Below are 54071 nucleotides of genomic sequence, written 5' to 3'. Positions count from 1 at the left end.
CGCCGATCCCTTGACAGCGTTTCACGCTGTCTGCTATGAGCCCGCTTCGCGGGCTCAAGTGATCCGCGTCGCGGATCACGTCTGCGTCTGCATCTTGAGTGTGGGGAACTAGTTGGAACCCGCCATACGGTGCACCCCTGTGGACAACCGCGTTTTCCCAGCTCAACCCCTATTTTCGCAGGTGCCGGCCTCGAAATCCGATCGTATCCGGTCTCAGAAACCGCCATTTCGTGCATGGTTTTTCCACATCCCGGAAATCGAACAGAGGTGGGGGTGTGCACGGGTTGGCGGGTTCGGGACCGACCAGGGAGAATACCCGTTCCCCCCTCCCCCTTGTTGAGAACCGTTCCCAACAAGCTGTTCGAGTAATAGTCACCACCTTTGTTTTACCCCTTACCTGTCATGGTGCACCTGTGGCGGTTTCGGGCCCCACTGACCACGTTTCCCCTGGTCGGCCCTGATACCGCCTACCCGTGCACCCTTTTTCCACAACCCGCCCGACCTGCGAAAACGCCTGTACGCCCGCCTGTGAGCCTCGACCCCCTGCGGGCACTCCGGGGCGCGGCGTCGAGGATAGCCCCGGAGGCGGGCGCCTAGACCCCTTCCCGGGGCCGTTTCGGATGATCTCCCCCGAGTGGCCGACCCCTCCCCCGGGCGTCCGGGGCGCACCCCTGTGGTGGGTTCGGCCGAAACCGCGAAATCCAGGAAGCGAACTCACAGTTCAACTTGTAGTTGAGGTGCGAGTTAGCTAGTGTGGGGACCGCACCAACCGCCGGGGGGACGCCCCGGCGGGAACCACCCGGAGGGACGCCACATGCGGACGTACGTGCAGGACGGTTTCGAGACGATCGAGTCGGAGGACGGTAAGGCGCGGTTCCGGCTGTTCACGATTCCGACCGAGGACGTCGCCCCGCAGATCGTTGCCGGTCACGCTCGCCGTCGGGCCGAGCTCGTGACGGCGATTGAGAAGCGGGACGCGCGCGCCCCGAAGTGGCGCCCCGCTAAGACGTCCGCCCCGAAGGTTCGTCTTCCCAAGTCGGCGGACGCCCCGGGTTTCGTCGCCGACCCGTTCGCCGTCGGTGACTGGGTCGAGTGGTTCGAGGGAGACACGCGCATCGTTGGTCAGGTGTGGTCGCACGCCCCGGCCGCGGGTTCGTTCTGGATCACGACGGACCGTTCCGGCGTGACCGGTCGCGCGTTCCACATGACCCGCAGCAAGGTTCCGGGGAGCGGCACCGGTAAGGACGCGCGTTACACGTACCGCGTCGGTGGGTCGACCGTGAGCAGCATCGGCGCCGCGGGTGCGGACGTCGACATGACTCAACTGCCCGACTCCCTCGGCACGTTGCCGGAGGCGCCCGAGTCGTACGCCGACTACGTCCCGCCGAAGGGGTACAAGGCTTACGCCCCGGTGTCCGCGTACGTGGGCAAGGTGGAGGTGCGGGGCGACCGGGTTTGGTTCCCCATGGTCATTGACGGTGTCCGCATGGACGCGGACGCGAAGGGCAACGGCGAATGGCTCGTGTCCGTGCCCGGTGCCGGCCGTGAGCCGCTCGCGGTTGCTTCCGCCCCGGTGGTCAAGGGCATGGCGGCGGAGCGGGCCGCGGCCATGCTCCGGGAGCTGCGCGAGCGCGCGGACGCTACTCGGCACGTCGGTTTCGGTGCCGCGTACAGCCGTAAGTACGTGATCCGGGAGGTTGAAGCGTTCGCGCGCGAGTGCCACAAGTGCCAGGAACGGGGCGAGCGGTTCACCAACAACCGCCGCATGTTCACGTACGAGAAGGGGCGCAACGCCACGATGTGCGCGACGCACCTTGCGCGTGCCCTGTCGTACCGCACGCACGACGGCCGGTTCATCGAGGTGACCACCGCCGCCGTTGAAGCCATCGGCGACGCACAGAAGGTCATGGGGATGCGCGACAGTCTCGCCGCGCGCGCCATGGTCGCCATGATCACGGGAGCGGTCGACTCCCCGGAGGTTGCGGAGGCGGAGGCGCACGAAGCGCGACAGGAATCGTCTGCGGAGACGTGCGCGGAGGCGGCGGAGTACGCGGCGGACCGTGCGGACCGTGCGGCGGAGGCGGCGGAGTCTAAGGGCGCGACGGACGCCGACGGCGCATGGTCGGACGCGGAGTCGGCCGAACGCGCCGCGCGGGATGCGGATGTGTGCGCACGTCAGATTCCGGCGGAGCGCGAGCAGCACGCCGAGCGCGCGCGGGCCGCGGTCGACCGGGCGCGCGATGCGGAGGCACGCGCGCGGGACGCGGCCAACGACCGGCAGGCGGCGGCGGACGATGAGCGATCCGGCATCGCGGCGGCCGAGGAGGCGGAAGAGGCGGCGCGGGCCGCGCGGGACGCTGCCGCGGCGGCGGACCGGTGGGCGACGGGTTGCCCCCGGATCGGCGACTTCCCCGCCACGCTGGCGGGTTGGGTGCGGGATGCGCGCGCGGAGGCGGCGGAGGCTACGCAGGCGGCGGAGCGCGCGCGGGCCGCGGTGACGTCCCGTCAGGCGGACCGGCGCCCGTGGGGCGTGGTCGAGTGGCACACGACCGCGGGCGCGTGTGCGGATGACGCGCGGGACGCGGCCAAGCGTGCGCAGCAGTTGGCGAAGCTGGCCGCGAAGGACCGCGGGCGCGCGGATCGCGCGGCGCAGGATGCGGCGCCCGAGGCGCCGGTCGAGGGGCCGGTCGAGGCGGCGGAAGCGGTCTCCGGTTCGAGGTCGGCGCTTCCCCAGGGACTTGACGCGGACGCGTCAGGTGGAGAGGTGTCGGCGGCGCCCGAGGCGCAGGTCGAGGCGCCCCGGTACCGGTTCGGCCGACGGGACGCCGAGGGGCGCTATCCGGTGTCGGTCGACGGTGCGCCGGTCGGGCACGTCTACCGCACGCGCCGCACATGGTGGGCCCTCGGTCTCGACGAGCAGCACCGTACCGACCACACCACCCGCGCCGAGGCTGCGACTCGGCTCGTCGGGTTGGTCGACGTGCGGGCCGCGGTCGAGGCGGACGTCGCGCGCCGGATGCGGGCCCGCACCATGGCGCCCCGGGGGTGGCGCTTCACGACGTGGGACGCGGTCGAGTCGGGCGACGTCGTCCGGACTCCGCGGCGGTGCGTGCCGGTCCGTGGCGGGGTCGGAGACGGCGGTCCCCTGTCCCCCGAAGCGTGGGGCGCCCCGGTGACCTTGACCGGTGTCGAGCGGCTCGACAACGGGTGCGTTGTGGCGCGCGGCCGGGAAGGTGACGCGCCCGGGTGGGGTGGGATGGGCGTCCTCCTGTCGACCCCGGCATACGCCGAGATTGGCGTCCTGGTCCCGGACGCCGAGGTCCCGGCGGCGGTCGAGGTGCCCGTCGAGGCGGTCCCGGCGGGGGCCCGATCGGGGGCGGGGGCCCCTGTCGGCGTCCGCCTGTCGCGTCTCGCGCGAGGGGGGAGGGAAAGGGGCGTTCGCGCAGGTCACACCGCACGACAGGGCGCGGCACGACAGGGCACGCGACAGGGCATGCGACAGGTGTCCGGCCGTGCGGGGCGGCCCTTGCCAGAGGGCAGGAAGAGGGGGCCGCCGCCCCGGGTGTCCGGCCGGTGGGCCGGGTGCCGGCGCCAATCCCAGAACTTGACAGGGACGCGCCAAGGATGACAAGGGGTCTCGCACCCCCGAGCGAAGCATCCCCCGAGCGGCGGCGGACTGTCGGCCCCGTGTGCCACGGTGCCGACATGACTCACACCGACTCGGCGCCCCCGGCGGAGACCTCCCTCGAAATCCCGATCCGCGTCCCGCTGATCCCGGGCGAGACCACCCTCTCTCTCCTCGCCCGCACCGCCGCCGCCAACGGCCCCGATCTCCCCCGCCTCCTGCGGTCCCTCGACGAGGACCTCGATCTCCCCGACAGGGATCTCGACCCCCGCCGGGAGGAGCTCCTCCTCTCCCCTGAGACCCTTGCCCGACTCGCCGCCCTCGTCGACCGCGACGCCGACCAACTGTCCCGCGCCCTCCCCAGCGCACACCCGGACCGCGTCGCCGACATCGAGGCCGCACGCATCGAGCCGTGGCCCGACGAGCTCGGCGCCGCTCCCCTGCCGGCCTGCCCGCTGTGCATGGAACCCGGGGCGTGGATCGCCGCCACCGGCCACCGTTGGCGGCCGTGCCCCTGCGGCCGTCGGTGGCTCGCCGGAGATGACGGCGGGTACCTCGTCGACACCGCTCCCGTCCCCGATCTCGGGCGGGCGCTGCACCGACACCGACAGCTCGTCCACCGCCTGGGCCCCGTCGGTGACGCCCTCCTCGCAGACGCTCATCAGGCCATGCTGTGGTGGTGGGTGTCCCTCCCCCGCCGCCGCGACACCGGCCAAGGCCGCGGCCGAAGTGTCGCCGACATCTGGCACGCCCGCGAGGAGGCCCTCGGCATGACCCGACACCGCCGCCGGGCCGCCCCCGTCGTCGTCTACCCCGAAGCCGTCACCCTCGCCGAGCTCATGTGGACATGGGAGGAGCGGCGACGGAAGCGCGGGGCGTCGCCCGCGGCCTGGGTCGAGGACGTCGTCGCCGAGCTCGTCCCCGCCGGCACCCTCACCCGACAGGAACGCGCGCCCCTCGACTACTGGCTAGAGCAGCACCAGGCCGAGGCGCCCGGGAAGCCTTCCGGACGTACGGCCGCGGACCGCCGATGGAGCCGCCTCCCCGAGCTGCACCGACGGCCGACCGAGCCGGGCCCCTTCCGTGCGCCCTCCTGCCTGATGTGGGTCTACGGCCTGCCCCTCACGTCCACCACGGCCGTGTGCCCTCGGTGCGACGGCCGCGCTCCGAGCTGCCGATGGGTGCCGTACTCCGAGTGCACCGGCCTGCCCCGAAAGTAGGGGCCGCCCTCCATTCCGCGCCTGACTGTCGGTGGTCTGCGCTACGGTTCTCCCGAGGGCGGGGCCGCCGCCCATACCGCCGCCCGCGCGCCCACGCCGCGCCAGGGCACCGACGGTAGAAGGTCCCCCGGGAAGCCGTGTCGACGCAGCGAGTTGACGATCCGTTCCGTACCGGGCGGGTGGCGTGGGGGCCGAGACCCGGACCGGGAGGGCATCGCTATGCCGAAGCGCAACGCCGTACAGAAGCGAGCGCGCGAGATCCAACAGGCCGAGGGCGTCGGGTATCACGACGCGCTGAGCCGGGCGCGGGCCGAGGCCGCCGAACCCGCCACCCCCGAACCCGCCACCACGGGAACGCCGGCACCCGCCCCGGCCGCCGTGGTGTACGTGCTCGAACCCACCGTCGCCGAGGCCGAGCTCGGCATCACCGCCGAGGAGCTCGGCGTCCGTGCGTTGCCCGCCGATGCCGACCCCGCCCGGCGAGCGCGCGCCGAGGCAGTGTGGCGGCCCGTGGACGACCCCGCCCGGCCGTGCCGGTGCTCGGGTACCGGCTGTGAGCACGGGGACAGGTGCACGGCAGGAGACGGCGACGGCGACGAGGCGTGCGAGGGTCGCCTCGTCCACGTCGACCGCCACCCCGGTTCGCTGTGGGGCATCACGACGTGGTGGGACGTCTACCAGTGCGCGGCGTGCGGCGAGACGTTCGAGGGAAGCGTCGAGCTCCCCGAACTCCCCTGGGGCGAGCGGCGCCCGCACGAGGGCGCCGGATTCACGACCGTGGTGTACGACGGCGTCCGACACCCCAACTTCCCCGGCCTCGACACCGACGAGGACGAGCTCGACCCCGACGCCTACCCGTCGCCCGAAGATGACTACTACGACCCGGACGACGGCGAGCACCAGGACGACGAGGAGCCGCTCGCCGAGCAGGACCAGGAGGACGAGCCCGACTACCTCGACGACGACCCCGAGGGCGACGTCGACCCGCCCGAGGACCACTACGACGAGCGGGCCGACGAGGACGAGCTCGGCCCCCCGTCGAGCGTCCCGCCGCTCGACCGCGCTCCGGTGTCGACGGCCTTCGACTGGTCCCCCCTCGACAACGCTCCCCCGTCGGCGTGGTGAGGGCCGAGATGGATATCGACCCCGAGATGCACATGTACGACTGCCCGGGAACCCTCCCCGGCGGGCGCGGCTGCGAGATGTGCAAGGACTGGGAGGGACGCACCTTCGAGGACATTCGGCGTGAGCTTGCCGGAACACCCCCCGTTGCGCCCGTTCGCCTGCCGACCCCTCGCGCGCCGGAACCGCCCCGCACTCCCCACCATGCCGACCACTGCGAGCGCCTCGTCTACGAGGGCGGCATCTGTACGTGCACCCTCCCGGACGACTACGACCGGGAGCCCCCGAACATGGCGGATCTGGAAGACGGCGTGGACAGTCGATGGTGAACCCGCTCGCGGGTGACGGCCGCCTCGCCGGTCCCGCGATGGACTGATGAACACCGAGGGCCCCGCCGCGATGTGCGGCGGGGCCCTCGGCATGTCAGGCGGTGGGGGGTCTATGCGGGGAGGCGGACCAGGACGGGGGCGGCGGCCGGGACCGGGTCGCACGCCTCCCACATCGTTTCGGTGGCGAGGGTGATCACGGGGCCGGACCAGCCGCGGGCCTCGGTGCACCCGATGCAGTCGCACGTCGGGTCGTACGGGACCGGCGCGGCCGTGTACGGGTCCGAGTGCGTGATCGCCCCGGCCGGGGTCGCATCCTCGACGCTCACGCCGTCGGGGTAGCACCCGAGGATGACGGCCCCGGCCGGGACGGCGTCGGCGCGGACGGCGGCGAGGACGTCGCCGAGCTGCGGGCGGTCCTTGGCGACGACGTCCTCGAACAGGGCGCGGGTCTCGGTGTCGACCACGAACGTGCGGGCCGGGGTGGGGTGCGGGGTGTTCATCGGTGGCGCCTCCTTGCTCGGTGGGGTTCCACGATGACATAAGTTGCAAGTCAACTACAAGTTGAACTGCAAGTTAGGTCCCTGAGTGTCGACCGGCGAACGGGGCGAACTCGATATGCCCCCAGCTCACAGAATATGAGAGGCGGTCATAACCCCTGGTCGGGTGAGGGGTGCACGGAATGGCGGTTTCAGAACCGCTAGGGGCTCCTCTCTTCCGCAGGTCACGGGCGCCGGACCAGGGGCGACGTCCCGCAGGGATGCACGCCGTGGCGGTGTCGGCATCAGGGGGGTGCACGAGGTGGCGGGTTCGGCGCCACCTGCGGATTCGCCTTGTGGGGCGCGGCGGGAAGTGCCGGCCCCCGCGCGCCTGTGGCGGGTTCGGTCGAGGGGCTCCCGGCTGAACCCGCCACGGGGCAGACTCGTTCCGTTCCCGCTCGACCACCAGGAGGACCCCAACCCATGTCCCGCACTGAACCCGCCACGGTCGACCCGGCCGCAACGCCGGTCCCCCTGCCCGCTCCCCTGCGCATCCTCGACGCCGACGAGTACGACCGAGCCGTTGCGGCCGGCAGGGAAGCCGGACGCCGGGACGGTGTCGGGCGGACGACGGCCGAGGAGGTCGTCAGTGCCGCACTCGTTGCTGTGGGCCTCTTCCCGCCGCCGCCGGACGAGGACGAGCTCGACGCCGAGTTCTGCACGTCGCTGAGTGTGGCGTGGGAGGCCGAAGCGGTCGATCCTCGCTCGCTCGGCGAATGGCGCCAGTGCGGGGACGAGCCCGGTCACGATGGCGACGAGCACGACGACTCCGAGTTCTCATGGTCTGACGGAATGCCCGGCACCGTCTCGGCCCGGCCGGTGTGACCCGGAGAGACCTCACGCAGACACGGCGCGGCCCCGGGGTGGTGAACTCCCCGGGGCCGCGCCGTGTGGCGGTTTCTGCCGCGACCTACGCGGCGGCCTGGTCCCCCGCCGCGTAGTGCTTGCGCAGCACGTCGAACGCTTCGATGGCGATCTCCTCGGGCGGGCGGCCCGTCGCTTCGGCCTGGGCGACGAACAGGCGGGAGAACTCGGTCACCGCACTGTCGGCCAGGACCCACGCCGACGCCTCACCGCTCGCGCCGCTCTGCTCGGCATCCTCCGCGGCGGCCGGTGCCGGCGCCTTCTTGACGGCGGCCTTCTTTGCCTTGGCCGCCGCCTCCTCCTTCACGACCCGGGCGACGGTCTTGCGTGCGAGCGTTTCGAGCTTGTCCGGGGCCGGGATCTTCTTCTCGTCGCCGATCCGCTCCTTCGCGCTCTGGACGGCGGCCCTCAACACCTTGGCCGTGGGCTTGCCCGCGGACCCTTCCTTGGTGCCGTCCCAGAGGGCCCGCGCGGAGTCCGCACCCCAATCCCGGTACGCGGGGACGAGCTCGCGCGCGGTGCCCTCGTTGGGGATGGACAGTTCCCGCATGACCGGCGCAGCCGCAATGAGGCGGTCGACCTGCGACACCGACACCCCCCACCGGTTCATCGTGTACTCGGCCCACGGAATCCCGTAGTGCCGGTGGAGCTCCTTCTCCTTGATCGTGTCGAACGCCTCGCCCGCGTCGGCCGCCGCTTTGCCGAACGCCTGAATCCGGCCCTCGCACTGACTCAGGAGGAGTCGGTCCGCCTCGGAGAGCGGACTCACGGTCTCGGCCGCGCCGTCCGTCTCGGTGGCGGCCGGTGTGCCCCCATCCCCGTTGTTCGATTTGCCATCGAACACTTTCCCGCCAATTGGCGGGACGCCCCCGTCAGCCGGGGCGGGAGCCGCCCCGGCCTCAGTCTCCGGAGCGGCCTCAACTTCCGGTGTCACCGCAGGCGCCGGCACTCCGGGCGCGGTGAACGTGGCGGGCGCTACGGGCTTCTCGGGCTTGCCCGTCCCTGCGCCCCGCCCCCGGGTGTTCAGAGCGTCGCCGAACACTGCATCCATGCTCATCTACTGAATCGCCACCTTCGTCAGGATCTCGACGGCCACCTTATGCATGGGATCGTCGTCGGCGAGAACGAGTTCCTTCCCGAAGGTGCGCGAGTAGCCGCCCTCCCCCTGCTGGTTCGGAACGGTGCTCTGCAACACCTCGATCCCGCGGTTCTCCATGGCGCGACGGGCCTCGTCGTTCGCCTTGGCGGTGTGATGGGTGCGGGTGAGCAGGACGACGAGCTCGGGACGTCGCCCGGTCGTGTCGTTCAGGTACTTGAGCGCGGCCCACACGGACGCGGACCGGTGGAGCTCGCCCTCGGCGGGCTGGAGGCACAGGACGGCGAGATCCGACATGGCGAGCGCCGAGTGATGGGTACCGCCGGGGGTGTTGGACCACGCCCCGGTGTCGATGCCCAAAACGCCGTCGGCCGGGGTCTCCTCGACGATGGTCCCCGGGAGGTGAAGGGCGTTGTACTGGGCCTTGACGGGGCGGCCCTTGACCAGACCCTTAGCCATCAGGTCCCAGGTGTAGAGCGAGCCGTCTTCGTCCTCGCCGGGACGGTCGGAGTCGACGGCGCCCGTCGGATACCCCATGCGGGCCCAGTGGCCGCGGACGTGCGCAAGGGTGTGCGTCTTGGTTGAGCCGCCCTTGCCGATGAAGGTCACGCGGCGGCCCTGCGAGGGGAGTTTCAGAGATGACATGGCGGAAGGCTATCCGCCGCGTACTTGATCCCGACGCCACTTTCCGCGCTCGACCGCGCGGAGCGGACGACTATCCCCCGTACGTGCTACGGCACAGCGAGGCGAGCCTCGGATCGGTGACGCCCTGGGCGGCCCGGCATACGTCGCGCATGGAGTAGCCCGGGGCGGTCGACGACGGCCGGTGCGGGTGATGGCGCGGCGGCCGGACCGCTCGGCGCGGCGCTGCCGGCGGCCGGACGCGGGGCCCCCGCGGCGGAACGGCGGGCCGGGCCGCCGGGGCAGGGTGCACGGCAGACGGCGCCGCTCGGCGACGAGGCGCGGCCGAGGGGGAGCGCGACGGGCCGGGCCCGGTACGGACGAGTCCCTCGCGGGCCGGGCCCTGGGTGAAGCTCGCCGCGCTGGGGGCGGTGGAAGCGGAGACGGAAGCCGCGGGCCGGGAGCGCGGGCCGGGGGCCTTGTCGTCGGTCGAGGAGACAGACACGCACCCGGTGGCCAGTACGGCGAGGGCGGCGACGGCGAGGGCGGCGACGGGACGGTGCACCCGCTCACCGTGCCCGACGCCAGGGCCCCGCACATCGTGCCGCGCGGCACGCCACCAGTTCGAGGGACGGACCCCGCCGCCCCTGTGCCCCTCCCCCTGTCGCGCCGCCCGCAGGGCCGGGGGAACGGGGGCGTCGGTGCAGGTCACACCGGACGACAGGCGGGCCGACGACAGGCGGCGCGACAGGGGGCACGACTGCCCCCACGCCAGGGTGGGGACGAGCTCGACCGGCCGCGGCGCGGCGGCGAGCGGGTCGAGGAGCTCCTCGACCTGGCCCTCGACGGCGTCCTCGGCCGCGGTCTCGACGGCGGCGCGGGCCGGGTCGTAGATGGCGGCGAGGCGGGCGAGCTGCTCGCCGATCCCCCGCGTACCCGCGAGCGGCGCGGCGAACTCGTCCCAGACCTCCCCAGCGAGGGCGGTGTACGCCCGGCCGCCGAGGACCGTTACGGCCGCCCCGGAGATCCCGAGCTCGTGCGCCTGCCGGCGCAGCGTCTCGCCGTCGACAGTGCCCGGGTCGCCCGCCCGGAGGTCGTAGTTCAAGAGGTGCTGCGACAGCTCGACAAGCCCGTACTTGGCCGACAGGATCAGCACCCGCCCCGACCGGCCGCCCTGGGTGAGGACGTCGGCCGCCCGGCGCATCGCCCGGTGGTAGCTCCCCACGTAAAGCGCCCCGGCACGCTCGCCGATCACCGGCTCACCCTTGCGGATGCCGTCGGCGTACACAGCCTTGCGACCCCCGCACGCCACGATTACGACGCGCTCGCGCTCCTCGGCCGCCGCCCGGCGACGGCCCGCCGCGGTGATCCGGGCCTCTCCCGCGTCGAGCTTCCACACCGCCTCGGCCAGAGGCACCGTGCGGCCCTGGGGGCGCGTCCACGCGATGAGCCCGGCCGCCCCCAGGGCGCGCGCCGTCCGCAGGTTCACGGCCGCGGGGAGGTGGCCCTCGGGGTGCGCGGCGGCGGTGTGCAGCCAACGGCGCTGTACCGGGGTGAGGTCGACGGTCGGGAGCTCCTCGTCCTCCTGGTCCTCGACGACGTCCTCGGCCGCGGCCTCCTCGACCGGCGCCTCGTCGGCCGGGAGCTCCTCGCCGTCGAGGGCGGCGAACAGGCGGGCGCTGCGACGGGACTCGGCGGCGCGCAGCTCGGCGAGCTCACGCTCGAACGCCTCGGCGGCCGGGTCCGGCCTGCGGTCCGCGGCGGCGAGGAGCTCCTCGGCCTCGGCCTCGTCGTGCATCGCGTACAGGGAGACCGGCCCCTCCGCCTTGACGAGGTCCCACGCGATGCGTGCGGCCTGGTCCCACATCGGGGCGGCCGGGTCGACGTACCGGGGAAGGGAGGAGATCCCGAAGCAGTCCGCGACGGCGGCGAACGCATCGGCGCGGAACCGGCGAGCGTACGCGCGGGCCCCGCCGGCATCGACGTATTCGAGGGCCCCCTCCCCCGCCGCACTGCGGGCCCACTGGCCGTAGGCGCGGGCGGCCTTGGTGGCGAGGGCCTCGACCTGGGCGAGGTAGCGCGGGACGGCGGACAGGTAGCGGGCGACGCGCTCGGGGTCGCCGGACACGTCGAGGCGCAGCTCGTCGGGCGTCGGTTCGGGGGCGTCGGAACCGGCCGGGTTGTAGTGCAGCGTCCTGTACGGGTGGCGAGCCGTTACCCGGTAGATCGCTGCGAGGCGGCGGGCGGCGGCGGCGCGGGCCTTGCCCTTCCCCGCGGCCGGGGGGAACTCGACGGCGGCCTCGGCGTGACCGCGGTCGACGGCGATCCGGGTCCGGGTGGCGTACTCGGCGGGCATTCGGCGGGCTCCTGTGCTCGGGTGCTGATCTCCGGACACCTTCCCACACTCGCAACACAACTACAAGTAGAACTGTGAGCTGTGCTGAATCTTGCGAGAGGTGGGCAACAGGAAGGGGCCCCGGCCAGATGACCGGGGCCCCTTCGGCAGGTGCCTACTCGCCCTCGCGGAAGGCGTCGCGCCCCTCCTTGATGAACCGGCCGGGATTCGCGGCCTTGGCGACAACGTCCCTGTACCACGTCATCGGCCGGACCCCCTCTTCCTTGCAGTAGCCCGGATTCGGGCCGAGGCGGAACCCGCCGGGCAGCGGCGTCCCGTCCGGCTTACGCGGAACCACCGCGCGGGCCGTCGCGTACGCCGAGGGGTAGAGGACGCAGTCCGACAGGATCGCAAGCGGGACGAGACCCGTCGCGTTCCACGTCTTGACCATCTTCCGGTGGGCGCCGACCCGGGCCGCGCTGATCACAGCGGCGCGGATGTCCGGCCGCCATGTCGGCCTCTTGAGTGCCGGCCACGGCGCGTGTCGCCCCTCGCGCTTCCCCTGCGGCTTCTCGCGCAACTTCCCGATACCGCCCTTCGCCGTCTGCTTGATCGCGGACAGGAGGGCGACGGCCTCGGGATCACGCTCCTTGATCGTGGCCATGCCCGAGAGGAACGCCTCCTCGTCCATGTCAGCCGTGATGCCGAGATCGGCGAGGGTGTCCATGTAGGCATCCCGCAGCCGGTTGTGCCACAGGTCGAGGTACCCGCCCGCATCGGGACGCAGCCACGCCGCGAGGGGACGGACCTCGATCCCCAGCTCGACCGCGTACGCCAGGGTCGGCGTCGCGTACCAGGCCGGGCCCGTCGGGGTCTTCCCGTCCGGGGTGAACGGGCTCGGGAACTCGGCCGGGAGCGTCTTCCACTCCTTCGTGGCGAGATCCTTCGTGCGCAGCTCGGCGCCGGACAGGTCGACGAGCCAGCACCCCGGAACCTTCTTGTCGAACCGCGGCCCGTCGGTGTAGACAGCCTCACCGATCCCCACCGTGAGCCGGTTCGCCGCCGCCAGGAAGGCGGTGTTCACATCGATTCCGACGACGTACGGCGCGGCGGCCTCGGCCTCGGTCGGCTCCCGATACCAGTCGTACGCCTCCTCATTGATGACGTGCTCGGGGCTCCGGGCCTCCTCCCGCGTGCGGTCCTTGGCGAGCGGGTGCTCGTCCGGCGCCTCGGGCGGTGCCGGGTCGACCGCCGCGGAGAGGGAGCCCTCGACCGGCACCCGCTGAGGCCGACCGGTGCCCCGGTCCCGAACGAGGCGCGTCGGCGGCCGAACGGCAGTCATCAGGGCGAGGCTGCACGCGGCCGTCGAGCCGGTCGGCGTGATCACGCGCTCGGCGTACTGGCCGAGGACGTACGCCAGGGCGCACGGGTCGGCGGCGACGTCCTCGACCCCGCCCCACCGGAGGTGATCGGCGAACGCCCCCCACGGGATCGTGGCGACGGAGACCTCGACGCGGCCCCGGTACAGGAAGGACCAGGGGGAGAGGCCCGCCCGGCTCAGCTTCCACCCGCCCTCTTCCACCGCCTTGACCGCGGGGTGATCGTCCGGCACCCGCAGCCGCTTACGGTCGTCCAGTCGGGCGGGCAGGCCGAGGGCCTCGACGGCACCCTCGGTGAGGACCAGGAGCGCGCCGGCATCCTCGCCGTACTGCGACAGGGGACCGGCGCCCAGGCCGTACGCGATGGCCCACTCGGCGGCCGTCGCCAGGTTGACAACGTCCGCCGGCACGTCCACACGGCGCACGTCGGGACCGTGGCCGACAAGGACGCCGCCCTCGGTGTCGAGGACCAGGAGGGGGGCGGTGTAGGTCTTGTCAGTCATCACCGAAGATCCAATTCAACGTAGTCAATGTCCGAGAACTCGACGTCGAGATCCGCCGCACCGCCGGGGGCGCGGAAATACTCCTCGGCGAGCCCCTGCCCGAGGAGCCGGTTCAACTCGTCCTCGTCGCCCGCCCGCAGCGCGTCGAACACCTGCGGAATCAGGTGGTCGGGCACCTCCTCGGTCATGCGCCGAATCCGCGGATCGTCCGTACTGCCCGCCTCCGAGGTGAACCCGAACGAGGCCCGCGTCTCAATCGTCATGCCGCGCTGCTGGGCCTCCTTCTGCGCCCGCGCCGTAACGCGCGGCTGGTGGTCCTTGGCGGCCTCCTGCTGCAAGCGGTCGAGGATCTCGGGCTTCGACTTGGCGATGTTCCGGTCACCCTTGACGTACCGCTGCACCGTCCGGCGAGAGACGCCGAGGCGCTCGGCCACCTTCCCGGTGTCCCCCTTCTCCTTCCGCATCAGGGCGTTGAACTGGCCCCGCGCGGTCTTCGGCGTGCCGCGCGTCTGGAACCGCGCCCGCATCGCGTCGATGAGCTTTCCCACGGTCACGGTCCCTTTCAGGCGAGCTTGTAGACGGTGCTGTTCGGGGGAATGACGGCGAGGTCCGGCCGCAGGCAGACGGCGCCGCCGCACAGCACATGACCGGGCATGGTCGTCTTGAACGGGGTGTCGCAGATCGCGCAATCGAGCCTGCGCGGCGCGGTCCGCTGGGTGACCACCTGCCGGGCCGGGACGACGTACTCGGCCGGGAGCTTGCGCAGGAGCTTGGACAGGTAGCCGTTCGGCCGGTACGCCTGCCGGTTCTCCGTCGCATCGAGCGCGCGGAGGAGGGCCTCCTCGGGCCACCCGTTCCGCAGGCACCAGCCAACGGACTTGGCGGCGAGGGTGCGCTCCTCGTCGGTGACGCCGACGAACCAGCGGACGCGGTCGATGATGGACTCGGCGAGTGCCGGCACCGCTTCCAGTGCCGCCCCTTCCAGTTGCGGCGCGGTGAACCCGCTCAACAGGGTGAAGCGGTCCGGGCGGCGGCCGAGGTTCTTCCCGTTCTCCCGGATCGGCACCGGGCGGAAGGCGACGAGGTCCGCGCGTACGAGGTGCGGCCGGTGGCGCTCGATGGTCCGCAGGCTCACACCCGCGATCTTGGCGAGCTCCTCCATGTGGACCTGCCCCTCCCACCCGATCCCGGCGAGGGCAACGAGGCACTTCGCGCAAGTGGGGTCCGGTGCAACGATGTTCGCGGCCCACGCCTGGGCCCCCGGCAACAACGGCTGACCGATCCCGCCGCCCAGCGGCGTGCGCCGGTCCGCGTCGATACGGGAGTGTGCGAACAGGTGCGCCAAGTGGTCCTGAGTGGCGCGCTTCTTGAGGCCGATCATCCGGCCGAGGGCCTCGGTCGTGAGCCAATTCTCAGAGTCGGCCGTCTGGTGTTCTTCAAGGGCCCCGTACACCTTGTGGCAGTTGGGGCAGTCGTCGGGACTGATATCGCGGTGGGGTGCCACTAATCGGCCTTTCCGTCCGCTGCGGTGTCTCACCCGGGGGGTGCGCGGGTAGAATCCGCCGCAGACCTAGAGCAGGGTCCACGCGGAAGCCTCGGACGGGTAGGAGTGCCACCTCCCATGACCCCGACGGGGCTTTTCGCATGTGTGGAGCGGGTCGAACGGCAGGCGCGGGGCCTGCGCCTGGTCAGACCGTGATGACCTCCTGCGATCCGCCGATGACGGCAGCGATGCGCCGGGGGGAGAGTTTCCCGACAGCGTGCGTCGGGCCGCACAGGAGGTCGGGGACCGGTACGCCGTAGTGCACGGACAGGCGGTCGATGTCGCCCAGGGACCAGGCGGCGCGGCCGGTCTGCTTCCGCGAGACCTGCCCCTGAGTGAGCCGCAGACCCACGGCGAGGACCGTCTGATTCTCGCCGCAGGCGCGCATCAGGGCCGCGACCGTGATCCGGAGCGTGCGCTCGCTGGTGCTCAAGTCGGCGGAGAACTTGCCCATGTGCTGACCTCACTTTTTGTGAGCTGGACTCATAACGGCAGATGGCAAGGGCCCTGCGTTCCGGCCCAACCGGGGGATACTCTTCCATGCTTTCACCTCAACTACAAGTCTTGCTTGTAGTGAATCTCCGGACGTGTCATCCTGGGGCCATGACTAGTACCCCCGAGAAGACGATCAAGGAACTACGAGAGACGTCCGAGGTGTCCGAGGCCCAGGCCAAGAAGGACAAGACGGCCTTGCTGGAAGCGGCCGTCAAAGCGGCCATGACGTCGACCGCGTACGGCCACCTGTCGGCCGTCGCCCGCGAGGCCGGCATCGCCGCTCAGTACCTCCGAACCCTGATCGAGGAGAGGCACCCCGGGTGGCTCGACCAGGCCGCCGAGGAGCGCGAGGCGGCCAAGGCTGCGAAGGCGAACAAGCCCAAGGCCACCCGATCCCGGACCGCCAGGGGGGGTGAGGGCGGAACCGCGCGGCGCACGCGCAAGAGCGGCACCGCCGCCGCCTGATGAGCGAGTGGGCAATCCGCATCGCCACGATGGCCGTCTCGCTCGGGACCATGCTCGGCGTCGTGTCGGGGGTCATGCGAAAGGAGTTCGGGCAGGCCATCGCGCGGTTCATCGCGGGCATGATCGCACTCGCCGTACTCTCGAACTTCGGGTCGCTGAGGGACTGGTTCGAGGGCGCGCTCGGGGGCGGAGCCCCCTCGAAACCGGCTGCCGACTCCCCCAAGAACAACGACCTGTTGAGTAGCGTCTGGTTCCCCATCGCAGTGGCGGCCGGCGGGCTTGCCGCGAGCGTCGGAGGCTTCTCCCTGTGGACGGTCATCCAGCGCCGCCGAGCCCGGAAGGTCGCCCGGCGTGCGGCCGACAACGCCGCCCAGGAGCGGCGCCGCGCCATCGAGGCCGAGCATGACGAGGTACTCGACGCGTACGCCGCCTACCTTTGCGACGTCCTCGCCGTCCTTGACCGCCCGGCCCTCGACGACGTCACCGTGCCCCAGACCGCGGCCCTCCTGCACGCCCTGGACGTCGCCGCCGACGCCCGCCTCGGGGACGACCTCAACCTCTACCGGCCCGCCGTCACCGAACTGAAAGCCGCATGGCGGGCCGCCAACGATCACGCGCGGAAAACCGGCCTGCGCCACCTGCCCCGCCAGGAACGTGCCACCGTCACCCGCGCCCGCGCGCTCCTCGAAATCGCCCTCGACGACAACGGGGGCGAGCACGAGCGCCGCGCCGCCTACGCCAAGGCCCGCGAGCTCCTCGACGGTGTCCTCACTCTCCCCCGGCAGGCCGTCGCCGCCGTCGAGACCCGGACCCGCCCCGCCCTCACCAAGGACGCCACAGCCTGACCCCGGAAGGACCCTCATGGACCAGGAATCGCAAGCCGAACGCGCCCCGCAGGGAGGCGAGTTGCTCCCCGCCACCGTGTCCCGCGACTCCGGACCCCCGCGCGTCCTGATGTATGACGAGGCCGCCGCCCTGTTCACCCCGGAGACGCGCCGCCTCGCCGAGGAGATCATCGCCGTGGGCCGCGTGAGCCGGATCGCCCCCGACGTCCAACGCGCCCTGTTCTTCGGTCAGACGGGGTCGGGCAAGACGGACGCCCTCGACCTGACTCGGGCGCAGCTCGACGCCGCCGGCATCCCGTACGAGGAGACCGACGAGGGGCACGGCCGCGTCGGTCTCCGCTTCCGCAAGGCAGGCCCCGAGTCCAAGGAGATCACCCCGTGAGCGCCCTCCCCGTCGAGGAACCGATCAACCCGTACCGCACGCAGCACGGCGGCGGCCCGCGCACCGTCACCCAACTGCGGGCCGCCCTCACCGCGGCGAGCGCCGCGGACCGCGAGGAGTTCGAGGCGCAGCTCGGCGAGCTCGACCTCGACGACCCCGAGGAGTACGCCGCCCTGGTCCGCTCGTGGCGGCACCGCCTCGTCATGCGGACCCGGCCTGAGATCCTCGCCGCCGTCGCCGCCTCGACCGACTCGGCCGCCCCCCGGTACACGTCCGAGGAGATCCTCGGCGCCGACGGCCACCAGGAGGCGGGCCGGTGACCCAAGGCACCCCGTGGGCCGTCGTCTACAGCGAGACCGGCCGCGTCGGACTGGCCACGGCCACAGTCGAGGAGCGGGCCGCCGTCCTCGGCTTCGAGAAGCAGGTCGCCGCCTCGCCGTACACCTGCGGCGAGCTGTACCCGGACCGGGTCGGCGGCCTCTACACCGCGCTACTGTCCGTCGGCGGCCGGATGGCATGGACCAGCGTCTTGTACAGGATCGACGAGGCACGGCACGAGGTGCTGATCGTCGCTATCGTCTCCGGCCCCTGATGGCGGGCGGGGGAGTGATGAGGGAGGGCTCGACGCCGGACCGGGTGACGGCGGCCGTCGCGGCGCACGCCCGGCGGCGCGCGTGGCGGGATGCCGAGACCGTCATCGCCGCCGTGTTGTCCGACCCGGAGGTTCGGCGCCTGGGGGAGGAGATCGAGCGGACCGAGGATCTCCTCGGCCGGGAACTGCGCCCCCGGTTCCAGCACTTTCGGGACCGGTACGAGCGGGCCGTACGCGACGCCGACCTCGACACCCTCACCCGGACGTGCAGCGGGAAACATGGCCGGTGGGGGCGTGTCTGCGTGCTCGACACCGGCCATGACTCGACCGCGCCGCACTGGGGGATCACGGCCGAGGGAAACCCCGTCGCATGGGTCGGGAGTGCGCCCGACGACGACTGACCCGGAAGGCGCCGGCACTACGCGAAGGCCCCACGCTCGGGAGCGTGGGGCCTTCGTCATGTCTGCCGCGAGGACTACCTCCCCACTGCGGCGAGCGGGGAGCGGCGCCCCTTCCCGACGGTGCGCAGCGCGGACCAATCGACCTCGGGATGAGCGGCCGGCAGGGCGTCGACATCCGCCACCCGGTACATGGGCACGTCGACCGCCCCGGCCCGGCTGGTCCCGAACTGCACCTCTCGCCACTCGGCCGGGGTGATCCACCCGAGGCGGACCATGTGATCCCATTCCGTGCGGCGCACGCCGAGGCGGGCGGCGGCCTGGTCCGGGCCGAGCGGTGAGGCCGCGGCGACGAGCTCGGCCAGATCCGGGCGGGTGCAGACCTCAGCCACCTGGGACGGGTTGACGAGGGAGCCGTCGGGGTTGGCGGACAGTTCGGTGAGTAGCCCGGCCGCCATGAAGCGCCGTACGACGAACGCCGTCACGGCCGGGGGCTCCCCGGGGACGTTCGGCGTCCCGAGGGCCTCGGCGAGTTGGTCCGCGGCCTGTCGGCCGGACAACGGGTCGCCGGGCAGTCCGGCCGCGATGGCGTCCCGGTCCATCGCCTCGACCGCCGCCCGGGACCACGTCGACCCGGGGCCGTCGGGGCGGGGCACGATGCCCGCGTGAACGGCCCAGCGGAACGCCGTGATGGCCACGCGGAGCCGCCCGGCGGCCTGCCGCTCGTCGTACTCGGTGAGTCGAGCCATGGGTGATCGACCTCTCTCTCGGTGCGCCCGGAGTGGGCGGGATGGAAACGTGACAGAACGCCACGAAAACGTCAAGTACCCCTGAACTGGGTTGAGTTGGGCACGTGCCGTCAGGCTGCGCCCGCGTACGCGAGGGGAAATCCACCCGTTCGGACGGCGGGGCGGTGCCCGGGAACGCAAGAGCGCCCGGCCCCCTTCCGGGGCCGGGCGCTCGTCCTGCGGGCGGTGCGGTGATCAGCCGAGCGGCGCGGCGTAGCGCAGGGTCCAGCCGCGGCCGAGGGTGTGCCGGGTGACCTCGACGACGCGGCCCTCGGCGGTCCGGCCGACGTGGGTCACGGTGAGGAGGAGCTCGCCCTCGTCGACCCCGAGGGCGGCGGCCTGGTCCGCCGTGGCGGGCCGCTGGTCGACGTCCTCGACGGCCTCGGCGCCCTGGTCGAAACCGGCCTCGCGCATCCGGGAGATGATCCCGCCCGCCCCGGTGTCGACCTGTTCGATGCCGGCGGCCTCGGCGACGTCGACCGGAATCCACGTGTCGGCGAGCTGGACCAGGCGCTCGCCGTCGTACATCTTGCGGGCCCGGATGACGACCGGCCCCTCGGCGCCGAGGAGCTCGGCGACGTCGGCCGGGGCCTCGGCGCGGTTCACCGTCACCTCGGCGCGCGGCGTGCCGCCGCTGCGGCGGGTCTCACTCTCGTACGCGCCGTGCGCGCCGCCCGCCTCCCGGTTCTCGGTGAGGTAGCGGCTCCGGGCGTCCCGGGTGATCGTGCCGTCCGCGGTGATCGTGTTCTGTGCCATGTGCGTTGATCCCTTCCGGTGGGGTGGTCAGTGGGTGGGGCCGAGCGGCCAGGAGTAGGACAGGCGCCACAGGTGGGTGGGCATCACGTGAACGGTCACCTCGACCGCCCGCCCGTCCTCGGTGCGCCCGATGTGGGCGATCTCGTAAACGCGCTGGTCTTCCCGCACGTCGAGGGCCTCGACTTCCCCGGCGGTGGGGGTGCGGACGTCGATCTCCTCCGTGATGGTGGCCTGCGCGTAGCCGAGCTCGGCGAGCCGTGATTTCGACCCGCCCGGCCCGGTGTCGGTCTCTTCGAGCCTGGTCCCCTCGGTGATGTCGAGGGGCAGGTACGACGTTGCGAGTTGCACGGGGACGTCGTCGGCGAGCATCCGCCGGACGCGGGCCAGGGCCGAGACGCTGTTCGCGTCCACCCCGAGGAGGTCCGCCGCCCATGCCGGCGGCTGCACGTGGTGCGTCGTCGTGATGGCCGACGGGGTCATGCCGAGTCCGCGGATCTCGGCCTCGAACGCGCCCCGGGCCTGCCCGTCCTCGCGCCGGGCCCGGATGTAGCGCGACGTCGAGTCCCTGACGATCTTGTTCACGATCCGGTGCACGAACGTGCCCCGGCGGCTCTTGTTGATCAATCCCTCGGAGGCGAGCAGGCGCAAAGCCTGTGCAGCGGTCCCCCGATTCGTGCCGATCTCGTCGGCGAGCTCCCCCTCGGTGGGGAGCTTGGCGCCCGGGGCGTACGTGCCCCGCTGGATGCGCGCGCGCACCTCGTCGGCGACTGCGCGAAACGTCGCTCGGCGCTGCTCGTCCTCTGTCATGTCGTCACCCTATCTGCAAGCCATCCGGCGGTGCTTGCTACCGACACAAGCATGAATGGAATCCAAGACTATTGCAATGGATTCCATTCGATGCTCTACTCATGTCGTGCCGATCAACGGCACAGCGGCAAAGGCCCTCGGGCCCGAGCTGATGTGGTCCGCCGTGCCCTCCAAAGGGTGCGGCCCCGGGGCGTCTTGCTCACGCACACCGGGGCCGACTGGCGGACTGCTCCCCCTGACACGACAGAGGAGTGATCCGCGTGCGCACCACCATGCCCGAAACGGTCCTTCACCTGCGAACCGGCGCGACCGAGTCCGCCACTTTCGCGCCGACCCGCCTCGACCTCTCGGCCGACCTGGGCCTCGACGTCGACCTCGTCCTCGGCCCCATCGACGGCGACGAGACCGAGCTCGACGAGCTCGCCCGCCTGTACGCGCTGGTCGACATGGCCGACGAGGGCCTCATCCCGCGCGGCGAGGGCCTCGACCTGATCGGCGGCCTCGTCGAGGACATGGAGCGCGAGGACAACGCCCGCGGGTTCGAGGACGACGAGTTCGCCGGGCGGTGGGCCGCGTGACGATCACCCGCCACACCGCCGCCCGCGCCGCCCGCGCCCTCCTCGGCCCCGCCGACCGGCTGCACCCCGCCGCCCTCCTGGTCCTGGTCCTCGTCCTCGCGGGCCTCGCCCAGCTCGCCGCGCCGTTCGTCGTGGCCCTCCTCACCGCCCTGGTGACCGGCGCGAAGGCCGCCGCCTTCCTCGTCGGGGCCGGGGTCCTCGCCCGCCTCGCCGTCCGCGTGGCCGCGACCGTGCCCAGCCCCCGCACCGCCCCGCCGGCATCCCCGGCCGCGCCGGTCCCCCCGGCCTCCTCGACGGTCCCCGGCCCCCGCACCCGCCGATGACCGCCGCGTGCGCCCTGGTCGGCGCCGTCTCCGAGGAGACCCTCGCCGCCCACGGTTTCGCCCGCCGGATCGACGCTCACCAGGCCGCCCAGTGCGCGCGCCTGTGGGCCGCCGAGAACCGCCGCCGCGCCGACCGCACCGCCCCCGACCGCCACCAGGACTCGCAGGAGGCCACCCGATGACCACCGCCACCGCGCGGCGCGTCCTCATCGTCTCGACGTACGGACTCCTCGCCGCCGTCCACCACATCGCCACCTCGGCCGTGACCCTCTTCGTCCTCGCTGACTGGTTCGTCGTCTCGACGATCGCCGGAAACGCCGGACAGGCCATCACCGCCGCCACGGTCGGCGCCCTCCTCGCCGCCGAGGGCATCCGCGCCGCTCGCGTCGGCCGCCCCTTCCCCCATTGCCCCATCTGCCCCCTCGTCCGCCGGGGCGCCCGCAAGGAGATCACCCAGTGAGCCAGACGTTTTACGACGAGCGCCGCAAGGACAAGGCGGCCGACCGCGCCGAGGACCGCCTCGACCGCGCCGCCGACGCCAAGGCCGCCCGCGACGAGCGCGCCGCCCTCGCCAACGAGCGCCGCCAGGAGCGCACCGCCCAGGCCGAGGAGCGCCGCAAGGAGCGCGAGGCCCGGCAGGACGAGGAGCGCCGACTCCGCGCCGAGCGCAAGCGTGAGAAGGCCCGCCGCAAGGCCGAGCGGAAGAAGTCCCGCGCCGAGCTGTTCGCCAAGCTCAGCAAGGAGGGGGACACCGTCGGCGCGCTGATCGTCATGGCGTGCGGCATCGTCCCGGCCCTGTTCTTCCAGCTCCGCGCCCTCAACGGGGAGGATCTCCCCGGGATCATCAGCCTGTGCCTGGCCGTGATGCTGGAGGCCGGGGCGTGGGTCGCCACCGTGAGCGGTGAGCGCGCCAAGCGCGAGGGCCGCCCCGTCGGGCGGTTCCGGGTGGTCATGTGGGCGTGCGCGAGCTTCGCCGCCGTCATCAACTACTCGCACGCGCCGGGGGAGTCCGGCGGGTGGCTCGCTTGGGTCCTCGCCGCCGCGAGCTTCGCCGGGGTGTTCTTCTGGGAGGTCCGCGGGTGGGGCCGCCACGGCACCAAGGCCACCCGCACCAAGGCCCAGCGCAAGGAGGACCGGCGCCGCCACCGTCACGACCGCAAGCGCCGCCGCCGGTTCCCCGCCGTCTACAACCGGTACACCGACATCCTGACCGCCCACCCGTACGGCACCGTCGACACCGAGACGGCGTGGCGGGACGCATGGCGCGACACGCACGGCGCCGACATCGCCGTCACGGCCGGTGTCGTCGCCCACCGGGGCCGCGCGGACAAGGCGCTCGCCGCAGCGCACGGCGTGGGCGTCGAGACGCTCATGGTCGAGCAGCTCCTCGACGACGTTTTCAACGGCGACGGAGGCGACGACGGACCGTCCGCGCGGCGCTCCTCGAAGGGCCCGACCGGCGGCCCGAACAAGGGCGGCCGAGGCGCGAAAACCCTAGGGCGCAAAGGGAAGCAGGCCCTCGGACGCCTGACCGGACGGACCGCTCCGAAGGCCCCCATCGGACCCCTCGACCCGGCCGACCTCGACCGCGTCCGCGCCCTCGCGGACATCCTCGGCGGCGGCGCCAAGCTCTCTATTAAGAACGTCGGCGAGGCCGTCGGCGGCGGCAACACCCGGTACCTCATGGCCCTGCGCGACACGGTCAAGGCCGAGAGGAAGAACGCCCGATGAGCGCCGCCAACAGCCACACGCCGCCCCGCGCCCTGATCCTCGCGGTTCCCGCCGGCACCTACGTGACCATCACCCGCGCCCCCGAATACGGGTGGGGCCCGGCCGCCCTGATCGGCGCCTTCCTCCTGCTCCTCATCCTCTGGGGCCCGACCGCCGTCCGGGCCGGGGCGAAGTCGCTCGCCGTTCGCGCGGCCACCAAGAAGGCCAAGGCCAAGAAGGAGGACGAGAAGTGAGCACCCCCCGCAGCGTGTACCGCCAGATCGCCGCCGAGCTCGCCGCCCAGGCCGACGCCGAGGCCGCCGCGAATCACCCCCAGCTCGCCCGCTCACACGCCGAGCTCGGCCTCGTCTACCTCGCGTTCGAGACGGCCCCCATGTCGAACCCCCACGTCGAGGCCGCGTGGAAGGCGGCCGAGGCCGCCCGCCAGTCCCTCACCTACGGGACGGCCGTCGGCGCCCAGGCGGACACCGCCCGCGCCCGCCTTCACCTCGCGCTCGTCGAGCTCGACGACGCCCAGCGCACCCCCTGACCCGCGCTCACCGGCACCGCCCCGGCCGCCCCGGCGGCCGGGCCCCCTGATCCCCCGAGAGGAACCAAAGACATGAGCATCACTCAGGCCGAGCGCGGCCCCGAGACCGAGGCGCAGCCCGTCGACCTCCCCGCCGAGACCCTCGACCGGATCGAGGAGGCCGCCCGCGAAGCGGTCCGCCGCACCCCTGCCGGCGTCGCCGACCTGACCACCGGCACCGTGCGCCTGGACAAGGTCGACGAGGCGCCCCTCGCCGCCCCGGCCGACGCCGAGGCCGCCGTCGTCGAGCTCGCCGACATCGACGACGACCCGGGCACCCTCGAAATCCTCGACGAGCGCGCCGGATGGAACCTGCGGACCCTGGTCCCCGAGTCCCTCACCGACCCGGGCGTCTGGCGGCAGCGCCGCGCCGAGTGGACCAACGCCCTCGCCTTCCACACCCTGCGCTCGCCCGTCTACCTGTGGCGCGTTACCCGCGTGGCCGGCATCGGTGCCCGTGTCGGCGTCCGCGACGCCTGGTCCTACCTCGGCGCCACGGAGTACGGCGAGATCGCCGACAAGGTGCGGCGCACCAAGGCGGGCCCGGAACACGTCGCCGACCTGCGGGCCGACCGCCGCAAGGAGGCCAAACAGCGCCGCCGCGAGCCGGTCACCGTCTACGCCATGACCGGTTGCACCACCTACGTGGCCGCGCTCCTGGCCCTCGGTGAGACCTGGGGTTGGGTCATGGCCTCGCCGGTCCTCCTGCCGCTGTTCGGCGTGCTGTACGCCCTCGGCCGCCGTGAGCTCATCCGTCGCGAGCCCGACGGCACGTTCACGATCACGGACTCGGTCGACTTCACCGGGGCCGGGGTCCTGACCGAGGACGGCCTCAACGACGCGTTGAGGGCCCGCAACGTCGGCATCCTCAAGGACGGCGAGTCGGTCACCGTCAAGGGCTTCATCGCCCGCGAGGCCGACGACAAGGCGTCCGTCGTCCGGTTCGAGCTGCCCCGCTCGTCCGGCAAGACCGCCAAGGAAGTTGCGGCCAAGCGCGACCCGCTCGCCGCCGCCCTGGCCGTGGACGCGATCCAGCTCTCGATCCGGCAGGACGGACACGAGGGTGAGGTCTACATGCGCGTTGCCGACTCGCACCCGTTCGGCGGCAACCCGGTGCCCTCGCCGCTCCTGAACGTTAAGCAGTGGGACATCTGGCAGGGCGCCCCGACGTTCGTGGACGAGACCGGTCGCGTCATCCCGATTGAGCTCCTGTTCTTCGGCCTCCTGGTCGGCGCCATGCCCCGCCAGGGCAAGACGTTCACGGCCCGCGCGGCGGCCGTGGCGGCGATCCTCGACCCCACGTGCCGGATCGTCGTCGGCGACGGCAAGGGCGGTAAGGACTGGGCGGCAACGGCCCTCGTCGCCGATGCGTACATCCGCGGCGTGACCACGGCCGCAGTGCGGCGTCTGACCCACGTCCTTGAGGACCTCGTCGACGAGATGACGGAGACGTACGACGCTCTGTTCGAGCTCCCCGACGAGGTGTGCCCCGAGGGCAAGCTCACGCCCGAGATCGTCCGGGACCACGGAATCCGCCCCGTCGTGCTGATCATCGACGAGGTGCAGCGCTACTTGGAAAGCGGCGACAAGGAGTCCGAGGACGACAAGGTCACGTACGGGCAGCGCATCGAGAAGGCCCTCACCGACCTGGCCAAGGTCGGACCGGCCGCGGGCCTGATCCCGGTTCTCGCCTCGCAGAAGCCCACCGGCGACGCCGTCCCGTCCGCCATCCGCGACGCCATCCCGCAGCGCATCGCCCACCTGTGCGCCACCTACCAGATGAGCGACTCCATCCTCGGCACCGGCTCGGCCTCCTCGGGCTGGAACGCCAAGGATCTTGCCCCCGCGTTCAAGGGGATGGGCATCCACGCCGACGAGACCGGGTTCCGCTTCATGCGCTCCCTGCTGATCAACCTTCCTGAGTTCCGCGGCGTGTGCGAGCGCGGCCGTGCCCTGCGCATCGCCGCCGGCACTCTCGCCGGGGAGGCCGCCGGGGACGGCGGGCGCCGGGCGCGCGTCGCGGGCATCCTCGCCGACCTCCTCGCCGTGTTCGAGGAGGCCCGCCTCCCCGAGCGGATGCCCACGGCCGAGATCCTCGACGGCCTCGCCGCCCTCGACCCCTCGACCTGGGCGCCCGCCGCCCTGAAGGTCGGCGAGGAGGACCGCGCCACCTACGTCCGGGCGGGCGGGACCGAGCTGCGGAAGGCCCTCGACGAGGCCCTCGACGGAACCGAGCGGACCCTCGCCGTCCGGAGCTGGACGAGCGGCGGCCGGGCCAATGGCTACTACCTCGCGGACGTCCGCACCGCCGCCGGTATTGCGTAGATATGCACCCCGGTACGGGGTCCGTACGGATCGGAACGCCGCAGGTCAGCGCCCGGTACGCCATCCGTACGGCCCCCGGCCCGCCGGTACGCCGAACCGTCCCCCCGGCCCTCGTACCGGCCCCGTACGGGCCTCTGACCAGGCATAACCCGGTCCGACCCGGCCCGTACCGACTCCACAAACCCCCGCAAAATGATCACGCCGAGGAGCGCTGTAGATCATGGAAAACGCCGCCCACACTCGCGCCGAGGCCGCCGTCGTCTACCGCCCCGAGCCGATGCTCGGTCACCCGCTCGACACCCGCCCGTTCCTGTCCCCGACCCCCATCCCGGGCGCGGTCGAGGCCCGGACGGCGGACGGGCGCACGGTGTGGGTGTACGCGGACCTCTCGGCCCCCGCCGGCACCGAGACCCCGGCCGCCGCCCCGGCCGCGACCGCGGTCCCCGCCTGGGCCAAGACGACGGCCCTCCTCCTCGTCTCCGCGTCCGGCTCGCTCGTCCTCGCCGCCTACGCCTTGAAGGTGTTCGCCGAGGCCGCCGCCGCCCTCGCCGCAGCCCTGGTCCTCCTGGCGAAGATCGCGTTCGTCCTCGCCCTCCTCGTCGCCCTGGTGGCCGCCGTCGTCAAGCGCGGCCGGGGCCACGGAGCGCAGACCGCCACCGCCACCGCGACGGCCACCGCCGGACTCTTCGGCCGCGCCAAGGCCACCGCCACCGCCACGATCAGCAACCGATAGGAGCCCCGCCCATGTCCGCGATCAAGGTCCGAAAGTTCACCATCGGCGGCGCCGCCGTCCGGTGCCCCAACCGGCCGAGCAACTCCACCCCGCGCGAGCTGACGCTCATCCCGACCAACGAGGGCATCAATGCCACCTGCGGCGAGATGCACCGCGGCGAAAGCGGGCGGCGCAGCAGCCGGGCGCAGTGCTTCTTTCCCGTCGAGAACCTCACCTCGGCCCAGCTCCGCACCATCGCCCAGGCCGAGGCGGGCAAGCCCTTCCGCCTGGTCCTCAAGGGCGGCGGCGCCGTCGAGGGCGTACTCGTCGCCGTGGGCGGCGCCGCGCAGTCCCCGGCCGCGCGCGCCGCTGCCGCCGCCAACGCGAAGGCCGGCACCCCGGCGGCGGCCGGGCCCGCCAAGCCCGCCGGTCGGGCGACGGGCGGCGCCATGGCCGCGGCGTTCGGCGCCATCGCCGCAGTAGCGGGCGCGGCCGGACAGACGGCCGCCGCAGCCGGGCAAGTCGCCGCCGCCGGGGCGTCCGCCGTCGGATCGGTGGCCGACCTGGGCCGCGAGGGGATCGGCGCCGGACGCGACGCGATCCGCGAGGCGGGCGCCTACGGCGAGCGTCGGCACGAACGCAAGATGCGGGGTGCTGGGGAGGACGCCGAGGAGTGATCCGCCTGTGGGAGGCGCCCCCCGGGGAGCCGTTCGTCCGGCTCCCCGGGGGGCGCCTCCATGTCCGGCGCGTGCCGCCAATTGGCGGCGCATCGTTCGAGGCGGTATCGAACACCACCCGAAAGAAGTACATCAACTCACAGTTGGACTTGTAGTTCGTCTACTTCTTGTGTCATGGTGGAGATCCGCCAACGGGAGCAACACACCGAAGGAGAAAGAAACTTGAAGCTCACCGCCCCGCAGACCGCCGCCCTCCGACTCATCCACGAGACCCCCGGCCGCGTCGCCGCCCGGGTGAACGGCGCGTCCGGCTGCTGGATCGGCTTCCGCACCCTGCACCACCGCACCGAGGCCCGCCTCGTCGAGCTCGCCCTCGTCGAGACGGCCCCCGACACGATCACCACGAAAGACGGGAACGAGGTCCCCGTCCTGCGGCTCACCGCCGCTGGATACGAGGCCCTCGGCATCGAGGCCCCGGCCGCCGACGAGGAGCCCGCCGCCCCGGCCGCCGAGGACGTCCTCGGCCTGCCCCTCCCGGACGGTTTCCGCATCACCTACGCCGACGAGATCGGCGACACCCACCTCGACGCGGAGAGTGCGGCGTACCGCCTCGTCTGGGAGCACGTCACCTCGAACCGCTACTTCGCTCCCCGCTGGCTCCTGGGCCACCTCGCCGATGTCGTCGCGCTCGTCGCGGACCTCGTCGAGGACGCCCAGGAAATCGCCCCGGAGACCCGCGCCGCCCGCCGCCAGTCCTGCACCGAACTCCTCGGCCTCCTGCACCACCACGGCGCCCGACCGTGGCCCGTCACCGGCCACGAAACGCGCCCCCTGGACGGCGTCGCTCACTGCGCGGACTGCGCCCCGTTCATCGGCTACGCCGCCCCGGTCGACGTCCTCACCACCGAGGCCGCCGAGGACAAGAAGCGCGAGGACGAGGAAGCGGCCTACGTGGCGAAGGTCGCCGCCCAACTCGGCGCCGCCGAGAGGGAGATCGCCGCCGAGTGCGGCGAGCACATGCGGCCCGGCGCGGCCGTCCAGTGGACCAACCCCCGCACCGGGCTGACCGCTTACGGCGTCGTCCAGTCGGTCTATCGCCGCGCCAACGGCAAGGCCGCCGCGGACGTCGAGCTCCTCGGCGTCTCGGGCGGCTCCATCGACGCCGAGGAGCTCGGCCCGATCACCGGCCGGTGCGGCGCCGCCCTGCCCATCGACCCGACCCCCTGCGACGGCGCCCCGGCCGTGACCGTCCTCGACTCCTCCAACGCAGGGGCCGACGCCTGCGAGCGACACGGCGCCCGCCTCCTCGCCGTCCTCGACGGCGGCCGGGTGTACGCCCTGCCGGACGCCCCGGACGGCGCCGCGCTGCGGGTCCATCGGTCCGCCGGCACCGGACGCCCCGCCGCCCAGGTGTCCAGCCTGCGGGACCTCGTCACGTCCTTCTGACCGCACCACCGCCGGGGCCCCGCTCGGGCCCCGGCCCGGACCCCGACCGCCCAACGAACCGAAGGAACACCGCACATGAAGCCGAACCCGAACGTCGAGATCACCGGCACTGTGACCCGCTTCAACCTCGAATCTGACGCCAAGGGCGCCGTCCTCGTCGCCTACACCGAGGACGAGCACGGGAACGTGGGCCGCTCCTGGCTCCGCTTCGGCCCGGCCGCCGTGAACGCGCTCAAGACCCGCGCCGCCGGACTGTCCGACATCCCCACCGAGGAGACCGCCCCGGCCCGCTCATTCCCGCGCTTCACCCTCGAACCGAACTGGGTCGACGTGGACGTTCCCGGCTGGGACCTCAAGGGCGACAAGGAGTCCGGCGAGCGCCTGAGCGAGTGCCACGAGACCTTCCGGCCGGACGACCACAACGCCGACATCGAGGCCGCCATGGCGTGGGCCGAGGAGCTCATCGGCGCCCGGCCGGACTGGACGCACGTCCGCGAACGCGGCTTCGACCGGTGGGAGGCCGGCACCCGCGACTGACCCCGCCGCACACCGCAACACCGGACCCGCGGACGCATCGCCGGGGCCCGGCTCGACCTCAGAGAGGAACCGCCGCAGTGAAGACCGAGACCCGCACCAACGTGACCACGGCCCCGCTCGGGACCGCCCGCCTCCGCCTCCTGGCCCTCGGCTTCGTCCGGACCGTCGTCCCGGTGATCATCGCCATCACCGCCGCGCAGGCCACCGAGCAGCACCTCGACGCCTCCGGGTTCGCCCGCGTCGTGTACCTCGTGCTCGTCGCCGTCGTCGTCCTGGCCGCCGTCGAGAACGCCCTCGGCGAGGTCACCGAGCGCGCCTACCGCCGCGCGTACGGCCGCGTCCACGGCCCGCGCTCCTGGTCCTGCGACGACTGCGAGCGCGCGATCACGGCCCAGGAATGGGCCCCGTACGACGCCGCCGCGTTCGAGACCCACCTCGCCGACCCGCGCGCCCACGGCTGCACCCACAGCTGACCCGCCGGCACCTCCCCGGGGCCTCGCCCGAGGCCCCGGCCCGCACCCGAACCGAGAGGAACCCACTCGACATGACCGCCAACCGCGCCGCCGCCTTCCCCGCCGTGTACGCCCTCCTCCGCGTCGCCGCCGACGTCGCCGACCACTGGGTGCAGAGCGACCACCAGGCGCAGCACAAGGCCAAGCCCGGCGTCGCGGGACACAAGGCCCTCGCGGGACACGTCGCCTCGTACACCGCCACGCAGGCCGCCGCACTCCTCGTCGGGAACCGCGTCCTCGGCCTCGGCCTGCGCCCCCGCAGCATGGCCGCCGCCCTCGCCCTGTCCGGCGCGACGCACTACCTGATCGACCGGCGTTGGCCCGTCCGCAAGGCGGCCGAGGCCACCGGAAAGGGCTCGTTCTACGAGCTCGGCGGGCCGCTCGGCGGCGCGTACCTGCTTGACCAGGCAACACATCACCTCGTCGAGGGATTCGCCGCGTACGTCGCCGTCCGCGACTGACCCGCCCCGCCCGCCGGGCGCCGCCGTCGGCGTCGCCCGAACAGGGTCAGTTTCAAGTCAACTCACAGTTGGACTTGTAGTTGAGTTCCGGCTCTGTCATGGTTGACCCATCACACCGCACCGAGGGAAGGAATCCCATGAACGACATCGCCACCCGCGACATGGCCCCCGAGAAGACGTTCACCGCCGACGCCACCGGCTCCGTCCTCGCCGATGTCACCTGCCCCGACGGCACGGTCACCGTCACCGTCGACCCCGCCGCGACCGTCGCCCATGTCCGCGTCTTCACTCAGGACGGCCCCGACTCCCCGGCCGCCGACGCCGCCCGGGGCGCCCGCATCCAGCAGAACGCCGAACGCCTGGTCGTCGTCGTCCCCAAGGTCAAGCAGAGCGGCGCGAACTTCGGCAGCAACGTCTTCCAGTCGTTCGGCGGCGGCGTGACCTACATCAACGGCGTGCGGTACAGCGGCAACGTGACCGTGGTCAACGGACAGGTCATCGGGGGCGGCGGCGCGCAGAACTTCACGCGCGGCGTCGAGGTACACGTCACCCTGCCCGCCGGGTCGGGCGTCCAGTACAGCGGCGAGAACGGCAGCCTCCACACGTACGGCACCGTCGCCGCCATCCGGGCCGAGTCCAGCAACGGCAGCATCAAGGCCGAGACCGTCGGCCGCATCGAGGCCGAGGCGGGCAACGGGTCGATCAAGGTCGGCACCGTCACCGAGTGGATCGACGCCGAGGCGAGCAACGGCTCGGTCAAGGTCGACAACCACATCGGCAACGCCGCCCGCGTCCGCGCCGGGAACGGCTCGGTCAACTTCACCGTCGGCGCCAAGGCCACCGGCCGCATCGACATCAAGGCGGGCAACGGCACGGTCAAGCTCTACGGCGTCCGCGGCCGTGACGACCTCGACGTACGCGCCACGGCTGGCAACGGCACCGTCAAGAAGTTCTGACCACACGCCCCCTCTGCGCCCGGGGAACGGACACCGTCCCCGGGCGCAGGCACGGTAAGGCCGACCGAGAGAGGCAGCCATGAGCTACCAGGCAGGCGACGAGGTCCGCATCACGTCCTGTGAGGACGACCCGCGCGCCACCGGTCGCACCGGCCGCATCGTCGACGAGGTGCCGCCCGGCCCGCTCACCAACTACCGGTGGACCGTTCACCGCATCAGCCCGTTCATCGGGTCCGTCCTCGTCCACCCGCACGAGATCACCCCCGCGTGACACGGCAACCCGGCCGGGGCGGTACGCCCGCCCCGGCCGTTCGCACCCCAGAGAGAGAGGCTTTCACCATGACCGCCGACACCGGCCCTCTTGCGCTGTACCTGTACCGCCAACTCGCCGACCTACAGCGCGAGTCCGACCGGCTGCGCATCGCCGCAGGTGCGCGTATGGCGTTCGAGGACGTCGTCGCCCGACACAACGAGATCGGGTGGAAAGAGGGCGTCGACCCGCGCGAGGCCGAGGCGATCCGGGAGGAGGCGGCCGAGTACCTCAGTGGCCGCAGGCCCGTCCCGCCGCAGGCCGAGCTCGCCGAGGAGCTGCGCAAGGTCGAGGCCACCGGGTGCGTGTTCTGCTCCATCGCGGCCGGGATCGCACCGGCCACCGTCGTACGGGACTGGGGGGACGTCCTCGCCATCCGCCCGCGAAGCGGCGGGGTCAACGAGGGGCACCTCCTCGTCATCCCCCGGACCCACGTCGAGGACGCCGGCACCGACAAGCGGGTTTCGGGCCGCGTCATGGAATGCGCCTCGGAACTGATGGCCGAGGAGCCGAGCGCCAACATCGTCACGAGCAAGGGCGCCCCCGCGACTCAGACCGTGTACCACCTGCACATTCACGTCGTGCCCCGTGTGGTCGGGGACGGTCTCCCGCTCCCGTGGACCCCGCAGCAGACGGCCGCCGCCGCGCGACAGACCGAGGGGGAGAAGTGACCGTATCCCTGGTGTGGGCCCGCGAGCCCATCCCGACGAGCGGCCCGTCCGTGTTCCTCGCCGGGCCGACGCCCCGCCTCGGCGGCGATGTCGAGTCCTGGCGCCCGGCCGCCGTCGAGGCCCTCGCCGAGCAGTGGACCGGCACCGAGACCCTCACCGTCCTGACGCCGGAATCCCGCGGCGGCAAGCGCGCCGCCCACTACGACGACCAAGTCGGATGGGAGACCGCCGCCCGACAGGCCGCGAGCGCCGTTCTGTTCTGGATTCCCCGTGACCTCGTCACGCTGCCGGGGTTCACGACGAACGTCGAGTTCGGCCTCGACATCGGCACCGGCCGCGCCGTCCTCGGGTGCCCGCCCGACTGCCCCAACCCCGAGCGGAACCGGTACCTCGCGTACGTCGCCCGCCTTCACGGCGCACCCGTGTGCGAGACACTGCCGGACACCGTCACCGCGGCCCTCGCCGTCGTTCGAGCCCAGCCCGCGCGGGACGACTCGGAACCTGAGCCCGAGAACATCCGCTACACCGCCGATGTCGTCGCAATGACGCCGTCCGGCGAGGTGCTGCTCATCGAGCGCGGGTGGCCGCCGCACGTGGGCGCGTGGGCGCTGCCGGGCGGTCATGTGGACCGGGGCGAGACGAGCCGTGCGGCAGCGGTCCGGGAGTTGGCCGAGGAAACCGGCGTACACGTCCCGGCCGCCGACCTGCGGGAGATCGGGGTCTTCGACCGGCCCGACCGTGACCCGCGCGGCCGGTACGTCACCACGGCCTACCTCGCCATCGTCCCCGCCGGCACCCCGTTCGTTGCCGGGGATGACGCCCGCACGGCTCGTTGGTGGCCCGCCTCCAACCTGCCGCCGCTGGCCTTCGATCACGCCGACATCCTCGACCGGGTCACCGCCGACCCCGAGGTTCCAGGCTCGACCGACATGCTCATGGTCGACCTGAGCGGCGAGCGAGGCGGCCCGCTCCCGGACGGCATCGTCTGAGCGTAGGCGCACATGCGGAAGCGCCCGGCCCCCACTGCGTGAGGGTCGGGCGCTTCCGCATGTGCAGTGGGGGAATCGCGCGGCGAGGGGGTCACCCTCGCCGCGCGTTTGCTTGTCACAAGGGCATGGCAGGCTTACCCGCGACGACGAGTGGGGGGCCGGATGCAAGACCTTGACCAGAACCGCCGGGCGGCGGGCGGGTTCTTCGCCGGGGCCGTCGGGTGCGTCGCACTCGCCGCCGGCACTGGCAGCACCGGCCCTGTGTGGTTCGCGGCCGGAATGCTGATCAGTTCCCTGATGTACTTCCGGCGGACGATGGCACGGCGGCCGTACGCCTACTGGCCCGCCTGGGCAGTCGGCGCGGTGCTCGCCCTCCTCCTCGCCTGGGCTATGCCGGTCTCCCGTCTGGGCCTGATGGCGTGGGCCCCGGCCGAGGCCCTCGTCGCCCTGGCCCTCGCGCTCCTTTGGTACCGGCGCCGCAACGGCCGCGGCGACTGGATCGTGTGGCTACCCGAGGAAAGCGCCCTCCTGCGCCGCGAGTGGTCCCGCCGGGAAGCGATCCGGTGGGCCGAGGACTACTACCGCAAGCCGTGCGCCATCAGCCCGTTGGGCGACTTCCCTCACATGGCGGACGAGACTCCACTCCACCCCGATCACGACCGCCCGCTGTACCGGTCCCCGCGCTTGGGGGACCAGACCTGACGCCACGCACGGAAGCGCCCGGCCCTGGGGAGGGTCGGGCGCTTCCGTGTCGGGGGCGGGGGAGTGGAGCGGCCTACATGCGGCCCCCGCTCGCACGTTGGGCCCGCTGATCGGCCAGGGCCGCGCGGACGGCACGCGCGTGACCGATTCCGATCCGCAGCCGCTCGGCGCGCTCCCACAGCTCGTGTCGCCGTCCGTCGGGTATTCGCAGCTCGTCGAGCAGCCGCTCGCCGCCGGTCATGACTGCCATGCCCCCGCCTTCACCATCACGTACGACCATGGGGCCGCGCGGAACCGCTCGTGTCCGGTGTCGCGGGTGTGCTCGGCCATCCACCGGGCGAGCGCCGCCTCGTCCCCCTGGTCCCCCGAGTCCGCGCCGCAGTCGGTCTCTTCGCCGGACACGCACACCGCCTGAAACACCGGTTCCGCGAGCTCGTCCGGCGTCACGCCGTACTGCCGGAACCGGTACGTCGCCCTCGTCACCGCGTCACCTCAGCCGCTCGCCATGGTGGACGGGTCCGGCGTGCTCGCCGGTCTGCGGGTCGCGCGAACTCACCGTCATGGTGAGTTGGTACTCCCACAGGCCCGCCACCGGGCCCGGCACCCGGGCAAGGGACAGGGAGTGCGGTTCGAGGCCGGGAGACTTCCGGGCGACGTCGGCGGCGGCCTGTAGGGCGTCCGCCGCTGTCGTGCCCGTGCACACCAGGGCGGTGAGCGCGCTCACCGTGACGTCGCTGGACGGGTCGAGCCGGTCGAGCGCGCCGACGGCTTGACTGGCCTCGTCGAGGGATCGCACGAGATCGTGCGCGAAGGGGGGCGTACGGTCCGGGTGCAGGAGCTCGACCCCGTCCTCGACGGGGCGGCGGGTGGCCGGCAGGTGCGCGGCAGGGCCGCGGTCCGGGCGGGGTGTTCCGTTCGTTGAATGCGCCATGTCCGGACCGTAAGGGCCGACGGGCCGGGGGTGGGCACGCACGGTGCGTGCCTTGTTCCGCGAGTCCATATGTCCCCAGCTCACAGAAGATGAGCAAGGCGCATAAGGCCCGGTAGAGGGGTGAAACGGCCCCGGCGGGTGGATCGTTGGGGGCCGTCGCGGACCGGGCCGGGAACCGACAGGACCCCGGAGCCAAGGCGCGGAGGCTCCGGGGTCCTGCGGTGGGCCGTGCGCAGCTCCCACGGGGGGAGGAGCCGCACACGGGGTCAATGGGCGCGGGTGCACTCCCCGCGCAGCGTCTCGGCGGCGAGGACGGCCTCGCACAGTCGGACAGGGTCAACGTACCGCGCGCTGCCGTGAGTTGGCCGACTCAGCCACGCAGCCACGTACGCGCCCGTCGGGCCGTGCGGGGCGACGAGCCACGTTCCGGGCGTGAGCGCCCGGACGGCTTGCGGGCCGCCGCCGGCCACGCGGTCCGCGGTCCCTGCGGGGACCAGGACGATGAGCTCGCTCCGCGCGTGGTCGGCGATCACCGGGTATCCGCCATCGAGGGGGAGGCCGAGCACGTCGAGGGCGGCGAGGCCGCGTTCAAGGGACGCGATGGCGAGGGCCTCCCACCGATCGCCGACGGTGTCCCACGCCGTGCCGACGGGGACGAGCGACGTCGCGGCGCGGTCGGCGCAGCGCAGCCGGTCGAGGGTCGAGTCGTCAGGGTTGAGGTACTCGGCCCACCTGCGGGGGATGTTCTCGGTAGTGGCCATATCCGCACCGTAAGGGGCGTACAACGGAAGGTAGGCACGCACGGTGCGTGCATCGTTCCCGGCCCGGAGAAGTGCCATGGAGACACAGGGAATCGGCCGCCGCGTCGCCTACTGGCGAGAACGCCGCCGGATCACGCAAACCGACTTCGGCGCCCTGATGGGCCAGTCCCGCCGATGGGTGCAGGACCTCGAAGGCGGCAAGCGACAGACTGACCCCCGCATCTCCATCCTCGAACGCGCCGCCGCCGTCCTGGGCGTCACCTTGGACGTCCTCCTCACCGACGGCCCGCGCCGGCAGTGCATTGACGGCGTCGAGCTCGACGACATCCGGGCCACGCTACAGCGGCACGACGTGCTGACCGGGACCGCCGACGACGACCCGGCCGAGCCGCTCCCGCTCGCCGTGCTTCACGGCCGCCTCGTCCACGCCCGCGCCGCCTTCCAGTCCGGCCACTTTGCCAGCCTCGGCCGCCTGGTCCCCGAACTCCTCGTCGACACGAACCGGGCGGCGGCCCGACACGAGGGCGACGTCCGCCTCGGCGCCTTCCGGCTGCTCTCCCTCACCCTCGAACTCACCGAGGCCGCCGGCATCAAGTACGGGGACCACGACCTCGCCCTCATCAGCGGCCACCGCGCGGTGGCCGCGGCCGAACGGTCCGAGGACCCGGTCATCATGGCCTCGGCCGCCCGGCACCTCTCGGACGCCATGACGGCCCAGGGGCAGGCGCAGGCCGCCGTCACGTTCGCGCTCGCCGCCGCCGCCCGCCTCGAACCGCTCCTTCGTCGCCGAGGCGCCGACGGCCTGTCCGTCCTCGGGATGCTCTACCTCAAGGCGTCCATGGCCGCCGCCGTCATCGGCGCCTCGGACGACGACGACGCCGCCGCGGCGGCACGCAACGTGTCAGGCTTCCTCGACCAGGCCGACAAGCACGCCGAGGAGCTCGGCGCCGACGGAAACGCCGTGTGGACCGCGTTCGGGCCGACGAACGCACGGCTGTACCGGGTGGCCGCTCACGTCCAGCTCTCCCAGGGGGCGGACGCCGTCGCCGTCGCCGCGGACATCCCGAACCCCGCCCGCGAGGCCCTGCCCAAGGAGCGCCGCGCCCACCTCCTCACTGATCTGGCCCGCGGACTCACGCAGGCCGGGCAGCGCACTAAGGCCGTCGAGACCCTCCTCGACGCCGAGCGGGAAGCCGAGGAAGAGGTCCGGTGCCGGCCGCGCACCCGCCAACTCGTCGAGGACTTGCGCCTCCTGGGGGTCGGGAGCGCAGAAGGCCGCTTGCAGGCGCTCGCCGCACGCTGTGGACTGCCCGGGTGACACAACCTCGCACCCTGTACCTGATCTCATGTGCTGCGCCGCCCGCCCGGCACCTCACCATCCCCATCCGCGCCGCCCAGGCCCGCGGGTGGGACGTCTGCCTCGTCCTCACCCCCAGCGCCTACCGCTGGGCCACCGAGGACCCCGAGGGCAACCTCGACGAGCTGCGCGAGCTCACCGGCCGAACGGTCCGGCACGAGTACAAGCTCCCCTCACAGGCCGACGCCTTCCCCGACCCGGACGCCCTCCTCGTCGCCCCTCTGACGAGTAACACCCTGAACAAGTGGGCCGCCGGGATCTCCGACACGCTCGCCCTCGGCCTGATCACGGAAGGGATCGGCCTCGGCCTGCCCATCGTCGCCCTGCCTCACTGGAACGACGCCCAGGGCCGCCACCCGGCCGCCGCTCACAGCGTCGCCGTACTCCGCAACGCCGGGGTGACGCTCCTCCTGGGCGACGGCGACGCCCCCGGGTTCGTCCCGCACAAGCCGCGCCACGGCGACGTGCACGCCTACCCGTGGGAGCTCGCCCTCGACGCCCTGCCCGCGTCCTGACGAACCCACCTTTCCCCGCGCGCCCGGCTCCCCAGGGGTCGGGCGCGCGTTGTGCCCGGTGAAACCCCACGGCGCCCCGGCCGCGCCGTGCGCGAGGATCACAGGGCACGCCCCGCCGGGCGTGCGGACAGAAAGGGGGAGACGTGGAAGCCCTACCGAACCCGAGGGACCTCGTCGACGGACTACCCGGCGGCGCGCTCGGCCTCGGCGGGGGCGGCCTGCTCGCCGCGCTGATCGTCGTTGCGGTGCTCGCCAACCAGGGCACCCCGGCGGACCGCGAGAAGTTCAACAGGAGCGTTGAACAGTTCTTCGGCAACGCCGCCGCCGGCATCGGCCGGTACCTCACCGGCCGCGAACTCAACGGCGAGGCCCGCAGCGAGTCGACGTGGTGGAAGGCGGGCGCACCCCTGCCCGACGACAAGGCCACCGAGACCCCGGTCGAGCAACTCGGCGCGCACACCGGCACACCGGCCGCCGTCTCGTTCGACAAGCCGTCCAAGGCCCGCCGAGTCGCCCGCGCGGCCACCGCCCCGGTGCGCCTCCTCGGCGGCAGTCTGGCCGGAATCTGGCGCGTCCTGCGCGCATGGTCCCGGTGGCCGTACGCCGCCCGCGCGGCGGTGCGCCTCGCCCCGATCCCCCTCGCCTGGGGATGGTGGAGATTCCCCGCCGAGACCGAACTCGCCCTTTACGCAATCGCGTTGGCCGCCTTTGTCGCAGCCCTCACCAGCCCGGCCGGACTGGGATGGTGGCGCATCCGCCCCGCGTGGACAGACGGGCAAATCTACGGTCCCGGCGTCTGGGTGGCGGTCCGGCAACTCCTCCGAATGGAGGACACGGAACCGCGCTCGCGCTGGCTCTCCGTCCCGGACAACGTCCGCGCGGACGGCGCTCGAATCGTGCTGCGCATTCCGTCGAGCTGGATCGGTGGCCCCGAGGCCGTCGGGGCAATCGAGCGCATCATCGACGAGCGAGTTCCCGGGGAATGGGTTCCCCAATGGGAGCGCACCGGCAAGGAGCATTACGTCCAGTGGACGCCCGCGCCGAAGCCTGCGGCGAAACCCGTACTCCCGGAATACGTCCCGTGGAAGCCCACGGGAGACCCGCGGCGTGTGTTCGTCGGTCTCGCAATCGAGCGGGACGCAATCGCCGACGTCATCATTCAAACGCAGTCGGCAACGCCGCATTGGGGTGTGGCAGGTGCCACCGGTTCGGGTAAATCCACCGTTCTTTACATCCCCGTCGTGCACGGGCGCATGAATGGCGAACTGATCGACATTCTCGACACCAAGAGGAACAGCCTCGTCGAAGCGGAAGGATTCTCAGGCGTCCGCGTGCACAAGACCGTCAGGGAATGCATCGCGGCATTCGCGGAATTCCTCACGTCGATGATGGCGGCCGAAGCGGCAATGCAGAAGGGCGCCGATCCTGCGCTTCGCTCCCAGCTCGTACCCCGCACACTCGTTGTCGACGAGCTACCAACGTTGATCAAGCTCGCATATACGTGGTGGCGCTACGGTCTCAAGGGAAAGGGAACGCCTCCCTTCCTCGACTGGCTTTCGATCATCCTCCTTCAAGGGCGCTCGTCGAATCACCGCGTCGTCGTCGGTACGCAGCAGTTCGCCAATGCCTTTTTCGGCGGCACCATGGAGCGCGCGCAGATCGGCACAAAGATTGCCGTCGGTCAGCAGGACCGCGTTTCGTGGGGCGTCGCATTCGGGCAGAGCACGCCCGTTATCGGGTACGACTCCGATATCAAGGGGCGCGGCGCCTACTCCGACCAACGGAAGGACCCCGACGCCGATCACCTGTACGTCCGGGAAATCCAGCCGAGCTACATCACCCCGGAAGTCGGGCAATACCTCGCGTACTGCCCCCAGGCCCCGGCCTGGTTCGATGCCGGCGGAATGGCTCCGTGGATCACCCCCGACGTCCTCGACGAGGTGAACCAGACCGCGGCGACGGCCGCGTTCCTCCCCGGCGGCAAGTACGGACCCGCCGCACTGCCCCCTGTCGGGGCCACGGCCGCGAGGGGGATCACGGGGGGTCCGCCCAGCTCACAGGCGATGACAACACCCCTCACGACAGGGGGTGCGACAGGGGGCACGACAGGTGCCGGCGCCGCACTCGTCCCGGCCGAGACCGAGGACCAGGCCGAGGCCGTCGTCGAGACGTACAGCCTCGCCCAAGCGTTTGAGCGCGGGATCATCCCTCACAAGCCGGGGACCATCCGCACGTATTTCAAGCGCGGCGAAAAGCGCGGAATCAAGGCCCCGGAAGGCATCACGGACGGGCAGACCTCGTTTTACAGCGAGGAGGAGCTCAAGACATGGCTTGCGGAATGGCAGGCATGGCAGGAGAAGAACAACACCGCGCCGCCGCCGCGAAAGAGTTCCGAAGAAGAGAAGGAAGCCGAGGAGGCCCCGAGTGCCTGATCCGGTCGGATTGAGCGAGATCGCGCGAGAGTATCTCATCGAAGGGGGAAAGGATCTCAAGAAAGGGAAAGCGGCCTTCCTGTCTGTCGATCTCGTGTACGGGCGCATCCGTGCATACGCGGCCGACGAATACGCCGACGTCGCCCCGGTTCTGGTCGGCGCCGGATGGCACATGCGTTGGCCTATCCCGCCCGTCGAAAATTCACGTGCAAACAACCTCATCACTGACGTTTCAAAACACGTGGTGAACCTATTGCGTACGGTTTCCATGCGCGAGGAACCCGATCCGGTCGGCGTGATTCTCTACGCGGGTTCCGGGAGTTCTATCGACGCCATCCAACGGCGCTGCGCAGAAGAATGGAGGAGCTATTACGAGACTCCGGGAAAGGTCTAGATGCCGAAACGGCGGGGGCGTCGAGTATCTCACTCGACGCCCCCGCCGCTTTTTGGGGACGAAGATTTCTGATGTAAGGATTTGAATAGGTCGGCGGGGACTCCGAGGGTTCTGGAAAGAATCGGAAACCAGCGGGTGGGAACTTTCTGTCGGCCGCGCTCGACATGACAGTACGTCGACTTTGTGACCCTGAGCGCGCGGGCAACATCTTTAGCCAATAGGCCCGCGGCGAGACGAAGTGAGACGAGCGAAAGCGATTCGCCATCCTCTATCAACTCGCAAACTGGAATGTCGAAGAAATCTGCGAGGAGTTGCAGACGCTTAGGGCGGGGGAGTCGACCGGTCGTTTCCCAAGTTGATACGGCCGCCCTCGAACACCCCAAAGCGTCAGCCAATTGACATTGCGTCATCCCGCGCTCTTTACGCAGTTTCCGCAGTAGGTCACGGCGTATGCGCACCCGTCCTGCCCCCCGTCTCGTTTAGCCGTGTGGGGCGGCACTCTAGCCGCCCGTGATCACCACAGCCGACGCCATGTCACAGCCCGGCCACACCTGTCGCAGACGGTTACCAACTTCTTTGACGCTGTGATCGAGGGCGGCATATGGTCGATCATCATGTGCCCACGAGTGCCCAAGTGGGCCGAGTGACGGGGGAGGTTACGGGGAGTGGTGTCGCTTGGAACCATGGCTCGGAAGGTCATGGGCCTGCCGGAGCCAACCGGCAAGGATGCAACCGGCCAACCGTCGACCGGGGTTCCCGAACAGGCCGAGGCGGCGCCCCGGCCGGTGAATCCCTGGGAGTCCGCGGGCGCCGAGCTGCGGCAGCAGACCGCCGCAAGCAACGCCCGGAACGGCAAGCGGGCCACGGCGCCGACCGCCGCCTCGGGAGCCGCACCGTGGACCCCCCAGGACGAGCGGTCGGGAGCCGTGTTCGCGCGCCGCTTCGGCCGCGGCCTGGTCTGGTTCGTGCTCATCCTCGCCGCCGTCACGGGAGTGAGGGCCTGGTTCATCCCACCGAAGGCGCCGGCGCCCAAGGTGCCCACCACCAAGGCCGAGGCCACCTACCCGAACGAGGCGGCGCAGGCCGTCGCCGCCAGGTTCGCCCGCGCCTACCTCGGATGGGACGAGGGCAAGGCCGAGGAGCGCGAGCAGCTCCTCGCGTCTGTCCTGCCCGCCGACACCGACGCCACGATGGGATGGGACGGACACGGTCGGCAAGACGTGCTTGCCGTCCAGCCCGGAGCCGTGACCACCACCACGGCCCACCAAGCGCGCGTACGGGTTGACGTCCTGGTCCGCACCGTGAAGAACACCGAGCCCGCCAAGGACAAGAAGAAGGAGCCGACCCCGGCCGAGGAACCGGCCCGCTGGGTCGGCCTTGACGTGCCCGTCGTCGAGACCGCCGGACGTGTCGTCGTCACCGGGCGCCCCGGCCTCGTCGGCATCCCCGAGCGCGGCCCCAAAGCGCCGAACCTGCCAACGGCCCAGTCCGACGCCGACCTGAGCGCGCAGACCGAGGGCACCATCGGCAAGTTCTTCACGGCCTACGCAGCCGGGGACATCGACGCCGTCACCGCACCCGGCGCGAGCGTGCCGGCGCTTCCGGAAGGGGTCGCGTACAAGGGGCTCGTCTCCTGGACCGCCGACGCCGGAAGCGGCGACGACCGCACCGGAACCGCCGTTGTCTCCTGGACCATCGGCGAGGCCACGGTCGAGCAGGTCTACCGCGTGACCATCACGCGCGTGTCGACGGCCGACGCCCAGCGGTGGCAGGTCGACGACGTCCTCGGCGGGTCCGCCTGACCCCCCCTGTATGTCCCCAGCTCATAAATCATGAGCATCTGTCATAGAGCCTGACTAGCCTGCCCATTCACGTACAAGGGGGAACCCGTGGAACCTACGCACCACCTCGTCAGCCTCGCCGCCCTCACGACCGGGGCGGACCTCAAAGCGTGGATTCTGATCGTGGTGGGGAACCTCTTCGCCGCCTTCCTTGCGATCAGGGCCCTCGGGCACTTCCTGAAGAAGGAGTGGGGGGAGATGGTCACCCTCGCCGTCGCGGCCGTCTTCGTCGGCGCCATCATCTGGGCCCCCGACTCCGTGAAGACCCTCCTCACCGGCGTGTGGGACAAGGTTTCGGGGTCCGCCTGATGCGCGTGGGGCACACGTACACCCGGCATTTCGATCTTGAGACCAAGCAACACGAGCTCCTCGGGCTCGACTTGGGGGAGGGGGCGCCCCGCCGCGCCCTCGTCCTGGGCCTCACGCTCTACGCGCTGTGGACCGGGACTCTCCTCCTCTTCCTCGGCCTCCCGTCCAAGATCACGTTTACGCTCTACTTCCTGCCCCCGCTGATCACCGCCGTCTACGGCACGCAGCGGTCACGGATAGTCGAGCGCCGATGGAACATCACCCGATGGTCGATCGGGGTCCGATACCTCGTCCTCGGGCACCGGCCGATCATCAGCGCCGGACGCCGCGCGGCCAACCGAAGCGAGTGGATCAGCCGCCGCGCCCGCTGGTCCGGCAAGGCCGAGACCCTCGCCGAGTCGCCGCTCGGACCCCTCGTCGAGCGGTGGCTCGGCGCCGAGGAGTCCGCCCCGCCCGGTGCCGGCGCCCCGATCCGACTCGCCGCCCGCCCCCGCCTGTACGGCCCCGATGCCGTCGGTAGGGCGTACGGCCGCAAGGCAATGCAGCAGCACAGGGGGAACGCATCATGAAGGTTCTACAGAAGGTCGGGACGTTCCTCGGGGTGGGCGGCGACCGCTCGGCGCTGCCGCCGCAGTACGTCGCCCTGTCCGACGGCCTCGTCATCACCGACAGCCACACCGAGGCGTGGTACGTCCTCGACTCCTCGAACACCGACCTCATGTCAGAGGTGGCCCGCGACGGCGAACTCGACGCCGCGAACAGTGCCCTCACGCGCACCCTCGCCGGGCATGACTGCCACCTGCGGGTGCTGTGGTCCCCCCTGCACGCCGAGGACTACGCCGCCGAGGCCGCCCAGATGTTCACCGCCGGGAACTGGCAGGAGTGGGCACAGATCCGCATCGGCCGCCTCGACCAGATCGCCCTCCCGTCGCGTCACCTCCTCCTCGGCGTGCGCCTCACCGAGCGCGCCGGGCAGACGCAGAAGCTCGGCCGCCGCGGCGTCGAGGGCGGCCTCGGCCTCAACTCCTCGACCGTCCGCGCCCGTGAACTCGCCCGCCTCGATGCGCAGATGCGCCGCCTCGGCCGACGGCTGGAGTCCTCCCCGTGGAAGGCGCAGCCTGCATCCGTCGAGATGCTCGCATGGATGATCAGTCGCGAGCAGCACCGCGGAACGCCGATCCCCGCGCCGCGTGCCGGCGTCATCGGGGGCGCCAAGCTCGCCGCCCTGACCCGAGGCCGCATCCTGCCCCACCCCGACCACCTGCGCGTAGTCGACGCCCGCGGCGACGTGTCGGCCTGGGTGTCGGTGCTCACGATGTCGGGCTTCCCCGAGCAGATGGAAAGCCCCGGAAACGGCGAGTGGCTGCGCGTCCTCTCCGAGATCAACTACGTGCCGGAAGTCGACGAGGCCGAACTCGACGCGGACCTCGACCCGGCCGAGCTCATCCAGCCCGTCAGCCCCGAGGCGTCCGTCCGGTTCCGCGTGATGCCGAAGCGGGAGGCCCTCAAGAAGGTGGACGAGGCCCGTCGCCTCGCCAAGGAACAGCGCCGCAGCGCCTCGAAGGCGTCGGCCGAGGACCCCGGCCGGGACATCGAGGAGACCGAGGACGTGATGGCCGAGCTCACCCGCGACATGCGGCGTGAGGACGTGACCCTCGTCGAGGATCACCCGCGGCTGATCGTGACGAGCGAGGTGTCCCTCGAAGATCTGCGGTCCCGCGTCGATGCCGTGATCACGCACTACGGCGGGTTCGGGATCGAGGTCAACGTCGGCGAGGAGGAACAGCGCGAGCTCTGGCTCGAAATGCAGCCGGGCGACCAACTGCGCGTCCCGGACCTCGGGCACGTCCGTGAGGTCACCGCCCTGTCGGGCTCCTGGTGGTGGGGCGGCGCCAAGGTGGGCGACGACACGGGCCCCATCGTCGGGTACCTCACCGGCTCGACGCCCGGCGTCTTCCGCAACGACGTGACCGCGGGCAGCGACCGGGGAGACGCGACGACGTCCGCGTTCGTCGGAAGGTCCGGGCGAGGCAAGACCACCGGCATGATGTTGAGCCTCCTCGACGCCGGGTTCCGCGGCTCATACGCCCTGGCGTTGGACTTCAAGGGGGACCTTGGCGGCCTCGTCACCGCGGCCCGCCGGTACGGCCTGAATGCCCACCTGATCGAAACCGGCCCCAAGTTCGCGGGGGCGGTCGACCTGTTCGCACTCCTGGCGTCCGAGGGGGTCGACGTCGCCCGCGGCGAAGTGCCGGCGCAGCTCTCCATCGCCATCCCCGAGTGGCTGCGCGAGGCCGGGGCCGAGACCCCGATCACCCGCGCCGTGAACGAGGTGATCGCCGCCGGGCAGCCCGCCACATGGAAGGTGATCGAGCACCTCCGGAACATGGACGACGAGCTCGGCCGCAAGACGGGCGAGGCCCTGTTCGAGCTCTCGCAGAACGCCTTGGGCGCCCCGTTCATGGGCCGCCCGACCGGCGCCGGTTCGCCCATCAACCCCGAGCCGGGGATCTTCGTCGTGCAGATGCCGGGCCTGTCCCTGCCGCTACCCGACGAGGCCCGCCGCGACTGGACGCCCATGAAACGGCTCTCCGTCGCCCTCATGCACTCCATGCTTGCCTTCGGTGTCACGACCGCAGGCCGCCGCGACCTGCGCGGCCTGCGAAAAGTCGTGGCCGTCCCGGAGGTCCACGTCCTCACCGCCACGCGGGAGGGGTCGAGCTTCCTCCAGTACATCGCCCGAGTGGGCCGAGCCCTGGCGACGTCGCTCCTCCTGGACACGCAGGACCCCGAGTCGCTCGTGTCGATGGTCGGCGTCCTCGAACAGCTCACGATGGTGGCCGGTTTCCAGTTGACGACCAAGGAGCAACAGGACGCCCTGGCCGAGCTCCTCGGCCTGCCCAAGGACGCGCACAGTCGGGCCCTGATCCAGTCTGTCGGCCTCCTGCCCAACGGCGATATCCGGCACGGCCATTGCGTCATCAGGGACCGCCGTTTTGCCTGCGCCACAGTCCAGTGGGACGTACCGAGCGACGAACTCCTCAAGCTCCTGGACACCTCCCCCAAGGCCGCCGAGGAGCCCGACACCGACACCCCCGTGAGCATGGAAAAGGTGGACGCATGACGCGCAAGACGACGGCCGCCGTACTGGCCGCCGGCATCCTCGCTCTGGCCGGATGCTCATCGGACGGCGACGGCGGGACCAAGGACGGCAACCCCAGTGCCGGCGGGCAGAAGGCCCCCCAGGACGATGCGCTCCTCAAGGTGGCCAAGCGCTACCAGGAGGCCACCAACCGCCTTGACTGGCGCACCGCTTGCGGCCTCAGCTCGTCCCGGCTGCGTGACGGCACGGTCGAGGCGTGCGTCGACCGGCACACCGTGGACACCCCGACGCCCGACCCGTCCGAGTCGAGCCCCTCGCCGTCGTTCTCCCCGCCGAAGTACGCCGACGGCTCGACGCCCGATCCCGTCGCGTCCCGCACGCCGACCGGGCCGGATCGGGCCGACACCGGCCCCGTCACGACCTCGGACGTCATCGAGGTATCGGCGGCCGACAGCCACCCCGCCGGGTTCGGCGTACTGGTCACCTACACCGTGCAGTGGCCCGGCAAGGACGCCATCACCAAGCGGCGCGCGCTGCGCCTGGTCCAGCAGGGCGGGGCCTGGGTCGTCGACCAGCGCGAGGACGTACAAGAGGGCGACCTCGGGAACGGTTCGCCGGTCCGCAACGCCCTGACACGGGGGTAATAGTGCTCGTCTACTACAACTTTCCGCGGCTGCGGACTCTGTTGATTCCGCTCCTTTTTGCGTTCACCACGTTGATGGTGTTCGCCGGACAGGCGCACGCGCAGGATATCGACCCAATGGGAATCGGCGACCTTATGCCGTCGCCCGACTCGAAGGTTCCCAAGGGAGAGGGAACCCTCTACGAGACGTACAGGAACCCGTCTCTGTGGCAGCTCGATTCCGATTTCGGTAAGTGGGACATCCTCGACCCCATGGCCGAGGCTATCGCGGACATCTGCATGGGTCTCATTGCCGTACTCGGTACGGCGTGCACCGTGATCGTGGAATGGATTTTCCAGCTCGTTTCGATCCCGGAACTTGAGAACGCCATCACCAAGAGCATCGGCGGGGCCGCCAAGGGCCTTACCACGACCCTCTTCCCGAGCGCACTCGCGGTCGGCGGCCTGGTGGCATTCGTTCAGCACAAGAAGGGCGGCGGGGGCGGGGGTCTGTCGCAAATCGCCTGGGTGATGATCTCCGGCGTGGTCACGATCTCGCTCCTGACCAGCCCTCAGACCTGGGTCGGTGGCATCGACAGCGCCCGTCAGGTCGGGTCGAGTATCACGATGAACGCGACGTCGCAGGGACTCGGCGACGGGTCGGGTGACTTCCCGTTCAAGCTCGACCATAAGCCCAAGTTCAGCGGAAACGGCCGGGACGATGCTCTCCGGAAATCGTCCGATGCCGTGTGGCGCGCATATGTTGCCACGCCGTGGTGCGTCGCCGAATTCGGATCATTCGAGGTCTGCGAGAAGTACGGGAAAGAGTTGCTGGACCAGGGGACCAGCAAGGACAAGCGCAAAGAGTGGTTGCAGGACAACGTCACTGACGAGGCGGTCGGCGGGGATTCCGTGACATGGCGTCAGGGGCACAGCCCTGTCGGGCGAATCATGGTCACGCTTCCCGCCCTGGTCTCGGTCATCTTGTTCGCGGCCCTAATCCTGATGCTTGCCTTTACCTCATTGGCGAGCCTCCTCGGCGCCCTCATGCTCCTACTCACGGGCGTGATCTTCGCGTGCCTCTGGGTCATCCCGGGCCGCCCCCGCGAGTGGGGGCTCGCCTGGTTCGATCAGCTCCTCGCGCGAACACTCGAAAGCCTCATCGCAACGATGGTCCTCGGCGCCGTCCTCAGCTTGCAGGCCGCCACGACACAGATGTTCGGCGAGTACGGGTGGCTCCCGACCAGCGGCCTGAGCATCGCCGCCGCCATTGTCGGGATGAATTTCCGGGCCGTCGTCGCCCAGATCTTCGGCGTCCGGGGAACCACGTCCGGGATGCTCGGCGGTCTCGCCCTCGCCAAGCTCATGAACCGGGGCGGCGGCGGCGGAGGCCGACGTCGAGGCGGCGACTTCAACCACCAGCCCGTGCGCACGCTCCCCGGCCGCCGCCGTCGCCGCGGCGGAGGAGGGGGCGGCGGCGGAGGAGGGGGCGGCGGCAACCTGCCGCAGCTCCCCGGCGGCGGAGGCGGCGCGGCTGACGACAGCGGAGTCATCCTTACCCGCGTACCCCGCCACCGGCCGCCCGCGCCGCCGCCGCGTCCGCTCCCGGCTCCTGCCGGTGCCGGGGCAGGCCCCGCGCTTCCGCCCGGCAGTGCTGCGGCCGGCGGGCGCTCCGGGGGTCCGGTGATCACGCTCGACCGTGAGCGGTCCGACGTCACCGGGAAGGCCCGCGCCACCCTGCCCCCGCAGCCGTCGAGGCCGCGCGCTGCCCTCCCCGGAAGCAGGGAGGGCAGCGCGACCGGGACAGGGACGGGAGCCACCCGTCCGGCCGTCGGTTCGGGGCCGACACCGGTCATGCGCCCAGAGTCCGGCGGGGCGCCGAACTACGCCTTCCGGCAGGCCCCGCCGCCTGCACGGGCAGGCGATCCCAAGATCATTCGGGCGACGGTCATCCGCAGCACTCCCAACGGTCCGCCGCCGCGGACCACCAGGACGCAGCCGCCGCCCCGCGCCGCCGCGCCGGCACGTCGCCCGGAGCTCCCGGCGCCCAGGAACAACGGCAGGAACAACGGGGGGTAAGTCATGTCGAAGAACGAACCGAGCCCGGAGGAGTGGCGGGAGATCCTTTCCTCGTACCCGTACCCGGAGGAGGTCAGGAAGACCAAGGGCCGCCGGGCACGCCGCGAGGCCAAGCGCGAGCACCGCGAGGACGTCCGCCGGCACACCAAGGAATGGGTACGAGAGGAACGTCGCCGCGACCCGATCCGCCCGGCCGGGGCCCTGATCGTCGTGTTGGTGATCCTGGGCCTCGGCCTGGGGGCCCGCTTCCTGTGGCCGAGCATCCTCGGCGGGGACCACAAGAAGGGCGGCGACGTCACGGCCACCGCGAGCCCCGCCCCCGGCACCGCGGGGGAGGGGCCCGCCGCGACGCCGAGCGGCCCCTCGGCGTCGCCGAGCTCCTCGGCAGTCGTCGACTTGAGCAAGCCGGACAACGTCGCCGAGGAGGCCGTCCGGATCTACCTCACCCGCAACCCGCCCAAGGACGGCGAGCACACGGCGAGCGTCCTCCGGGCCGAGCCGTACATGACGCCCGCCCTCGTCGAGAACCTCGCCGCGCACACCGACAAGGCATGGGCTGACCTCGTCAGCCGGGGTGGAGTCGCCACCGTGCGCACGGTCAAGGTCGAGGCGGCCGGCAACGATCTGCCCGTGGACACGCCTATCAGGGTGTGGCGGAAGACCACGGCCAAGGTGGACGTCGAGGGATACGAGAACTACAGCCAAACCACCGTCCTGCAAGTCGAGTTGACCAACGGTGACGGCAACGGGTGGCGCGTCTCCCGAATCCTGGGGCTGTAGTGGACGCACGCGACGCAGCCCGGACCCTGGGTCGTTTCGCAGGGACCGGGCTCAAGATCAAGGCCACCGCCATAGCGTCCGTGGTGTTCGTGATCTTCCTGTTCGTTGTCGGCATCTTCGGCGCCGGCATCGGCGGGAAGGCGTACGCAGACTCCTGCGGCGAACGCGGAACGCCCGCGGTCGACTACGGCGACGGCGACAACAGCGCCCAGAAGCCGGACAGTTCCCTCCGGAAGAACCAGATCAAGAACGCCAAGATCATTGACAAGGTCGCCGAGGACGGCGGCCTGTCCGGACGCGCGACGCTCATCGGCTTGATGACCGCCCTACAGGAGTCGACCCTCCTCAACCTCGATCACGGCGACCTCGACTCGATCGGCCTCTTCCAACAGCGCCCGTCGCAGGGCTGGGGCACGAAGACGCAGATCATGCAACCCACGTACAGCGCCGGGATGTTCTTCTTCGGCGCCTCCCGCGACACCACCGCAGGCATCCACGGCCTGACCGACATAAAGGGGTGGGAGACGATGGGCCTCGGGCAGGCCGCACAGAAGGTGCAGGCGTCCGCCCACCCCGAGCTGTACGACGGCCAGGAGGACGCCGCCCGGAAGATCGCCAAAGACGCGGGGATCGACCTCGACCGCACCGGCAAGGGCGGCAACGCCGACCAGGACCAGGGCGCCGGCACCGACACGGCCACGGACGCCGCCACCCCGAGCGGGGACGACGACCCCGACAGCGAGTGCTACCCCGAGAAGCCGAGCGACCGCCCCGGCAAGCCCGGTGCGGCCTTCCACGACGGCGATGCGCCGTGGCCCGCGAAGGTGAAGAACCCTCGCAGCACCGAGGACGCCATCGCATGGGCCAGGAACGAGGCGAAGACCGGCGGGAAGGACTGGTGGCGCGCGTGCCTCGCGTTCACCGCCAGAACGTACGGCTGGAGCTTCTCCGGGACGAACTACGCAATCGATCACTACTACGAGATGCCGGCCAACATGCAGCACGCCGGAGATAGGAGTCCTCCCCCTGGCGCCCTCATGTATTGGAAGACCAAGGGTCGAGCGGGTCACGTTGCTGTGTATCTCGGGGACGGAAAAATTGCCAGTAACGATATCAAGCGTCCGGGGTACATTGACGTAGTCCCGGCCACCGACATTGAAAGCAAGTGGGGTTCTACGTACGTCGGTTGGGCACCACCGTATTTCCCCAAGGGTGGATAGATCGGAGAAAGACCAATGACCATTACCGACCCTGACCAGATTCCCGCAACTCCGATCTACACAATCACCGTCAGCTCGACCGGCGTTGCCGCGGTCAACGGCGAAGAAGTCACGGAGCCGGGCCTCGACCCCAACACCGCCCGCGTCCGCGCCCTCGCCGAGGTCCGGATCAAGGCGGCCTTTCACGGCCGCCCCGTCCGCGTGCTCGCCAAGGAGGCCGACGGGGCGGCCTGGCCCCTGATCGTGGACGTCAACGGCGACGTGATGACGCTCGACCGCCCGCACCCGGAACCGCCGGCACCCGCCCCCGTCCCCGCCCAGGTCTCCCCGGCGCCGCGCCCCGCCCCCGCCCCGGCCGCGGACGAGTACACCGTGACGATCCCCCCGGAGGAGGCCCCGCAGTGGGCAACGTCCGGCACACAGGCCCGCGCCGCACAGCAGCCCGCCCAGGGTGCCGGCCCCTCCGGACCGCCCGAGTGGGGCGCCCCCCTCCCGCCGCAGTACGCATCGGCCTGGGCCGAGCTCGTCGCCCACGAACGGGCCGGACGGCTCGTCGAGGCCATCGTCGCCGCGGCCCAGCTCGAAACCGTGCTCGCGGACACCTTCGGCCCCCTCGCACCTCCCACCGTCAACGTGCTGACCGTCCGAGCGGCGTTCACCGTGCGCCGGGTCGAGGAGTCAGAAGACTGGGCCGAGACGATGGAGCTCCTCGTCCAGACGGCGCAGCGCCGCCGGGAAGCGGGGGCCCCCGAGGACGAGACACAGCGCGTGATCAGCAACGCGCACGCGGCATGGATTCGGCTTGCCGTGGAAGATCCCGAGTACGCCCGCGAGACGGCCGAGCCGGTGCTCGTCCTCCTGGGGGACACCCCCACGAACAAGCGCCGGGCACAAGCCGTGATCCAGCTCCTCGAACGGGGCGCAGCGGCGTAACAGAGCACCGCCACCGCGTACGCGCGAGACCCCCCTCCCGACACACGGGGAGGGGGGTCTCGCGCGTACTGGGCCGGGGCGCAGCAGGGGGGCGCAGCAAGGCGCGGCAGGGCGCAGCGAAGGGCCTCAAAAGGCCCTGACGGGCCCTCTTTCCGGGGCGTGGCCCAGGGTGCCACACGGCACGCCGCGCACCGCCCTGCGGGCGAATCGCCGGGCGCCTTCGGCGCGTTCACCGGCGATTCGGTCCCGCTTCGCGGGACCGCCCTTTTGCCTGCGCCTTCGGCGCGCACCGGCAAAAGCGTTTTCGGCCCTGCGCCTTCGGCGCGCACCGGGCCGAAAAGCACGCGCCGCGCCGCGCGGCCTCCTGGGTCACGCCCCGGAAGTGCTACGCGAAAGGCGAGCTTTCAGTGAACCCAATTTGCTGCCCGCAGTGCGGCGGACTCTCCGCCTACTGCATCCGGCCTGACGGCCTGTTCCAGTGCCCCGAATGCGAGAACCTCCTCGACCGCCGGGATATCGACCTCGACGGTATGCAGGTCTGGGGAGTCGCAGCCGACGGAACCTTGTGCACGGCCACCGACCCCGCCCACTCCCTCGATTGCCTCATGGAGGCAATCGAGGAGTTCCTCACCGCCGACGAGTGCCCGAACGCCGAATACGCCCGCCTCGACTCAATGAGGAGCGCGACGGAATCCCTCACGGCGTACATCGACGCCCGCCGCCTCGGAATCAAGCGGCCCGAATTCGGATATACCGAGGAAAGCGTTCGGACCGCCGTCAACGCGGGTGCCGACATGGTCCTCGGTGCGATCAGCCTCGGCGAGCCCGAAGAGGACGCGATCAACCTCGTCGTGAACGCCGCAATTACGAGCCTCACCAACCCCGGCGCCTCTTTCATCGAAATGGTCGAGGAGAACTACGGGGAAGACGCCGAAGAGGTCCGTTCGTGGTGGGGGTGGAGCAAGTGACCAACAACGAAACTCGTCGCTACGAACTCGGCGACCCGAACCAGGAATGCCGTTACCCCGTCCGATTCAACGGACTCCACATCGGCCGCATTTACCGGTGGCACGGCGCTTGGTACGCCGTCCCGGCCGGACAGAACGAAGAGATCCGAGTCGCTTCCGGAAGCGTCGGGAAGGAACTCGCCGCCGGTTATCTCGTCGCCATGTACGAGCTGCGGCAGATCACCCCGCAGAACGCCGAGGAGGACCAGAAGACCGCACCCCGCGAATTGGTCGGGCCGGTTCCTCTCCTGCACCCCCGGATGCCCGCTACGCCTCGGAACACCGAGGCCGCGCGAAAGGCCATGGACGGACTCGCCGAATTCCTCTGGACTCCTCTCGGCGGATACCCCGGCGCCGATAACCCCTGGTTCCTCCGGTGCCAGCTCTGCGGGTGGCAGGGCCCCCGCTACTGGTCCCACCTGCGCGGGCGCAACGGAAACCCGCCCTCGACGTTCCGGCACCCCGGGTGCCTCGACGCGGAAAAGGTCCGCGCCGTAATCGCCGTCTACGGCAAGTGAAAGGAAGAGAAAAGGAAATGACGGACCTTTACGCGGACGGCGCCGCCGAGGCTAATAGGACCCGCGCGCACTGGGCGGTTACCGCCCTCGAAGCATTCGGATCGGAGACCAGGCAAAACTACCTCGACGGCACCCTCGACGTGGACGGCGACGTACTCAGGGAATTGGGCGGCGACCTCCTCGCCGACCTGTTCCACCTCGCCCGCCTCAACGGCTGCGCCCCGGAACTCGTCATCGACGCGGGCCTCATGCACTTTGAGGCCGAGCTCGACGAGGAGCGGGCCGAGGAAATCGAGCCCCTTCTCGAAAGGGCCAAGGCCGCAGGGGTCGAACTTTCGCCCGGTGACTTCAAGTGGGACGAGGACCGGCCGACCATTGACGGGATGGAACCTGCCGACTGGATCGACCACATGACGGACTGACAGAACGGCCTAGGTAACGACTAGGCAACAGAAAAAGGGCGGCCGAGGATTGGCCGCCCTTTTTCTGTGCCCAAATGCGCGGCCAATCGACAGCCCTTCGGGCTGGGCCGCCTTTATGTGGCCTTCGGCCACGGGCGGCCTGGCCCCGCTTCGCGGGCCCGAAAGGAACCCGCCCCCCTAAGTGGCCTTCGGCCACGGGGCGGAAAAGATCCGGCCCTATCGGGCCGCCGCTATCGCGGTGGGCCCCTTTAAGGCGCTTCGCGCCGGGGCCCGCCCCTGCGGGGCAAAGGAAAACGGCCTTCGGCCGTTTGGAAAACAAGAGCTGAGGTATTCTTATAAAGCCTCGGAATTACTCGAAAAAGGCGCCCGATAAAGAGGCGACCACCGAGCTTGACAAAGAATTCAGTAACCATTATGGTGGGGAACCTAAAGAAATTCAATAAAGGGAGGTGAGGGAAATAGAAACCAAGTTCGAGGGAAACGGAACCGACGAGGTCACCCCCACCCCCCTAGCCAGCCTAGCCGCGAAGCGGCAAAACACCAGGTCAGAGGCCGCGAAGCGGCCCCAGCAACCCCCACAACCGCCGTGAAACGGCGGTCGGGCTCCGCGAAGCGGAGCCCTCGACGGCGTGAAACGCCGTCAGGGGA

The 54071-nt window shown here is 71.4% G+C and carries 62 protein-coding genes and 1 pseudogene; 47 read left to right on the top strand and 16 right to left on the bottom strand.

Annotation, left to right across the window (positions count from 1 at the left end; all coding sequences use genetic code 11):
• The first annotated feature begins 814 nt into the window (after positions 1-814).
• The 4 genes from WA762_RS30500 (at position 815) to WA762_RS30485 (ending at position 6296) form a co-directional block, all read left to right on the top strand.
• The gene (locus WA762_RS30500) at positions 815-3628 is read left to right on the top strand and encodes a hypothetical protein (protein WP_335940011.1); all 2814 of its coding nucleotides are present in this window, start codon (positions 815-817) and stop codon (positions 3626-3628) included.
• A gap of 77 nt (positions 3629-3705) precedes the next feature.
• Positions 3706-4845 (top strand): TniQ family protein, encoded by a 1140-nt coding sequence (locus WA762_RS30495; protein WP_335940009.1) that lies wholly within the window; start codon positions 3706-3708, stop codon positions 4843-4845.
• A gap of 219 nt (positions 4846-5064) precedes the next feature.
• Entirely contained in the window at positions 5065-5970 is a 906-nt protein-coding gene (locus WA762_RS30490) for a hypothetical protein (protein ID WP_335940007.1), read from the top strand.
• Between the two features lie 8 nt (positions 5971-5978).
• Positions 5979-6296: a hypothetical protein gene (locus WA762_RS30485; RefSeq protein ID WP_335940005.1), complete on the top strand. Its 318-nt coding sequence runs from the start codon at positions 5979-5981 to the stop codon at positions 6294-6296.
• A gap of 110 nt (positions 6297-6406) precedes the next feature.
• Here the strand turns inward: WA762_RS30485 and WA762_RS30480 are convergent, their stop codons facing one another.
• The gene (locus tag WA762_RS30480) at positions 6407-6796 is read right to left on the bottom strand and encodes a hypothetical protein (RefSeq protein ID WP_335940003.1); all 390 of its coding nucleotides are present in this window, start codon (positions 6794-6796) and stop codon (positions 6407-6409) included.
• A gap of 459 nt (positions 6797-7255) precedes the next feature.
• On the opposite strand from WA762_RS30480, the gene WA762_RS30475 reads away from it, so the two are divergent.
• Complete coding sequence (locus WA762_RS30475) at positions 7256-7657, top strand: hypothetical protein (protein ID WP_335940001.1); 402 nt, start codon at positions 7256-7258, stop codon at positions 7655-7657.
• An 85-nt stretch (positions 7658-7742) separates the two neighbouring features.
• Here WA762_RS30475 and WA762_RS30470 read toward each other — a convergent pair whose 3' ends face one another.
• From WA762_RS30470 to WA762_RS30440, 7 genes are all read right to left on the bottom strand, one after another.
• A complete protein-coding gene (locus tag WA762_RS30470) occupies positions 7743-8747 on the bottom strand; it encodes a hypothetical protein (RefSeq protein ID WP_335939999.1) in 1005 nt (334 codons plus the stop codon).
• A gap of 6 nt (positions 8748-8753) precedes the next feature.
• Positions 8754-9437 (bottom strand): P-loop NTPase family protein, encoded by a 684-nt coding sequence (locus WA762_RS30465; RefSeq protein WP_335939997.1) that lies wholly within the window; start codon positions 9435-9437, stop codon positions 8754-8756.
• Between the two features lie 70 nt (positions 9438-9507).
• Positions 9508-11769 carry a DUF6884 domain-containing protein gene (locus WA762_RS30460; protein ID WP_335939995.1) on the bottom strand — a complete coding sequence of 754 codons (2262 nt, stop codon included), beginning with the start codon at positions 11767-11769 and terminating at the stop codon, positions 9508-9510.
• A 154-nt stretch (positions 11770-11923) separates the two neighbouring features.
• Positions 11924-13630 (bottom strand): telomere-associated protein Tap, encoded by a 1707-nt coding sequence (gene tap, locus WA762_RS30455; RefSeq protein WP_335939993.1) that lies wholly within the window; start codon positions 13628-13630, stop codon positions 11924-11926.
• Entirely contained in the window at positions 13630-14178 is a 549-nt protein-coding gene (gene tpg, locus WA762_RS30450) for a telomere-protecting terminal protein Tpg (protein ID WP_335939991.1), read from the bottom strand. The genes tap and tpg overlap by 1 nt, the downstream gene beginning before the upstream one ends.
• Before the next feature lie 14 nt (positions 14179-14192).
• A complete protein-coding gene (locus tag WA762_RS30445) occupies positions 14193-15134 on the bottom strand; it encodes a hypothetical protein (RefSeq protein WP_335939989.1) in 942 nt (313 codons plus the stop codon).
• A 184-nt stretch (positions 15135-15318) separates the two neighbouring features.
• Complete coding sequence (locus tag WA762_RS30440; RefSeq protein WP_335939987.1) at positions 15319-15627, bottom strand: helix-turn-helix domain-containing protein; 309 nt, start codon at positions 15625-15627, stop codon at positions 15319-15321.
• Positions 15628-15776: 149 nt separating this feature from the next.
• Here WA762_RS30440 and WA762_RS30435 point away from each other — a divergent pair, with 149 nt between their 5' ends.
• Genes WA762_RS30435 through WA762_RS30410 form a run of 6 tightly spaced genes read left to right on the top strand, consistent with a single transcriptional unit; the run spans position 15777 to position 18353 of the window.
• Complete coding sequence (locus tag WA762_RS30435) at positions 15777-16133, top strand: hypothetical protein (protein WP_335939985.1); 357 nt, start codon at positions 15777-15779, stop codon at positions 16131-16133.
• Positions 16133-16978 (top strand): hypothetical protein, encoded by an 846-nt coding sequence (locus WA762_RS30430; RefSeq protein ID WP_335939984.1) that lies wholly within the window; start codon positions 16133-16135, stop codon positions 16976-16978. The genes WA762_RS30435 and WA762_RS30430 overlap by 1 nt, the downstream gene beginning before the upstream one ends.
• A gap of 16 nt (positions 16979-16994) precedes the next feature.
• A complete protein-coding gene (locus WA762_RS30425; protein ID WP_335939982.1) occupies positions 16995-17360 on the top strand; it encodes a hypothetical protein in 366 nt (121 codons plus the stop codon).
• Positions 17357-17680, top strand: coding sequence for a hypothetical protein (locus WA762_RS30420; protein WP_335939980.1), 324 nt, complete (start codon positions 17357-17359; stop codon positions 17678-17680). The genes WA762_RS30425 and WA762_RS30420 overlap by 4 nt, the downstream gene beginning before the upstream one ends.
• Positions 17677-17952, top strand: a complete 276-nt coding sequence (locus WA762_RS30415) for a hypothetical protein (RefSeq protein WP_335939978.1) — start codon at positions 17677-17679, stop codon at positions 17950-17952. Before WA762_RS30420 ends, WA762_RS30415 begins: the two co-directional genes overlap by 4 nt.
• Entirely contained in the window at positions 17952-18353 is a 402-nt protein-coding gene (locus WA762_RS30410; RefSeq protein ID WP_335939976.1) for a hypothetical protein, read from the top strand. The genes WA762_RS30415 and WA762_RS30410 overlap by 1 nt, the downstream gene beginning before the upstream one ends.
• 74 nt (positions 18354-18427) lie before the next feature.
• Here WA762_RS30410 and WA762_RS30405 read toward each other — a convergent pair whose 3' ends face one another.
• From WA762_RS30405 to WA762_RS30395, 3 genes are all read right to left on the bottom strand, one after another.
• Complete coding sequence (locus WA762_RS30405; RefSeq protein WP_335939974.1) at positions 18428-19099, bottom strand: hypothetical protein; 672 nt, start codon at positions 19097-19099, stop codon at positions 18428-18430.
• Between the two features lie 234 nt (positions 19100-19333).
• Positions 19334-19894 (bottom strand): UTRA domain-containing protein, encoded by a 561-nt coding sequence (locus WA762_RS30400; RefSeq protein ID WP_335939972.1) that lies wholly within the window; start codon positions 19892-19894, stop codon positions 19334-19336.
• Between the two features lie 27 nt (positions 19895-19921).
• Positions 19922-20701 (bottom strand): GntR family transcriptional regulator, encoded by a 780-nt coding sequence (locus tag WA762_RS30395; RefSeq protein WP_335939970.1) that lies wholly within the window; start codon positions 20699-20701, stop codon positions 19922-19924.
• A 260-nt stretch (positions 20702-20961) separates the two neighbouring features.
• On the opposite strand from WA762_RS30395, the gene WA762_RS30390 reads away from it, so the two are divergent.
• The 20 genes and pseudogenes from WA762_RS30390 (at position 20962) to WA762_RS30295 (ending at position 34199) form a co-directional block, all read left to right on the top strand.
• On the top strand, positions 20962-21279 hold the full coding sequence (locus WA762_RS30390; RefSeq protein ID WP_335939968.1) for a hypothetical protein: 318 nt from the start codon (positions 20962-20964) through the stop codon (positions 21277-21279).
• The gene (locus WA762_RS30385) at positions 21276-21602 is read left to right on the top strand and encodes a hypothetical protein (protein ID WP_335939966.1); all 327 of its coding nucleotides are present in this window, start codon (positions 21276-21278) and stop codon (positions 21600-21602) included. The genes WA762_RS30390 and WA762_RS30385 overlap by 4 nt, the downstream gene beginning before the upstream one ends.
• Complete coding sequence (locus tag WA762_RS30380; RefSeq protein WP_335939964.1) at positions 21599-21784, top strand: hypothetical protein; 186 nt, start codon at positions 21599-21601, stop codon at positions 21782-21784. The genes WA762_RS30385 and WA762_RS30380 overlap by 4 nt, the downstream gene beginning before the upstream one ends.
• Positions 21781-22062 (top strand): hypothetical protein, encoded by a 282-nt coding sequence (locus tag WA762_RS30375; protein ID WP_335939963.1) that lies wholly within the window; start codon positions 21781-21783, stop codon positions 22060-22062. The genes WA762_RS30380 and WA762_RS30375 overlap by 4 nt, the downstream gene beginning before the upstream one ends.
• Positions 22059-23333, top strand: coding sequence for a hypothetical protein (locus WA762_RS30370; RefSeq protein WP_335939962.1), 1275 nt, complete (start codon positions 22059-22061; stop codon positions 23331-23333). Before WA762_RS30375 ends, WA762_RS30370 begins: the two co-directional genes overlap by 4 nt.
• A complete protein-coding gene (locus WA762_RS30365) occupies positions 23330-23566 on the top strand; it encodes a hypothetical protein (protein WP_335939960.1) in 237 nt (78 codons plus the stop codon). The genes WA762_RS30370 and WA762_RS30365 overlap by 4 nt, the downstream gene beginning before the upstream one ends.
• Positions 23563-23862 carry a hypothetical protein gene (locus WA762_RS30360; RefSeq protein WP_335939958.1) on the top strand — a complete coding sequence of 100 codons (300 nt, stop codon included), beginning with the start codon at positions 23563-23565 and terminating at the stop codon, positions 23860-23862. Before WA762_RS30365 ends, WA762_RS30360 begins: the two co-directional genes overlap by 4 nt.
• Positions 23863-23934: 72 nt before the next feature.
• Complete coding sequence (locus WA762_RS30355) at positions 23935-26226, top strand: hypothetical protein (RefSeq protein ID WP_335939956.1); 2292 nt, start codon at positions 23935-23937, stop codon at positions 26224-26226.
• 220 nt (positions 26227-26446) lie between these two features.
• Positions 26447-26959, top strand: a complete 513-nt coding sequence (locus tag WA762_RS30350) for a hypothetical protein (RefSeq protein ID WP_335939955.1) — start codon at positions 26447-26449, stop codon at positions 26957-26959.
• An 11-nt stretch (positions 26960-26970) separates the two neighbouring features.
• Positions 26971-27615: a hypothetical protein gene (locus tag WA762_RS30345; RefSeq protein ID WP_335939954.1), complete on the top strand. Its 645-nt coding sequence runs from the start codon at positions 26971-26973 to the stop codon at positions 27613-27615.
• Positions 27616-27837: 222 nt separating this feature from the next.
• Positions 27838-29061 carry a hypothetical protein gene (locus WA762_RS30340; protein WP_335939952.1) on the top strand — a complete coding sequence of 408 codons (1224 nt, stop codon included), beginning with the start codon at positions 27838-27840 and terminating at the stop codon, positions 29059-29061.
• 75 nt (positions 29062-29136) lie between these two features.
• Entirely contained in the window at positions 29137-29598 is a 462-nt protein-coding gene (locus tag WA762_RS30335) for a hypothetical protein (protein ID WP_335939950.1), read from the top strand.
• Positions 29599-29675: 77 nt separating this feature from the next.
• Positions 29676-30071, top strand: coding sequence for a hypothetical protein (locus WA762_RS30330; protein ID WP_335939948.1), 396 nt, complete (start codon positions 29676-29678; stop codon positions 30069-30071).
• 71 nt (positions 30072-30142) lie between these two features.
• Entirely contained in the window at positions 30143-30571 is a 429-nt protein-coding gene (locus tag WA762_RS30325) for a transcriptional regulator (RefSeq protein ID WP_335939946.1), read from the top strand.
• A gap of 137 nt (positions 30572-30708) precedes the next feature.
• Positions 30709-31527, top strand: a complete 819-nt coding sequence (locus tag WA762_RS30320; protein ID WP_335939944.1) for a DUF4097 family beta strand repeat-containing protein — start codon at positions 30709-30711, stop codon at positions 31525-31527.
• Between the two features lie 79 nt (positions 31528-31606).
• Complete coding sequence (locus WA762_RS30315; RefSeq protein WP_335939942.1) at positions 31607-31798, top strand: hypothetical protein; 192 nt, start codon at positions 31607-31609, stop codon at positions 31796-31798.
• Between the two features lie 68 nt (positions 31799-31866).
• The gene (locus WA762_RS30310; RefSeq protein ID WP_335939941.1) at positions 31867-32508 is read left to right on the top strand and encodes an HIT family protein; all 642 of its coding nucleotides are present in this window, start codon (positions 31867-31869) and stop codon (positions 32506-32508) included.
• Positions 32454-32858 (top strand): annotated as a pseudogene (locus tag WA762_RS30305) (nucleoside 2-deoxyribosyltransferase domain-containing protein); the annotation flags it as partial. The gene WA762_RS30310 and the pseudogene WA762_RS30305, both read left to right, overlap by 55 nt.
• A gap of 165 nt (positions 32859-33023) precedes the next feature.
• On the top strand, positions 33024-33497 hold the full coding sequence (locus tag WA762_RS30300) for an NUDIX hydrolase (RefSeq protein WP_335940013.1): 474 nt from the start codon (positions 33024-33026) through the stop codon (positions 33495-33497).
• Between the two features lie 162 nt (positions 33498-33659).
• Positions 33660-34199, top strand: a complete 540-nt coding sequence (locus tag WA762_RS30295) for a hypothetical protein (RefSeq protein ID WP_335939939.1) — start codon at positions 33660-33662, stop codon at positions 34197-34199.
• Between the two features lie 73 nt (positions 34200-34272).
• On the opposite strand, the gene WA762_RS30290 is transcribed toward WA762_RS30295, so the two are convergent.
• The 4 genes from WA762_RS30290 to WA762_RS30275 form a co-directional block, all read right to left on the bottom strand.
• A complete protein-coding gene (locus WA762_RS30290; RefSeq protein ID WP_335939937.1) occupies positions 34273-34449 on the bottom strand; it encodes a hypothetical protein in 177 nt (58 codons plus the stop codon).
• A complete protein-coding gene (locus tag WA762_RS30285; RefSeq protein ID WP_335939935.1) occupies positions 34437-34682 on the bottom strand; it encodes a DUF7848 domain-containing protein in 246 nt (81 codons plus the stop codon). Before WA762_RS30285 ends, WA762_RS30290 begins: the two co-directional genes overlap by 13 nt.
• A gap of 4 nt (positions 34683-34686) precedes the next feature.
• Positions 34687-35130, bottom strand: coding sequence for a hypothetical protein (locus WA762_RS30280; RefSeq protein WP_335939934.1), 444 nt, complete (start codon positions 35128-35130; stop codon positions 34687-34689).
• Between the two features lie 266 nt (positions 35131-35396).
• Complete coding sequence (locus WA762_RS30275; protein ID WP_335939932.1) at positions 35397-35891, bottom strand: hypothetical protein; 495 nt, start codon at positions 35889-35891, stop codon at positions 35397-35399.
• Positions 35892-35967: 76 nt separating this feature from the next.
• Between WA762_RS30275 and WA762_RS30270 the strand changes: the two genes are divergently transcribed.
• The 4 genes from WA762_RS30270 (at position 35968) to WA762_RS30255 (ending at position 40589) form a co-directional block, all read left to right on the top strand.
• Positions 35968-37209, top strand: coding sequence for a helix-turn-helix domain-containing protein (locus tag WA762_RS30270; RefSeq protein ID WP_335939930.1), 1242 nt, complete (start codon positions 35968-35970; stop codon positions 37207-37209).
• Complete coding sequence (locus tag WA762_RS30265) at positions 37206-37763, top strand: flavoprotein (protein ID WP_335939928.1); 558 nt, start codon at positions 37206-37208, stop codon at positions 37761-37763. Before WA762_RS30270 ends, WA762_RS30265 begins: the two co-directional genes overlap by 4 nt.
• Before the next feature lie 143 nt (positions 37764-37906).
• Positions 37907-40195, top strand: a complete 2289-nt coding sequence (locus WA762_RS30260) for a type IV secretory system conjugative DNA transfer family protein (protein ID WP_335939926.1) — start codon at positions 37907-37909, stop codon at positions 40193-40195.
• A complete protein-coding gene (locus WA762_RS30255; RefSeq protein ID WP_335939925.1) occupies positions 40188-40589 on the top strand; it encodes a hypothetical protein in 402 nt (133 codons plus the stop codon). Before WA762_RS30260 ends, WA762_RS30255 begins: the two co-directional genes overlap by 8 nt.
• Before the next feature lie 29 nt (positions 40590-40618).
• Here the strand turns inward: WA762_RS30255 and WA762_RS35800 are convergent, their stop codons facing one another.
• The gene (locus tag WA762_RS35800) at positions 40619-41047 is read right to left on the bottom strand and encodes a helix-turn-helix domain-containing protein (RefSeq protein WP_443080719.1); all 429 of its coding nucleotides are present in this window, start codon (positions 41045-41047) and stop codon (positions 40619-40621) included.
• A gap of 225 nt (positions 41048-41272) precedes the next feature.
• On the opposite strand from WA762_RS35800, the gene WA762_RS30250 reads away from it, so the two are divergent.
• The 12 genes from WA762_RS30250 to WA762_RS30195 all read left to right on the top strand — a co-directional run bounded on the left by WA762_RS30250 (position 41273) and on the right by WA762_RS30195 (position 53423).
• Entirely contained in the window at positions 41273-42391 is a 1119-nt protein-coding gene (locus tag WA762_RS30250) for a conjugal transfer protein (RefSeq protein ID WP_335939924.1), read from the top strand.
• An 87-nt stretch (positions 42392-42478) separates the two neighbouring features.
• Positions 42479-42739 carry a hypothetical protein gene (locus WA762_RS30245; RefSeq protein ID WP_335939922.1) on the top strand — a complete coding sequence of 87 codons (261 nt, stop codon included), beginning with the start codon at positions 42479-42481 and terminating at the stop codon, positions 42737-42739.
• Positions 42739-43308 carry a hypothetical protein gene (locus tag WA762_RS30240; RefSeq protein ID WP_335939920.1) on the top strand — a complete coding sequence of 190 codons (570 nt, stop codon included), beginning with the start codon at positions 42739-42741 and terminating at the stop codon, positions 43306-43308. Before WA762_RS30245 ends, WA762_RS30240 begins: the two co-directional genes overlap by 1 nt.
• Positions 43305-45863, top strand: a complete 2559-nt coding sequence (locus tag WA762_RS30235) for an ATP-binding protein (protein WP_335939918.1) — start codon at positions 43305-43307, stop codon at positions 45861-45863. The genes WA762_RS30240 and WA762_RS30235 overlap by 4 nt, the downstream gene beginning before the upstream one ends.
• Positions 45860-46486 carry a hypothetical protein gene (locus WA762_RS30230; RefSeq protein ID WP_335939917.1) on the top strand — a complete coding sequence of 209 codons (627 nt, stop codon included), beginning with the start codon at positions 45860-45862 and terminating at the stop codon, positions 46484-46486. The genes WA762_RS30235 and WA762_RS30230 overlap by 4 nt, the downstream gene beginning before the upstream one ends.
• 2 nt (positions 46487-46488) lie before the next feature.
• Positions 46489-48543 (top strand): hypothetical protein, encoded by a 2055-nt coding sequence (locus WA762_RS30225; protein WP_335939915.1) that lies wholly within the window; start codon positions 46489-46491, stop codon positions 48541-48543.
• 3 nt (positions 48544-48546) lie between these two features.
• Positions 48547-49323 (top strand): hypothetical protein, encoded by a 777-nt coding sequence (locus tag WA762_RS30220; RefSeq protein ID WP_335939913.1) that lies wholly within the window; start codon positions 48547-48549, stop codon positions 49321-49323.
• An 80-nt stretch (positions 49324-49403) separates the two neighbouring features.
• The gene (locus WA762_RS30215) at positions 49404-50543 is read left to right on the top strand and encodes an NlpC/P60 family protein (protein ID WP_335939911.1); all 1140 of its coding nucleotides are present in this window, start codon (positions 49404-49406) and stop codon (positions 50541-50543) included.
• Between the two features lie 15 nt (positions 50544-50558).
• A complete protein-coding gene (locus WA762_RS30210; RefSeq protein ID WP_335939909.1) occupies positions 50559-51476 on the top strand; it encodes a hypothetical protein in 918 nt (305 codons plus the stop codon).
• Positions 51477-51883: 407 nt separating this feature from the next.
• Positions 51884-52444 (top strand): hypothetical protein, encoded by a 561-nt coding sequence (locus WA762_RS30205; RefSeq protein ID WP_335939907.1) that lies wholly within the window; start codon positions 51884-51886, stop codon positions 52442-52444.
• Entirely contained in the window at positions 52441-53001 is a 561-nt protein-coding gene (locus tag WA762_RS30200) for a hypothetical protein (protein WP_335939905.1), read from the top strand. The genes WA762_RS30205 and WA762_RS30200 overlap by 4 nt, the downstream gene beginning before the upstream one ends.
• Before the next feature lie 17 nt (positions 53002-53018).
• Positions 53019-53423, top strand: a complete 405-nt coding sequence (locus WA762_RS30195) for a hypothetical protein (protein ID WP_335939903.1) — start codon at positions 53019-53021, stop codon at positions 53421-53423.
• Positions 53424-54071: the final 648 nt, after the last annotated feature.

This window comes from Streptomyces tyrfis (genome assembly GCF_037034285.1).
Lineage (GTDB): Bacteria > Actinomycetota > Actinomycetes > Streptomycetales > Streptomycetaceae > Streptomyces.
This window is presented reverse-complemented; position numbering and strand designations above follow the sequence as displayed.

Excerpts from the sequence above, each read along its gene's own strand:
- WA762_RS30500 (WP_335940011.1), top strand. The coding sequence starts at position 815 with ATGCGGACGTACGTGCAGGACGGTTTCGAGACGATCGAGTCGGAGGAC.
- WA762_RS30495 (WP_335940009.1), top strand. The coding sequence starts at position 3,706 with ATGACTCACACCGACTCGGCGCCCCCGGCGGAGACCTCCCTCGAAATC.
- WA762_RS30490 (WP_335940007.1), top strand. The coding sequence starts at position 5,065 with ATGCCGAAGCGCAACGCCGTACAGAAGCGAGCGCGCGAGATCCAACAG.
- WA762_RS30485 (WP_335940005.1), top strand. The coding sequence starts at position 5,979 with ATGGATATCGACCCCGAGATGCACATGTACGACTGCCCGGGAACCCTC.
- WA762_RS30480 (WP_335940003.1), bottom strand. The coding sequence starts at position 6,796 with ATGAACACCCCGCACCCCACCCCGGCCCGCACGTTCGTGGTCGACACC.
- WA762_RS30475 (WP_335940001.1), top strand. The coding sequence starts at position 7,256 with ATGTCCCGCACTGAACCCGCCACGGTCGACCCGGCCGCAACGCCGGTC.
- WA762_RS30470 (WP_335939999.1), bottom strand. The coding sequence starts at position 8,747 with ATGGATGCAGTGTTCGGCGACGCTCTGAACACCCGGGGGCGGGGCGCA.
- WA762_RS30465 (WP_335939997.1), bottom strand. The coding sequence starts at position 9,437 with ATGTCATCTCTGAAACTCCCCTCGCAGGGCCGCCGCGTGACCTTCATC.
- WA762_RS30460 (WP_335939995.1), bottom strand. The coding sequence starts at position 11,769 with ATGCCCGCCGAGTACGCCACCCGGACCCGGATCGCCGTCGACCGCGGT.
- tap (WP_335939993.1), bottom strand. The coding sequence starts at position 13,630 with ATGACTGACAAGACCTACACCGCCCCCCTCCTGGTCCTCGACACCGAG.
- WA762_RS30440 (WP_335939987.1), bottom strand. The coding sequence starts at position 15,627 with ATGGGCAAGTTCTCCGCCGACTTGAGCACCAGCGAGCGCACGCTCCGG.
- WA762_RS30435 (WP_335939985.1), top strand. The coding sequence starts at position 15,777 with ATGACTAGTACCCCCGAGAAGACGATCAAGGAACTACGAGAGACGTCC.
- WA762_RS30430 (WP_335939984.1), top strand. The coding sequence starts at position 16,133 with ATGAGCGAGTGGGCAATCCGCATCGCCACGATGGCCGTCTCGCTCGGG.
- WA762_RS30425 (WP_335939982.1), top strand. The coding sequence starts at position 16,995 with ATGGACCAGGAATCGCAAGCCGAACGCGCCCCGCAGGGAGGCGAGTTG.
- WA762_RS30410 (WP_335939976.1), top strand. The coding sequence starts at position 17,952 with ATGGCGGGCGGGGGAGTGATGAGGGAGGGCTCGACGCCGGACCGGGTG.
- WA762_RS30405 (WP_335939974.1), bottom strand. The coding sequence starts at position 19,099 with ATGGCTCGACTCACCGAGTACGACGAGCGGCAGGCCGCCGGGCGGCTC.
- WA762_RS30400 (WP_335939972.1), bottom strand. The coding sequence starts at position 19,894 with ATGGCACAGAACACGATCACCGCGGACGGCACGATCACCCGGGACGCC.
- WA762_RS30395 (WP_335939970.1), bottom strand. The coding sequence starts at position 20,701 with ATGACAGAGGACGAGCAGCGCCGAGCGACGTTTCGCGCAGTCGCCGAC.
- WA762_RS30380 (WP_335939964.1), top strand. The coding sequence starts at position 21,599 with ATGACCGCCGCGTGCGCCCTGGTCGGCGCCGTCTCCGAGGAGACCCTC.
- WA762_RS30375 (WP_335939963.1), top strand. The coding sequence starts at position 21,781 with ATGACCACCGCCACCGCGCGGCGCGTCCTCATCGTCTCGACGTACGGA.
- WA762_RS30365 (WP_335939960.1), top strand. The coding sequence starts at position 23,330 with ATGAGCGCCGCCAACAGCCACACGCCGCCCCGCGCCCTGATCCTCGCG.
- WA762_RS30355 (WP_335939956.1), top strand. The coding sequence starts at position 23,935 with ATGAGCATCACTCAGGCCGAGCGCGGCCCCGAGACCGAGGCGCAGCCC.
- WA762_RS30350 (WP_335939955.1), top strand. The coding sequence starts at position 26,447 with ATGGAAAACGCCGCCCACACTCGCGCCGAGGCCGCCGTCGTCTACCGC.
- WA762_RS30345 (WP_335939954.1), top strand. The coding sequence starts at position 26,971 with ATGTCCGCGATCAAGGTCCGAAAGTTCACCATCGGCGGCGCCGCCGTC.
- WA762_RS30335 (WP_335939950.1), top strand. The coding sequence starts at position 29,137 with ATGAAGCCGAACCCGAACGTCGAGATCACCGGCACTGTGACCCGCTTC.
- WA762_RS30325 (WP_335939946.1), top strand. The coding sequence starts at position 30,143 with ATGACCGCCAACCGCGCCGCCGCCTTCCCCGCCGTGTACGCCCTCCTC.
- WA762_RS30320 (WP_335939944.1), top strand. The coding sequence starts at position 30,709 with ATGAACGACATCGCCACCCGCGACATGGCCCCCGAGAAGACGTTCACC.
- WA762_RS30315 (WP_335939942.1), top strand. The coding sequence starts at position 31,607 with ATGAGCTACCAGGCAGGCGACGAGGTCCGCATCACGTCCTGTGAGGAC.
- WA762_RS30310 (WP_335939941.1), top strand. The coding sequence starts at position 31,867 with ATGACCGCCGACACCGGCCCTCTTGCGCTGTACCTGTACCGCCAACTC.
- WA762_RS30295 (WP_335939939.1), top strand. The coding sequence starts at position 33,660 with ATGCAAGACCTTGACCAGAACCGCCGGGCGGCGGGCGGGTTCTTCGCC.
- WA762_RS30290 (WP_335939937.1), bottom strand. The coding sequence starts at position 34,449 with ATGGCAGTCATGACCGGCGGCGAGCGGCTGCTCGACGAGCTGCGAATA.
- WA762_RS30280 (WP_335939934.1), bottom strand. The coding sequence starts at position 35,130 with ATGGCGCATTCAACGAACGGAACACCCCGCCCGGACCGCGGCCCTGCC.
- WA762_RS30275 (WP_335939932.1), bottom strand. The coding sequence starts at position 35,891 with ATGGCCACTACCGAGAACATCCCCCGCAGGTGGGCCGAGTACCTCAAC.
- WA762_RS30270 (WP_335939930.1), top strand. The coding sequence starts at position 35,968 with ATGGAGACACAGGGAATCGGCCGCCGCGTCGCCTACTGGCGAGAACGC.
- WA762_RS30250 (WP_335939924.1), top strand. The coding sequence starts at position 41,273 with ATGGCTCGGAAGGTCATGGGCCTGCCGGAGCCAACCGGCAAGGATGCA.
- WA762_RS30240 (WP_335939920.1), top strand. The coding sequence starts at position 42,739 with ATGCGCGTGGGGCACACGTACACCCGGCATTTCGATCTTGAGACCAAG.
- WA762_RS30235 (WP_335939918.1), top strand. The coding sequence starts at position 43,305 with ATGAAGGTTCTACAGAAGGTCGGGACGTTCCTCGGGGTGGGCGGCGAC.
- WA762_RS30230 (WP_335939917.1), top strand. The coding sequence starts at position 45,860 with ATGACGCGCAAGACGACGGCCGCCGTACTGGCCGCCGGCATCCTCGCT.
- WA762_RS30220 (WP_335939913.1), top strand. The coding sequence starts at position 48,547 with ATGTCGAAGAACGAACCGAGCCCGGAGGAGTGGCGGGAGATCCTTTCC.
- WA762_RS30210 (WP_335939909.1), top strand. The coding sequence starts at position 50,559 with ATGACCATTACCGACCCTGACCAGATTCCCGCAACTCCGATCTACACA.
- WA762_RS30195 (WP_335939903.1), top strand. The coding sequence starts at position 53,019 with ATGACGGACCTTTACGCGGACGGCGCCGCCGAGGCTAATAGGACCCGC.